Genomic DNA, 57,671 nt, shown 5'->3' on the forward strand with positions numbered 1-57,671 from the left:
GCGATCGTCGACCCCGAGACGCTGCGCACCCCGCCCGACGGGCAGATCGGCGAGATCTGCATTGCCGGAGACAGTGTCGGCCAAGGCTATTGGGCGGCACCCGAGCTGTCGGCGGAGTCGTTCGGTGTCCGGCTCCCCGACCGCGACGGGAGTTTCCTGCGGACCGGCGATCTCGGCTTCCTGCTCGACGACGAGCTGTACGTGACCGGCAGGCTGAAGGATCTGATCATCGTCGACGGGCACAACCACTATCCGACGGACATCGAGGCGACGGTGATGGCCAGTCACGACGCGCTCCGGCTGGACCGGTGCGTCGCCTTCCAGGTCGACGGTGCGGCGAACGCGGGGATCGTGGTGGTGGCCGAGATCGATCGAGGCTGGCAGGTGGTGGACGACGTCGACGACAACGCGGCCGGGGTCAAGCAGGTTCGCGCGAGCGAGATCGACCGGGCCGTCCGGGCCGCGGTCGGGGAGAAGCACGGGCTGCGGCCCAGCGACGTCGTGCTCGTCGAAGCGAGCACGCTTCCGCTGACCTCCAGTGGAAAGCTGCAACGTTACGCGGCGAAGGCGACCTACACCGGCGGCGGCTTCACGACGCTGGGCTGACGTCTTCCCCGTCCGGGGCGCAGGCCAGCTGCAGGATGCGGCCGAACAGATCGCTCTGCACTGTGCCCTGGTCGGGGATCTCCTCGATGGACAACCCGTTCGACAGCGCGAGCGCGACGATCCCCATCTCGTAGGGGCTGATCCGCAGGGTCAGGTTGCGCCGCAACGCTTCTGCCTCGACGAAGTCGGCGATGGTCTGGCGCAGCTGGCGGCGCAGCGCGCGGAACTGCTCGGCGATCCGCGGATCGCGGACTACGCGTAACCAGAATTCGACGAACAGGATCTGCCAGTCCTGCTCGGAAACCAGCGCGTCGTTGATCTGCCTGCCGATCGCCGCGGCCGGATGGGTGCCGCCGGCATCGTCCATCGACCGCTCCAGCGCGGTCTTCGCGGCGGCGATCCGGCCGATCACCTGCTCCTCGAGCAACGCGAAGAACAGCTCGTCCTTGCTCGAAAACCGGGAATACACCGCACCTTTGGTGAAGCCGGCGGCCGCGGCGACCTCGTCGAGGCTGGTCCGATCGAAGCCGTTGCGGGCGAACTCGGCCGCCGCGGCGGCCAGGATCCGGCTGCGCATCTCCGCGGAACTCAATCGACGCCGAATTTCCGGTCGTGGCATTGACACCAACCTCCTGCCAGTCGATACTCGTTGGTATCGAATACTGGCGAGAATCGTACCACCGGCGCACGAAACGTCAGATGGGGATCATATGCCGTCACCAGTCCGGGGCCACGCAGCACCGGTGCGGGTGCTATTGACCGAAGTGTCCAGCCTTACCGCCCGCGAGTTGCTTTCCGTGCTCGGCCCGGCGGGGTATCACCTGGAAGCGTTGTCCGCCAATGGCTTTGCCCTCGGCCGCTGGAGCGTGTGGCTGGACCGGGTGCACCGCGGCCCGGCCGCGGGCGCCGATCCCGAGGGATTCGCCAGGGCGCTGGCCGCGGTGACCCGGGCGCGCGCGTTCGATGCCGTGCTGTCGACGCACGAGGATGTGGTGCTGTTCGCGGACCGGCCTGCGCTGTTCCCGGCCGACCTGCCGTTGGCGATCCCGCCGGCGGCGAGCGTGGCGCGCGTGGCGAGCAAGCTCGAATTCGCCCGGCTCGCCGACGATCTCGGCCTGCCGCAACCCGACTGGGTGCGGCTGACCGAGGACCGGCAGTCGTTCGACTACCCCTACTACGTCAAGGCCGCGTTCGGCACCGCGGGCAACGGCGTGCGCCTGGTGACCGACGATCGCAGCCGGGCACGGGCGCCGCGCGATCTCGCGCAGCGCGGCCCGCTGCTCGCGCAACGGCTCGCCCACGGCGAGTACGCGCAGGTGCAGGGCATGTTCGAGCACGGCAGGCTGGCCGCCGTGCACACCTCCGAGCAGCGGGCGACCGGGATCGGCGGCAGCGCGGCGGCGCGGGTCAGCGTCGATCACGAGTTGCCGCGCAAGCACATCGCGTTGCTCGGTGACGCGCTGGCCTGGCACGGCGGGCTGACCATGGACTACTTCCACGAGGACGGCGTGCCGCAGTACATCGAGTGCAATCCGCGCACGGTCGAACCGTTCAACGCGGCCGCCAGCGGTGTCGACCTGCCGGTGCTGGGCGTCCGGCTGGCGCGCGGAGACAGCCTGCCCGCCGGAACGCAGATCGGCAGGCCGGGAGTGCGCACGCACAGTCTGGCCGCGATCAGTCTCGGCGTCGCCGCCGCGACGGGCCGGCGGCGCGCGGTGCTCGGTGAACTGAGGGCGGCGCTGGCCAAGCGCGGGACGTACCGGGACAGCACCGAGGCGCTGACCCCGCCTGCCGATCCGCTGAGCCTGTTGCCGCTGGCCGTGATCGTCGCGGGCGTGCTGCTGCGCCCGCGACTGGCCGACACCCTCGCCGCCCGAGCGGTGCGCAACTACGCGGTCCTGCCCGCTCGCCGCGACGCCGATCCGACTCATCCTTAGGAGCACGCTTATGGCCCGCCTGCTGTACACCCTCGGCGCATCGTGTTTCCGGCGTCGGTGGGCCGTCGTGTCGGGGTGGCTGCTCCTGCTGATCGCGACGGGTGTGCTCGCGCTGCTGCACGGCGGCACGCCGACCAACACCTTCGTCGTCCCCGGCACGGAGGCGCAGTCGAGCATCGAGTTGATCAAAACCCGGATGCCGCAGGCCAATGCGGGGGGAGCGACCGCGCGGGTGGCGATACAGGCGCCGACAGGGGAGCGGGTGACGAGCCCCGCGGGCGCGGGCGCGATCGGTCAGGCGGTCGGCGCGATCGGTGCGCTCGATCATGTCGCGTCCGTGCGCAGCCCGCTCGATCCGCAGAACCGGGGAATCTCGCTCGACGGGCGGGTCGCCATGCTGGTGGTGACCTACGACATCACCTCCGGCGAGCTGACCGCCGCGGACCGGACCGGGCTGGATCGGGCGGTGGCGCCGCTGCGCGACGCCGGTCTGGTCGTCGAGATCGGCGGCACCGCACGGGAAGAGCCGATACCGACGTCCCCGCTCGAATTGATCGGGCTGGTCATCGCGCTGGTGATCCTCACCGCGACCTTCCGCGCCGTGCTGGTGGCGGGGGTGAACATGCTGACCGCGATCGTCGGCGTCGGCGTCGTCACCTTCGTCATCATGGTGACCAGTTCGGTCGTCGAATTGCACCTGACCGCACCGGTTCTCGCGACGATGATCGGCCTCGCGGTGGGCATCGACTACGCCCTGCTGATCCTGTCCCGGTATCGAGCGGAGCTGGCCGGCGGCCCCACCCGCGCGGAGGCGGCGGGCCGCAGCGTGGCGACCGCGGGCAGCGCCGTCGTGGTCGCCGGGGCCACGGTGTTGATCGCGCTGGCCAGCCTGGCCGTGGTCGGGATTCCGTTCCTCAGCGGGATGGGCTTGGCGGCGTCGATCGCGGTCGCGGTCGCGGTGCTGGTCGCGCTGACCCTGGTACCCGCGCTGCTCGGTATCGCGGACGGGCGGATCTCCCCGAATGTGCTGCCGGACGCGACATCTCGCGGCCGGGACGGGCGCTGGATTCGGTTCGTCCACCGTTTTCCGGTGGCGGTCATCGTGGTCTGTGTGGGGCTGCTCGGCCTGCTCGCGGTGCCGATCGGCAGCATGGCCACCGGGTTGCCCAACGATGAAACGACGCCGCCGAGCTTCGGACGGCACCGGGCCGCCGATATTCTCACCTCCGGGTTCGTCGCGGGGGTCAACGGCCCGCTGATCGTCTGCGTCGATCTGGACCAGGCCGCCGATCCGGTGCACGCGAGTTCGCGGATCGCGCAACGACTTCAGACGCTGCCCGGCGTGGTCGCGGTGTTGCCGCCGCAGTTCGACGCCGGGAACGATCTGTCGATCATCACGGTGATCCCGGCGACCGGGCCGTCCAGCCGGGCCACCAGGGATCTGGTCGACCGGATTCGGGGCACCGCGCCGGAGGCGCTGGCGGACAGCGGCGCTCGGGTCTCGGTCACCGGGGATGTCGCCCTGGCGATCGATACGTCCAGGAAGCTCGGGGATTCGCTGCCGATCTATCTGTCCATCGTCGTCGCGTTGACGCTGGTGCTGCTCACCGTGTTCTTCCGCTCGATATTCGTGCCGCTGATCGCGGCGGCCGGCTTCCTGCTGACGGTGGGCGCGGCGCTGGGCTGTGCGACGGCGGTGATCCAATGGGGTTGGCTGGCCGCGGTATTCAGCGTCGACCAGCCGGGGCCGCTGATCTGCGTGCTGCCGATCCTGGTCACCGGTGTCCTCTACGGGCTGGCCATGGACTATCAGGTGTTCCTGACCACCCGGATCAGCGAGGAACGACGCGGCGGCGCAGCGCCCGCCCCGGCGGTGACCAGTGGCTACTCGCGTAGTGCGCGGGTCATCGTGGCCGCCGCGGCCATCATGGTCGCCGTGTTCGGCGGGTTCGCGTGGTCCCAGGACCAGATCGTGCAGGCCCTCGGATTCACGCTCGCCGTCGGCGTCCTGATCGACGCGTTCGTCGTCCGGCTCACCCTGGTGCCCGCGGCCATCCTGGTCCTCGGCCGCTCGGCCTGGTGGCTCCCGAACCGCCTCACCCGCCTACTCCCCGAACTCGACCTCGAGGGTTCACATTTCGACCACCGAGCAGCGACGGCCGCCCATTTCGTCCACGTGGCCGAGGTCGAACAGAAGGTGTCCAGGAAGTCGGGCAGTTCGGATTCGTAACGCTGCCGGTCGATCTGCGCGGAATGGCGACCTGGAATGCACGCGTGATAATAATGCGGTGCACACAATGTTCAGGTGTGCCGCCATGAAGCGCCGGGAATATCCGTAGTTGCGTTGGCACGGAGCAGAGCGGCACCGGATCCTGCGTCGACTCGACCGATGACATGCAGATCGAGACCGGCCTGAGCGCACTGCTGGGACAGTGTGCTCACCGCGTCCCCGTCGACCGTAACGGCAAGTTCGAAGTCGACGGAGTCGCCGAAGACCAGGTCGAGCACATCGACGTTCAAGCGCGTGGCGGCCCGGCGTACAGCGTCGTCGATCGGCAGACGGTTCTCTTCGACGACGACGGACACCCCGCTGGCATGAGCGAGGGTCTCGACCGCGCCTTTGAGGCCGTCGGAGGTGTCGATGCAGGCGGTGACCGCGGGGTTGCGTGCGAAGATTCGGCCGTGTGTCACTCGGGGAGTGACGCGCTGCCACTTTGCCAGCAGGGCGGAGTATTCGTCGCGAGCGATATCGTCGCCATTGTTGGCGAGCTTCATAGCGCTGCCCGCGAGTCCGGTCGGCCCGGTGACACAGAGCACCTGGTCTGGTCTGGCGCCCGTCCGCGTGAGCAAGTTCGCGGGCTCCACGACGCCGAACGCACTGGCCGACAGGATGATTCTTTCGGCACTACCTATGTCGCCGCCGACATTGAGCGCTCCGGCAGACCTGGCGCCGTCTCGTATTCCTTCGATCAGTTCGGTGAAATCGCTGTCACGGAGGTCCTTGGGATATCGTACGACCGACAGGAGTCCGAGCGGGATCGCGCCCATTGCCGCCACGTCACTGATGTTGGCACCGGCGAGGTACCAGCCGATGTCGTAGTTTGTAATGAACCCTTTCTCGTAAAGACTGAACTTGGGACCGCGAACATAATCTGTTCCGGCAACCAGAATTTGGGAACCATCGAGGCGGAACGCCGCGCAGTCGTCTTGTGCGCCGGCGCCCAGTAGCAGCTTCGCCCTCGCTCCGTTGGCAAGGTCGGCACTCAGCGCCTCTGCGCCCATCGCCGGCACGATAATTTCAGCGATCTTGGACGGCTCGTCGAGTGGAGTTTCCGACCTCAACGCCTGCATGGTCACAGCATTGCTCCTTTAGCGGCGGCGCCAACCGCCCAGCACTGTAATGTCTGATGGAAGATCTCGCGTCGAACTACGACCGCCCAGTCGCATTCTTCGGACGGCACTGAGATGCTCGCTCCAGCAACCACTCTGAGATATTGGCTGATCATGCGTTGCTGGGTTCGGGCGACAAAGAATCGTTTCCCGTCTGCGGCAAGATAGTACGGAGACTCATCGATGCACAAATCGGCGACTTCCTGCCAACCGTCCAGTAGGGACAGCGGCAACCCGTCGCTGACCATCCGTCCGATTATTGGTTCCAAAGCGAGCGGAAGTATATGTAGATGGGCGTGACTGATACACGTGGTCGGCATCGTCGGCGTCGATCCGTGCTCGAGCACGGTGAAGTCGCCGAAAATGTCCGCATATCTGTTCAGGAACCTTTCCAGAAACACTCGGAAGTCAGATTGGGGATCGGCTAGCGTTTGCGCGGCGCTGTAATAGTGCCTGCGCGGACAGGCCAGCACGTGTCCGACGACCAGGGGAGACAGGTCGACGATCGCCACGCTGTCGGCGGTCTCGGCCAAGTGCCGTCGGACGATCGGAAAATACGTGCGAGAGAACTCGGTATCCGCGGCCCCGGAAAACTCCGCGCACAGATCCGATCTGTCACAGGTTCCAGCTGTCCCCACCCGACGAGGGTAACAGCAGATTGTCGATTGTGTCGGCGAAAAGTGTTGGGCGCTATGGGAATTGACAAGTCATGTGGCCGCGTGTCGTAGCTGTGGAGCAAACAGTCCGGTCGCCCTGTGGCGCCGGTCACTTCCACTGGGGTAGCATTCGCGCCCGCGCGTGTGGGTAGAGGTTGCCAGGTGCTCGGAGATTGGTGGGTAGGGAAGATGAGATCGAGGACCGCCACTGCTTGGGACAAGGGGATCGCGACGGTGGCGCTGGCGACGCTGGGCGCAAAGAGTCAAGGTTTCCCTGAGCAGTCGCTATGGGATGACCTCACAGGCCATCTCCCCGGATTGATACCGGCGTTACTGATCGTTGCGGCGGTCTTCACATTGGGACCCTTCGCCGCGCGAGCGCAGCGAAGTCTGGTGCATCAGCGCACCCAACTCGAACGCGAGGTATTGGTGCAGTTCGGCAGAATGATCCGTGAGGCCGACCGGGTGATCGTCGGATTTCGATTCGAGGATCTCGGCTTGCATGCGTGGCAGGTGAAACGGTCGGGGTGGTTCCTCGGGACGAAGCGACTCAGGCGGGTCGCGACGTATCGGTTGGGCGGGAATGTTGTTCTGCGCAAGTTCGAGCCGAAGCTCGGGCAGGGGGTCGTCGGCATGTGCTGGGAGCAGAATACCGAGACGTCGTTCGACGTAGAAGAACTGGCCGGGCGAGTGACAACCGAGGCCGACTTCAATTCTGTGCGGGCAATGGGCGGAGAAGCGGCGGTGATGGGATTGAATTGGGATGAATTTTTGCGGGTTCGCCACCGGGGTGCGGTTTTCGCTTCGCCGATCCGTGACGACAATCACGACTTTCGTGGCTGCTTGAGCCTCGATGCCAAAGGGCAGTACGCGGTACTCGCGTCTTCGGAGGTGCCGGAGTTGTTGAACGAGTTGGCGTTACGGATGCAGGCACACGGATTCGAAGAGATGTGATATGGACCGGGACACTCTCGCTTGGTATGAACGATTCGCCGAACACTACATAGCGCGAACCGATTCGTTCGAGTTCTTCGACGGTCTTGAACAGGATTTGTTGGCGTTTGCCCACCTGTTGCGCAGCGATGCGGTCGTCGTCGACCTCGGCTCAGGTGCTGGTCGGGATGCGCGGCTGATCTCCGAGGCGGGGCATACGGTGATCGCGGTGGATGCCAGCCTTGCGCTGCTCCGGCGATGCGTCGGCGCCGCAGGCCCTGCGGAACGAGTTCGCGGTATCAATGCCGACCTGCTGGCACTGCCATTGGCGGCGTGCACGATCGGTGGGATATGGGCCTGTGGGAGTTTGCTGCATCTGCGAAAAGAGCAGATCCCTCCAGTTCTACTGCAGTGCTTCGAGATGCTGCTCCCGGGTGCTCCGATCGGTGTGAGCATGAAGGAAGGAGTCGGCAGCGAGCGCCGTGCGGACGGAAGGCTCTTCACTTACACCAGTAAGCAGGAGCTGACCGATTGGTTGTCGGCGGCCGGGTTCGAGCGAATCGTGGTGACGGGACCCTCCCGAAGCGAATGGCTTTTGGCGATCGCGATCAAGCCGGCGAGCGGCTAACTCCACGAGTCCGGGTCGCAGTCGGGGAATACGTGCCGAATTCCCCCGCGCGGATCCGGAACATCTCCATGCCAACGTGGGATTATGTGCATATGTAGGTGCGGCACTGTGCGGCCGGCGGCTGATCCGTCGTTGACGCCTATCGTGAATCCATCGGGTCGATACAGGGTGGTCAACGTATCGCGCATCGATTGCGCCAGGATGTGTAGATCCCGCGTTTCCCTTTCATTCATGTCGAAGAACGAAAGAATATGGCGGAACGGAACTATTTCGACATGCCCGAGACTGGCGGGGAAGTTGTCCCAGCGGGCGTACATGGTGCCGCGCCGTCGCACGACGGTGTTCACCGAAGGATCTGCGTGACGACAGAACAAGCACGCCGGGTCTCGAGTAGGCGAATCACTCAGTGGCATCGAATAATCCGACCGTACGGATTCATATGGGCTGTCTAACGGCAGCAGCATCTGTTGCGGCGAGAGCGGGCCCATGATAACCGCGGGATCGGAACTCGGCATGGCTGACGTCCTACCGTCTGGGGTTTCGATGATGGCAAAGCGTAGCAGGGGAGCGTTTGGTGGATGGCGACTCCCAACCGGACCCCGCCGTCCTGTTTTCGGGGCAAGACGTGACTGCGAATCTACAATTCGTCTGTGGGAATTCAACCACGTCGCGTTCCCGGCCGCCTCGTCGTCGCGATTGACGGAGGAGTCGCCACGGGTAAGTCCTCAGTGTGCACCGCTGTGTCGCAACGACTTCAGCTCCCCTACTTTAACGCGGGGTTGCTGTATCGGGCACTTGCACTGTGGTGTGTCCGTCAGCGAATCGCGCTCGACAATGCCGGCGGCGTGACGGAGACCGCTGCGCGGACCTATCCTGTCGGTGTGTCGCTGGACCGTGGCATCACCGCGATCTCGTTGGCGGGCCGGGATGTATCGGATCAGCTGAAGACCTCCACCGTGAGTCGCGCGGTGTCCGCGGTTGCTCGCCACGCGGAGGTGCGTGCGGCCATGAACGCACGCCAGCGGGAAATCGTGCGTTACGCCGAATCGACCTACGGCGGAGTCGTTATCGATGGTCGCGATACAACCACCGTTGTCGTGCCGGACGCCGACGTCAAAATACTGCTCATCGCCGACGCGCAAGCGCGAGCACTGCGGGTCCGCACGGGCGAAGGGGCCGGTGCCGCGGCCGAACGGGACGCGGCTGATGCGGCAGTCAGTGACTTCCTGCAACCACGACCCGACGTGACCGTGCTGGACACCAGCGACCTCGACCTCGGCGAACTCGTCACGCGGGTGCTCTGCCACGTCTTTCGAGCAACCTCGGGATAGGTTGTTCGCCGCTGCGGTGACGTCGGCACGGCTCTGTCGCCATCGCGAGAAACACCGGCTGGTTGCGAACTTCGCGAGCTAGGGTGTCGTTCGCTCGCGTCGGGGTATCGCCGGAACGTGACTTTCGATTTGACACCGACGGCGGCGCAGCATGACTTGGCGCGGCGGGCGCATGAGTTCGCGGAGGGGTGTATTCGGCCGGTGGCGGCGGAGTATGACCGGGCGCAGGAGTTTCCGTGGCCGGTGCTGGAGGAGGCGGCGGAGCGGGGGTTCTATAGTCCGCTGTTCTATCGGGATCTGATCGGGGATCCGACGGGGTTGTCGCTGCCGATGTTCATGGAGGAGTTGTTCTGGGGTTGTGCGGGCATCGGATTGGCGATCGTGATGCCCGCGCTGGCCCTGTCGGCGATCGGGCAGGCCGCCACGCCGGAGCAGATGTTGCGCTGGGCGCCCGAGTGTTTCGGCACGCCGGGAGATCTGAAGCTCGCGGCGCTCGCGATCTCCGAGCCGGAGGGCGGCAGCGATGTGCGTAATCTGCGCACGCGGGCGGTGCGCGACGGGGACGACTGGATCATCGACGGGCACAAGATGTGGATCGGCAACGGCGGCATCGCCACCGTGCACGTGGTGAACGCGGTCGTGGACGAGGAACTGGGGCATCGCGGTCAGGCCCTGTTCGTAGTGCCCGGCGGCACACCGGGATTGGAGCTGGTGCGCAAGCTCGACAAACTGGGCTGCCGGGCCTCGCACACCGCGGAGTTGAAGTTCGACCGCGTCCGGGTGCCGATGGAGAACCTGCTTGGCGGCGTGGACAAGCTCGAACACACGCTGGCCGAACGACGCGATGCCGTCCGCAGCGGCGGCCGGTCCGGTTCGGTCACCCTCGGCACGTTCGAACAGACCCGGCCGATGGTCGCCGCGCAGGCACTCGGAATCGCCAGGGCCGCACTGGAATACATGACCGGCTACGCGAAGCGACGGGAAGCCTTCGGCGCGCCGATCCTGGACAACCAGGGCATCGCGTTCCCGATCGCCGACCTGGCCACCCAGATCGACGCCGCCCGGCTGCTGACCTGGCGCGCGTCCTGGATGGCCGCCAACGGCGTGCCATTCGAGCGCGGCGAAGGCTCGATGTCGAAGCTGGCCGCCAGCGAGGTGGCCGTGCGGGCCACCGAACGCGCGATCCAGACCCTCGGCGGCTGGGGGTATATCAGCGACCATCCGGTGGCGAAGTGGTATCGGGATGCCAAGCTGTACACCATTTTCGAAGGCACCAGCGAGATCCAGCGCGTCGTCATCTCGCACGCGCTCGGTGCGGCCGAAGGCAGGCCACCGTTGCATGTCGACCTGGAACCCTCGGGTGGCCCATTGAACAAGGTATTCGGTCGTGGCACCGAAGCCAGAAGCAAAGCCGCCGCAGCGGCGTTGACCATGCGCGACCGCGTCCCGGGCCCGATCATGAAGGCCGCGTTGAAGTTTCTCCGCCCACCCCGCTGATCGCCGAGAAGACAACTCAGGCCGGCCCGCTGGGGCCGGCCTGAGTTGTCCTGTGCGGGAAGCTCGATCAGCTGAGGTCGAAGCGATCGTTGTTGACGACCTTGACCCACGCCGCGACGAAGTCGTCGACGAACTTCGCCCCGGAGTCCTGCTGGGCGTAGACCTCGGCGATCGCGCGCAGCACCGAGTGCGAGCCGAAGACGAGGTCGTTGGCGGTCGCGGTCCAGGTGGTGTTACCGGTGCGGTCGTAACCCTGGTACACGTTCTCCGCCGACTCCGAGGCCTTCCACTCGGTGTTCTGGTCGAGCAGGTTGACGAAGAAGTCGTTCGTCAAGGTACCCGGGCGGTCGGTGAATACGCCGTGCTCGGTGCCGCCGTAGTTGGCGCCGAGGGCGCGCAGGCCGCCGATCAGCACGGTCAGTTCCGGCGCGGTCACGTCGAGCAGGTACGCCCGCTCCAGCAGCAGCCGCTCCAGCGGAGCCTTCTCGCCGGCCCGCACGTAGTTGCGGAAACCGTCGGCCCGCGGTTCGAGCACCGCGAACGACTCCACGTCGGTGTTCTCCTGCGTCGCGTCAGTGCGACCGGGCGCGAACGGGACCGTGACCTCGTGGCCCGCGTCCTTGGCCGCCTTCTCCACCGCCGCGGAACCCGCGAGGATGATCAGGTCGGCCAGCGAGACCTTCTTGCCACCGGACGCGGAGCCGTTGAAGTCCTGCTGGATCTGCTCCAGCACGGGCAGCACCTTGGCCAGTTCGGCGGGCTCGTTGACCTCCCAGCTCCGCTGCGGCTCGAGCCGGATGCGGGCGCCGTTGGCGCCGCCGCGCTTGTCCGTGCTGCGGAAGCTCGCCGCCGACGACCACGCGGTCTTGACCAGCTGCGGAACCGACAGGCCGGACTCGAGCACCTTGCTCTTCAGCGCCGCGATGTCCTGCTCGTCGATCAGCGCGTGATCGACCGCAGGCACCGGGTCCTGCCACAGCTGCGGCTCCGGCACCCACGGCCCGAGGTAGCGGCTGACCGGGCCCATGTCCCGGTGCAACAGCTTGTACCAGGCCTTGGCGAACGCCTCGGACAGCTCCTCCGGGTGCTCCAGCCAGCGCTGGGTGATCTCCCGGTAGATCGGATCCTCGCGCAGGGCCAGGTCCGAGGTGAGCATGGTCGGGGTGCGGCCGGGACCGCCGAACGGATCGGGGATGGTCCCCGCGCCCGCGTCGTCCTTCGGCTTCCACTGCCACGCGCCGGCGGGGCTCTTGGTCAGCTCCCACTCGTAGCCGTACAGGTTCTGCAGGAAGCCGTTGCCCCACTGGGTCGGGGTCGACGTCCAGACGACCTCGAGCCCGCTGGTGATGGCGTCCTTGCCCTTGCCGGTGCCGTAGGCGCTCTTCCAGCCCAGGCCCTGCTGCTCGATCGGCGCGCCCTCGGGCTCGGCGCCGACCAGGTCGGGGTTGCCCGCGCCGTGCGTCTTGCCGAAGCTGTGCCCGCCGACGATCAGCGCGGCGGTCTCCTCGTCGTTCATCGCCATGCGGCCGAACGTTTCCCGGATGTCGCGCGCGGAGGCCACCGGATCGGGCTGACCGTTCGGGCCCTCCGGGTTCACGTAGATCAGGCCCATCTGCACGGCCCCGAGCGGGCCGGACAGTTCCCGGTCGCCGCTGTAGCGCTCGTCGCCGAGCCAGGTGTCCTCCGGACCCCAGAAGATCTCCTCCGGCTCCCAGATGTCGGGGCGGCCGAAGCCGAAGCCGAAGGTCTGGAAGCCCATCGAGTCGAGCGCGACGTTGCCGGCGAACACCAGCAGGTCGGCCCAGGAGATCTTGTTGCCGTACTTCTGCTTGACCGGCCACAGCAGCCTGCGCGCCTTGTCCAGGTTCGCGTTGTCCGGCCAGCTGTTGAGCGGCGCGAACCGCTGCGCGCCCTGACCGCCACCGCCGCGGCCGTCGGCGATCCGGTAGGTGCCGGCCGCGTGCCAGCTCATCCGGATGAACAGGCCGCCGTAGTTGCCGTAGTCGGCCGGCCACCAGTCCTGCGAATCGGTCAGCACCGCCGCCACATCGGCCTTGAGCGCCTCGACATCGAGCTTGGCGAACTCCGCGGCGTAGTCGAAGTCCGCGCCGAGCGGGTTGCCCTTCGGCGAATGGGCGTGCAGCACCGACACGTCGATCTGCTCCGGCCACCAGTCGGAGTTGGTGTGCGGGCGCTGGTCGGTCTTGACCGTGGGGGACGGGATCGCCGGGTTCTCGCTCTCGCTTTCGCTGCGAGTCTCGGTGTCGGGATTGGGCGGGCGGCTGTCGGAGGTCACGACATTCCTTCCTGAATTGTGATGCGGGCTGAGATCAGGGACGGACGGCGGCGGCCTGTGCGGCCGCACAATCGGGGCATAAGCCCCAGTAGATGACCTCGGCCTCGTCGATCACGAAGCCGCTGTCATCGGACGCGGTCAAGCAGGGTGCCTCGCCGATCGCGCAGTCGACGTCGGCGATGGCCCCGCAGGTACGGCAGACGACGTGATGGTGGTTGTCGCCGATCCGCGTCTCATAGCGGGCCACCAGGCCGGACGGCTGGATGCACCGGATCAGGCCTGCGGCGGTGAGGGTGTGCAGCGAGTCGTAGACCGCCTGGTGCGAGACCGCGGACAGGCGGGCGCGCACGGCGCGGATGATCGAATCCGTGTCGGCGTGCGGATGTTCGTGCACCGCGCTCAACACCGCGACCCGCGGCGCGGTCACGCGCAACGAAACTCCGCGCAGCATCTGCTGGAATTCGGTGGCCGTTGGCACGCCTGAAGTCTTGCCGGTCTTCTGGAATGAGTCAAGCATTGACATCGGCGGGCTCGGCGCCGATGCTGACCGGTCGCTCTTGTGTGCGAACGCGGACGCGGGTACGTTTGCGGACAGGTTCAGACACGAGCCAACGGTAGCCGGTGTCTCGAGCATGCCCGCTTCGGCGGGGCCCGGGTCGGGGCTACACCCGATCACGCTGCGCGGCAAGCCCGTTCGGCGCTGACCCGGAGCGTTGTGCATGGCGAATCAAGTGAGTCCGCGGCGGCCGCGAATGTCCCGACGACTGCTCTCACACAACCACCCACCAGCCAGGTCCGGCGTGTTCTCGCATGGGCAGCTGCGTATTCGGGGCGAGACGCCGCGGCCGGGCCTGCGCCTGCTGTCCGTGATCGGTGAACTCGACCTGGCCACCGCGCCGATGCTGGATCGCGTCGTGCGCGACAGTGAATGCGCCGCCGCGGTCGTGGTGGACATGAGCGAGGTGGCCTTCCTCGGCTTCGCCGGGGTCGACGTGCTGGTGCGCGCCGCCGAGCGAGCGGACGACGGCTGGCGCCGGTTCGCGGTGGTGGTGTCGACCCGGCCGACCCAACGGGCGTTCGATCTGACCGATGCCTACGCGCGGGTGGGATGCTATCCCCGGTTGGACATGGCGTTACGGGCGGTCGCCGAGTAGCCCGTCCGCTGCCCGGCGCTATCTTGCGCCGCCCCAACACTTCTGGCAGGTTCGGAGGTGGTCTCTGCGCGTCGCCGCGAGGTGGGCAATCGGCGGCGCCGGACCGGCCCGGTGGCAGCGTCCCTGTCTGTCGGCGGATCCGACGAATGGTGAGGACACCATGGACTCTGCGCTTATTTCGGTAGGTTTGCCGCTGGTTCTGATCGTGATCATGTTCGGGCTCGGGCTCTCGCTCACCGTCGCGGACTTCACTCGAATCGCGAAGAATCCCAAGGCCGTTGCCATCGCGCTGGGCTGCCAGCTGGTGGTGCTGCCGTCGATGGCGTTCGGATTGGTGCTGCTGTTCGATCCGTCGCCGGTGCTCGCGATCGGGGTGATGCTGCTCGCCGCGTCGCCGGGCGGGACGGCGGCTAACCTGTTCAGCCACCTCTTCCACGGGGACGTCGCGCTGAATGTGTCGCTCACGGCGGTCAATTCGGTGATCGCGGTGGGCACCGTGCCGCTGATCACCAACGTCGCCATCGACTACTTCGACCCCGACGGCGCGGCCACGGTGGGGTTGCAGTTCGGCAAGGTCGTTCAGGTGTTCTCGATCGTGCTGATCCCGGTCGTGCTCGGCATGCTGGTCCGGCGCTGGTCGCCGAGCTTCGCGGACCGGATGGACAAGCCGGTGCGCATCGGCTCCGCGCTCACGCTGACGCTGGTGATCAGTGCCACGATCATCGACCAGCGCGCCGACATCGTCCCGTACGTCCGGGCGATCGGCGTGGCGATGATCCTGTTCTGCGCGATCAGCCTGACCGTCGGCTATCTCGTCCCGCGGGTGCTCGGCGTCGAGGGCCGCCAGGCGATCGCCTGCTCGATGGAGGTCGGCATCCACAACGGCGTCATCGCCATCACCATCGCCATCAGCGTCCTGGACAGCACCGAAATGGCCATCCCCGCAGCGGTTTACGGTGTCGCGATCTTCCCGCTCGCGGCCGCCTTCGGCTGGCTGGTCACCCGCCGCAACCCTCGCCCCGATCCTCCCGATGTTCCCGCAGCGGCCGGATTCGGCCCGGCGGCAGGCAGTCTCGAAGACGACTCGAACCCGCGAACAGACGGTGCCCGGTGATGGAAATACTCGTCCTGGGTCCGGTGGTGGTGCGCGCCGACGGCGCGGTGCTCGCGGTGGACCGTCCGCTGGAACGGGCGGCGCTGGTCTGTCTCGCGCTCGGCCGGGGGCTGCCCGTGCCGGACAGCAGGCTGGCGGCCGGTCTGTGGGGTGACGAGGTCAGGGGGCGTCCGATGGAACGTCTCTGGAGTGCCGTCTCGCGCCTGCGCGCGACCCTGGGGGCGCACGCCGACGTGGTCGAACGGACCGCCGCGGGCTATCGGTGCACGGCGACCATGCCGGATCTGCTCGCCGCCGAGTCGGCGTCCGCCCGGGTGCGGGCCGCGGAGCTGACCGGCGATCATGCGACGGTCCGGGCGGAAGCCGCTGCGGCGCTTGGCTACTGGCGCGGGCAGACGCTGGCGGACGTGCGGTCCGCGCCGTTGGTGATCGCCGAGGCGCGCCGGCTGGACGCCTGGCGTCTGGAACTCGCCATCGCCGGTCTCGCCGCCGCCGTCGAATCCGGCGATGGCGACGAGGTGGTGATCGAGTTGTCCCGGCTGGTCGCCGCGCACCCGGTGCACGAGACGCTGGGCCGGCTGTACGCCCTCGCCCTCTATCGGTCCGGACGCCAAGCCGACGCGTTGAGCAGCCTCGACCGGCTGCGCCGGACGGTGACCGACCGGCTCGGGGTCGCGGTGACCCCGGAGACCGCCACGCTGGAGCAGCGGATGCTCCGCCACGACCCGCTGCTGCATCCGTCGCCGACGCGCTGCGCGACCCGGCTGGCCGCTGCCGAAACCAGCACCGCCGCCGACGTTCCCGGGCCGCTGACCTCCTTTCTGGGGCGGGAGCGGGAGATGCCCGGGCTGCTGCGTCAGCTGACCGGGCCCGCGCCGGTCACGCTCACCGGCGGCCCCGGATGCGGCAAGTCACGGTTGGCCCTGGAAGCCGCCCGGGTGGTGGCGCGTGGCGGTCGCCGGGTGGTCACCGTCCAGCTGGCCGCGGTGCGGCAGGGCGATCTGGTGGGGCAGGCCATCGCCGGCGCGGCCGGCGTCGACGCCGCGCCGGGCGACGAAATACCGTTGCTGGCCGCCGAATTGGACGGTGCGCTGCTGCTGATCGACAACGCGGAGCATCTGGCCGAGGCGGTGGCCGGCATCGTCGCCGCGCTGACCGCGGCCGCGCCTGCGCTCACCCCGCTGATCACCTCCCAGCGGCCGCTCGGGTGTCCCGGGGAGATCGTCCAGCTGGTCAGCGCCCTGGACCGGCGCGCGAGTCTCACGCTGTTCGCCGATCGGGCCGAGATCGCCCTCGACGAGTCCGTCCAAGCCGACGTGGTCGCGATCTGCGCGGCGGTCGATTGGCTGCCGCTCGGCATCGAGCTGGCCGCCGGCCTCACCCGCACGCTGTCGCTGAGCCAGCTCGCGAAACGCATCGTGGACACCCTGCGACTGCTGGTCGGCGGCACCAGGGACGGCAGCAGCAACCGGCACACCTCGCTGCGCATGGCCCTGGACTGCAGCTACCAGATCCTCGATCCGGCAACGCAATCCGTGCTACGCGGGATCGGGGTCTTCGCCGGTGGCTTCCCGCCGGCCGCGGTCGCCGCGGTGCTGCCCGCCGACCTCGACCAGGACCGGATCACGGCCGCCCTGGCCGAGCTGGAACACCGCAACCTGATCACGGTGCTGACCGACGGCACGTATCGGCGGTGCCTGCTGCTCGAGACCGTCCGCGGCTACGCGCAGAGTCAGCTCGCGGCCGAGGGCGAGATCGCCGCCGCGCGTGCGCGACACGCGCAATGGTGCCTCGATCACGTGCGTGCCGCCGCCGAGACGCACGGCGACGGCAGTGCGGAGGGGGCCGCGGCCGTCTTCGCCGAGTGGCCCAACATCGCCGAGGCGCTGGATCGGGCTCCCGGCACGCCCGCCGCCGCCACCGCGGTGCGGCTGGCGATCGCCATGCACCGGCCGTGGTTGATGCGCTCCTGGTACGCGCAAGCCGGTCACTATTACGGTCCGCTGTTGACCGGCGCCGATATCCCGCCGACCGATCGCGCGGAAGCGTTGAGCCGCTGGGCCTTTCACTGGATGATGATCGGAAAGCTGGACGAGGCAGCCGATCTGCTCGACGAGGCGGCGGCCCTGATCGACCCGTCCGACAGCGGGCTGGTGGCCATCTCGGTGTACTACTGCCGCGGCTGCATCGACGTCGAACGCGCACGCTACCGGCAGGCGATCCGCACCCTGCTCACCGCGGCGGAGTACGCGCGCCGGGCGGGGAATCTCCAGCGCGAATCCGCGTGCATCGATGCCTGCGCCTCGGCCCAATTGTTCGCCGGTGACGCGCGATCGGCGGTGGAGAACTATCGGCGGGCCGCGGACATCGACCGTGCCGAGGGCGACGAGCACGGCCTGGCCCGCGGTCTCAGCAATCTGGCCAAGGCGTTGCTCGGCGTGGGGCAGATGGCCGAGGCCCTGGCGTGCGCCGCCGAGTCCGACGGCTACGCCAAGCGTTTCGACGACAGCCACATCCTCGCCCTGACCGAGCAGGTGCGCGCCGGGGTCGCCGCGGCCGCAGGCGATCTCGACGCCGCCGAGGTGCACTGCCGCACCGCGCTCAGCCTCATGGGCGAGGAGATCGGCACGGCCGAGATAGATCTCGCGGATGTGCTGATCGAGCGCGGCGCGCTGGACGAGGCGCGCGAGCTGCTGGATCGCGTCCTCGATGACTCCGCCCCCGGACAGACCACCTGGCTGGCCGCCCTCCCGGTGTCGGCCGCGCTGGTCTGGGCGCAGGGCGATGTCGCGGCGGCGGCCACCCTGGTCGACGAGACGACGGCCGCACACGCCGCCTCCGGATTCGGCTGGCCGCGATACGTCGACCGGCTGGACGCTGTCCGTCGCCGCCTGGCCGACCGTCAGCCGTCCGCGCAGTGAACTCGGATGCCGTACGGGGTCAGGAGAATTGGAAGGCCTCGGCGTCGGGCCTGCGGGTGGCGCGCCAGTAGCTGGTGCCGGTGCCGGGCCAGGACTGGCGGTTGCGTCCGGTGTGGTCGAGGAACCAGCTGTGGCAGCCGCCGGAGACCCATACGGACCGGTCGAGCTTGCTGTGCAGCCAGTCGTTGAAGTCGCGCTGCACGGTGTCGTGCACCTCGAGCCGCGTCGATCCCCGATCATCCATCAGCTGAAGGCATTTCACGATGTAGCGCACCTGGGATTCGATCAGGAACAGGATCGATTGCGCGCCGCCGCCGGAGTTCGGGCCCATGATCATGAAGAAGTTCGGGAAGCCGGCCACGGTCATGCCGAGGTAGGCCTGCATGCCGTCGCGCCAGGCGTCCTGGATGGTGAGCCCGTCGCGGCCGACGATATGTTCGGTGGCGCAACGGTTGTCGGTGGAGAAGCCGGTGCCGAGCACGACCACGTCCGCCTCGTGCAGCTCGCCGTCGGCGGTGCGGATGCCGGTCTCGGTGAACTCCTCGATGCCCGCGGTCACCAGGTCCACGTCGGGCCTGGCCAGCGACGGAAAGAAGTCGCCGGAGAACAGGATTCGCTTGCAGCCGAAGGTATAGGTGGGGGTGAGCTTGGCGCGCAGCTCGGGGTCGGGAACCTGCTTCTTCAGATGGTGCAGGGCCATTCGTTTCAGCAGGAAGTTCCAGCGGGGATGGAAGTAGCCGTAGACCGGCGCCTCGTGCAGCCAGAACGCGGCATTGCGATAGACCTTCATCGCGCCGGGAAAGAGTTTGAACAGGCGTTGCTCGACCCCGGTGACCGGGCGATCCATTTTCGGCAGCACCCAGTGCGGGTTGCGCTGATATACCTCGACATGCGCTGCGGCATCGGCGATGTGCGGCACCAGCTGGATGCCGCTGGCCCCGGTGCCGATCACCGCGACCCGTTTGCCGGTCAGGTCCACCGAGTGATCCCAGCGCGCGGAGTGGAACACCGGACCGGTGAACTTCTCCCGCCCCTTGAACTCCGGGATGTGCGGCTGGTGCAGCGCGCCGTGCGCGGCGATCACCGCGCGCGGCCGGTACTCCTCGCCGTCCGCGGTGCGGACCACCCACCGGTCGCTGCCGTCGTCGAATTCATAGGACACCGCCTCGGACTGGAAGCGGATATATGGTTCGAGTTCGTAGTCCTTGACCACGCGCCGGATGTAATCGAGAATCTCCGGCTGCTCGGCATACATCCGGGTCCAGTCGGTATTGGGCGCAAACGAATACGAATACATCATCGACATGATGTCGCAGGCGCAGCCCGGATAGGTGTTGTCCCGCCACACGCCGCCGACGCCGTCGGCCTTCTCCAGCACGACGAAATTCCGCTCGCCGGATTCCAGCAGTTTGATCGCCATCCCGACCCCGGCCAATCCGGTGCCGACGATGAGGACGTTCGGCTGCTCCGGGCTCACGTTGTCGCTCGATGCCATCGATTCCCTCTCACTGCTCAACACGTCTCGGCAGCCGGTGCGCTGTGCTGCCGATGCCCACACGGGTCGCCCTCGACCAAAAAGCAAATTGCCAGCGAATGATTCGGCAACGAGCACCGACACGATTACACCACAATAGAACGCACGACGTACAGAAAAATGTTCATGCGCGTGCATGCGGGGGACCGGCGTTCACACCGCCAATCGGTTGCCCGGCTCGGCGAGCCCGGCCGGGTCGCCGGCCTTGCGGGCAGGCTTGGGCGCGGGCACGGTGATGGCGCCCGACCTGACCATGCCGGAGGTGAATCGCCGGGTGCTGATGGGTGTCCGGCGATCGGTGCCGAGCCCGGCGGTGTGGATGAGCGATTTCGTCGGCTGCCACAGTCGCAGCAGCGTCTGCTCGTCCGGCACATCGGCCCCGCGGGCGGCCGGTTCGCCCGCCGGTTCGCCGCCGGCGTCGGTGAGCCGCTTGGCCGCCAGGAACAGTTCGGCGACCATCCTGAGGTCCTCCTGATCGTCCTCCTCGACCGTGTTCTCGATCAGGTCGTCGATCGTATTCGGCAGCGGCAGTACATATCTGGCGACGATCTCGGCCGCGTCGTGGATCTCCATCCGCCGCCGGTGCAGCCGCTCCTGCGGCGAGACATTCCAGTTGTCCGCCCGTTTGAGCTGGAAGACGACCTGCGGCGCGGCCGAGGTCAGATCCCGCCAGAGCGGGTACATCCGGCGGGCGGCGCGGGATTCGCGGTCCAGGCGCAGCTGCTGCACGACGGCCTGGACCGCGGACGGCACGTACACCGTGACCAGCGCGGCGAAGACGAACAGCCCCGGCTCGCCGGAGGCGAATCCGTCGGCGACGAGCGCGTAGGTATTGCGGGTGAACGCGTTACCCGCGCCCACCGCGTCCAGCACGACCGAGACCGCCATCATGCACACGGGCAGCGAGCTGGCCACCCCGAAGCAGACCAGGGCGGCGACCGTGATCCGCTCCCACAGCGAGGTCGTCCGCCACACCGTGCCGCGGACCTTCAGTATGTAGTAGTAACCCGAGACTATAACGGGCAGAGCGGAATACAGCCCGATGTAGATGCCGTATCGCCAGCCGCCGTACTCGGCGACGGAGGTCATGCCCTGGCTGCGGGCGGGCGCGCTGAGAAACACGAAGGCCAGGCCGATCACCGCCGAGATCCCGATGACGATCTTGAACTGGGAGCGGTAGCGCACCGGTCCGTTCTCGTGCAGCAGCGCCATCCCGAGCCCGCAGGCCCAGGCGGTCACGGTCAGCCAGTGCCAGGTGTCGAACACCGTGGGCAGGCCGCCGGGCGCGATTTTCGCCACCTGGCGGGCGACGACCGGTTCGCGCAGCAGCGCCGCCGCCGAGTCGAAGCCGAGCAGGGTGTTGATCATTCGCCCGAAGACGGAGGTGTGCAGGGTCAGCGCGAGCCGAATCAGCGTGATGACAACGATGAACACCGTGGCGGAGATGGTGATCCCGGCGGGCAGATGATCATGTGGCCACATGCGCTACAGCTCTTTCAACATCGGGTCGCGCCGTGGGCCGACGGTCCTGGCGCGGAAGCCGATCAGGGTCGCCAGCAGCTCGGCCTCGTACTCCTCGATGGAGGCGTAGCTGGACGCCCCGCGCGCGGCCCGCACGGTGGAGAGGTCGATTTCGTGATTCAGCGCCACTCCGCTCGTCAGCGTCGACCACTCCACCGCGGAGAGCGACGTGTCCTGTCCGTGGTCGAGCAACATATGGCTGACCTCGTGCAAAGCTACGTGCAGTTCGACCGCGGGATCGGAGGATTGCCGAAGAAAGATCACGTCGTAGCCTTTGCAGGCGAGCCACAGGCCACACAGTCCGACCGGCGCGGTCGGCGGCAGCAGCAGGCGAACGATCCGCCGCCCGCGGGTGCGCTCGACCGAGGCGATGAACTCCTCGATGGTCCAGTCGGCAGGCAGTTCCAGGCTGTCGACCACGGCCTGCAGTCGGGCACGCGTGGAGATCTTGCCTCGGGTGGGCTTCCATCCGAGGCCAGAGACCTTGCGGCGGAACAGTTTCAACATTTCACCAGCCCCCTCGTCCGAACGAGGCGATCCGCGCCGGTGAGATCCGGCTCGTCGGCATAAACGCTGGTCCGAGCTGCTGCGACAAGGCCGGTGGAATGCGGATCGTCTGCGTTCACGATTTCCTCCCCCGAGCACCTGGAGATCACACCTAGTTATCGCGCGCAACAGCGGCATCGTTGCCGCCGGCGCAATGTTGTTCGTCGAAGTCATCCGCTCAGCGGGGAGCGCGACATTCTCCATTGTCCGGATAACCTCAGTGACCCGCATGTCGACACAGGTCGCCTCGTGACAGTCGACTTGCCGGGCTGGCTTATACCCTACCTGTCACCCGGACTTCACGTAGCCGTAGTTTTCCCGTCATGGCCCCTAGATTACGCCCTTGACCTGCTCGTATGTGGAGGATTGGCAAGTCTGGAATGACTTCAAGTCGAATGTTGAAAGAGCAAGTCCCCGAGCGAATTTCAGCCCGCGTCCGGGCTCGTGCGGGGGCACTCGGCGGCACCCGCCGGCCTGGCTGAGCTGGGGCGCGGGGGACACCGACCGGTATGTGACACGTGCTCGAATTATGTTGTGTCTCAAACACTGTCGGAGACACGGCGGAAACACCGCGTCAGAGAATGTCGTCTCCGTCGGCATCGGGGCCGGAAGGTCCGGGCTCGGCGGTGTTCTGCAGGGCCTGCAGCAGCCGGTCGATCGCTGTCTTGGGGAAGATCAGCTGATAGCCCTCGGTGTGGCTGCGCGCCCGCTTCAATTCGATGCCGAGGCGGTCGAGTTCGGTGACCAGATCCACGACCGAGCGATGCTTGCGGGTCAGGTTCTGCAGCGCGCTGACGCCGCTCTCCACATCGTCGTCGTCCAGCGGGGCCGCGGGTGCGGGCGGCTCGGCGGCGGGCGGCATGAGCACGCCGCCGTGGTAGAGGGCCGAGGTCGCGCTCCCGGCCGGCAGACCGAGCGCCTCTAGCGCACGGTTGTACTTCGCCTCGGTGGTCGCGCTGATCGTGTCCACCTGCCCGCTCTCGATGCGGGACTGGACATTACGCGTCGGACCGCCCAGGTCGTGGATGTGCTGGTGGGTTACCAGATCATCGGGAAGATTTCGCTGCCGGAACGCCTTCAGCTGCCGTCCGAACCGCTGTCCAGCCGACTCGACTTTATTACGCTTCACGGTCTCGCTGGCGCCCAATTCGTCGCCCATGGGAAGGATCGTACCACTTGTTTGCGCAGGGATGGTCATCGTGCCCACGCATCACCACTCATGCATGGTCGCAATAGCAAGATCATGCCCTTACGGCACGCTCTGGGTCGCAGTATCGTCCACGACGATGCGCATCAGCGGCCTATGGACGCACACGGATGCACACGAATGTGTTGACATGACTGGTTGTGGTCGTTAAATTCGGTACATGAGTGCGGATCTGGGCACTAGGCGTGAGGTGGGCACCGATCATGTGGAAGTTCAGCGCGGTTAGAACGACTTCCAGCGCCATGATGCCTGCCCGCGCTCACCGGTCCAGCCGGCTCATAGCCGATGACTCGCCGCTTGCTCGGGGCTCGAACGGCCCGGCCCGACCGCCGAGGTCTCGTTCGAAGGGGGCCGACATCGCAGTCGGCAATAAGGGGAGTGCCGTGTTCCTCGAGGGGGGAACATGACCGTCCGCACAATATCGGCAACCGGTCGGAAACTCGACAATCAAATCAGCCTGCTCGATATCGCCTCGCTCGTGCGAGCGATGCCGCGGTTGCGCGCATCGCCACGCTGAGCGGGACTGGTCGATACGGATCCTGATCGACTCGCGGGCAACAACTTCGACGTTGCCCGCGGTGTCGATAGATGTGTGTTCACAAACGAAGGTAATGCGATGGATTCTGTGCACAGCTCCTCGAATGAGGCCGAATCGACCGCTCACGAGGGCATTGCCATCGTGGGAATCGGTTGCCGATTCCCCGGGCAAGTTGCCGATGTAGGCGATTTCTGGCAACTCTTGCTGGACGAACGGGATGCCGTTCGAGAGGTCCCGGAGGATCGGTGGACAGGCGCCGCCTTCTACGATCGCGACGCGGCGCGACCCGGTCACCTGCGCACCCGCGACGGCGGCTATCTCGACGACGTCTCCTCCTTCGATGCCCAGTTCTTCGGCATCACCCCGCACGAGGCCGCGCGGATCGACCCGCAGCAGCGCCTGTTCCTGGAGACCACCTGGGAAGCGTTGCAGGACGCGGGAATTGTGCCCGAAGACCTCGCGGGCACGAAAACCGCTGTCTACGCGGGTGTTTCGGGCCACGACTACGGCATCATCCAGCTGAACCCGGAGAACCGGTACCTCATCGGCGGTCACACGATGACCGGTGTCACCAATTGCATTGTGGCCAATCGTGTCTCGTACCTGCTCGATCTGCGCGGCCCGAGCATGACGGTGGACACCGCCTGCTCGTCCTCGCTGATCGCGATCCACCTCGCCTGTCGCAGCATCCGCTCCGGCGAGGCATCGATGGCGCTGGTCGGCGGCGTCAGCACGCTGCTCATCCCCGAGGCGACCATCGGCTTCAGTCAGGGCACCTTCCTGTCGCCGAACGGTCGCTCGAAGTCGTTCAGCGACACCGGCGACGGATACATCCGCAGCGAGGGCTCGGGCACCATCGTGCTCAAGAAGCTGTCCGCGGCCGTCGCCGACGGTGACCGCATCTACGCGGTGATCCGGGGCAGCGCGACCAACCAGGACGGCCGCACCAACGGCATGACCGTGCCGAGCGAGGACGCGCAGGCGCAGATGATCGCCGACGCCTGCCGCGACGCCGGCGTGGTGCCGTCCGATATCGGCTTCGTCGAGGCGCACGGCACCGGCACCGCGGTCGGCGACCCGATCGAGGCGCGCGCGCTCGGCAAGGCGCTCGGCATCGGCCGAAATGGCAACGGCCCCTGCATCGTCGGTGCGGTGAAGTCGAACCTCGGCCACCTCGAGTCGGCCGCGGGCATCGCCGGCGTGATCAAGGCGTGCCTGGTTCTGCAGAACGGGGTGATCCCGGCGAACCTGCACGGGGCCGTGCCGAACCACGAAATCCCGTTCGCTGAGCTGGGTCTCGAGCTTGCGCAGTCCCGGCGGCAGTGGCCGGACGGCCGCCCGCGCCTGGCCGGCGTGAACTCCTTCGGCTTCGGCGGTTCCAACGCGCACGTGATCCTGGAGGGCGCGCCGGAGGCGAGCGCGCAGCCGCAGCCCGACACCGCGAAAGCGGAGCGGGACAACGGTATCGAGCAAACGCCGGTGCTGTTCACGCTGAGCGCGAAGACCAAGGACGCGCTGCGCGCCTACGCCGACAGCTATGCCGACTTCCTGGAGGAGTCGACCCTCGCGCTGCCCACGATCGCGGCCGCCCAGGCCACGTCGCGGGCGCACTACGACCATCGCCTCGCCGTGACCGCCGCGTCCACCGGCGAACTGCGCGACACGCTGCGCGAGGTGGCCCGCGGCTCGGCCCCCGAGACCGTCCGCACCGGCGTGAAAGCGCCTGCCGCGCAGGACATCGCGTTCGTCTTCTCCGGCCAGGGTCCGCAGTGGTGGGGCATGGCGCGCGAGCTGCTCGCGACCAACGAGGTGTTCCGGCAGACGGTGCAGCGCATCGACGCCGAACTGGGCAAGTACGCCGACTGGACCGTGTCCGAGGAACTCGCGCGCGACGAGGCCGACAGCCGGATCGGCGAAACCTTCATCGCCCAGCCCGCCGTCTTCGCGGTGCAGTTGGGTCTGGCCGCGGTGTGGCAGAGCTGGGGCATCGTCCCGGCCGCCGTGGTCGGTCACAGCATCGGCGAGGTCGCGGCCGCGTACGTCTCGGGCGCGCTGTCGTTCGAGGACGCGGTGCGGGTCATCTTCCACCGCAGCCGGGTGCAGCAGCAGGCGTCGGGCAAGGGCAAGATGCTCGCCGTCGGCCTGCCGCTCGCCGAGGTCGAGCGACGGGTCGCCGGCTACACCGGACGAGTCGCCATCGCGGCGCTCAACGGCCCGGAATCCGTTGCCCTGGCCGGTGATCCGGACGCCCTCGAAGAGATCGAGCGGGAGCTGAGCGCGGAGAAGATCTTCGCCCGCATGCTTCAGGTCAGCGTGGCCTTCCACAGCCACCACATGGATCCGCTGAAGGACGAGCTGATCTCCTCGCTGGACGGCCTCACCTCCGGCCCGGCCACCGTTCCGATGTACTCCACGGTCTCCGCGGACATCGTGCCGACCGGCGGGCTCGACGCCGAATACTGGTGGCACAACGTGCGCGAGCCGGTGAAGTTCGCGCCGACCATCGATCGCCTGATCGAGGACCAGCACCTGGCGTTCATCGAACTGGGCCCGCACCCGATCCACGCCACCGCCATCGGCGAGCTGCTCGAGCAGCGCCACGTCGAGGGTCTGGCGGTCCCGTCGCTGCACCGCAAGCAGAGCGACCGGGCCACCCTGCTGTCCTCGCTGGCCGCGCTGTACGTGGCCGGATTCGAGCCCGCGTGGGCCACCCTGTTCGCCGGGATCGACGAGCGCGCGCAACTGCCGTTCTACCCGTGGCAGCGCGAAACCTACTGGCTGGAATCGGCGACGGCGCGGGAGCGGCGCTTCCCGCCGCTGAGCCACCCGCTGGTCGGCGAGCAGGGCCGGGTCGCGGACGAGCCGGACAAGCACGTCTGGGAGATCGTGCTCGACCCGGACCGCTTCCCCTGGCTCGACGATCACCGCGTGCAGGGCCCCATCGTCTTCCCGGGCGCGGCCTACCTGGACATGGTGCTCGGCTGCGCGCAGGACGCGTTCGGCGCCGGCCTGTACACGCTCGAGGAGGTCGAGTTCCGGCGCGCGCTGTTCGTCTTCGACGACCGCCCGGCGCCCGTCGTGCAGGTCGTGCTGACCCAGTCGATGCACTACTCGGTGTTCAGCCGCCAGGACGGCGACAAGGACTGGACGCTGCATTCGGTCGGCACCCTGCGCCGCGGCGCGCCCGACACCGAACTCCCGGTGCCCTTCGCCGACCTGGAGGCGGAGTGCCCGTTCGAGATCGAGCCCGCGAAGGTCTTCGCGAAGCTCCGCAACAACGGCCTGATGCTCGGCCCGACGTTCAAGGCGATCACCAAGCTCGGGTACGCGGAACTCAAGTCGCTCGGGCGGATCGACACCCCGGCCGCCCTCGCGGACGAGGCGCCCCGGCACGCCATCCACCCGGCGGTCCTCGACTCCTGCTTCCAGTCGCTGTCCATCTCCATGGGCAACGACCCGAACAGCGAGGACAAGACGCTCTACCTGCCGGTCGAGGTCAAGCGGCTCAGCTTCTACGCCAAGGCCAAGGGCCGCGTGTACTGCTACGGGCGCGCGCAAGTCAGCGACGACATTGCGTACTGCCACGGTGATCTGTGGATCGTCAACGAGGACGGGACGCTCGTAGCGGAACTCGAAGGATTCCGGGGCAAGTCGATCACCACGACCGCCGACGACGGCGACGCCCTGTTGCAGTGGCTCTACGAATTCCGCTGGCACCCGGAGCGGATGCGGACCAAGACCCGCACCCCCGCCGAGTTCCTGCCCGCGCCGGCGGACCTCGACGCCGCCGTCACCCCGCTGGTGGACGAGCTGCGGGACTGGTCGGTCAACCGCGATTACCACGCGGTCGCCGAGGCGGAGATGAACGAGCTGTGCATCGGCTACGTGACCGAGGCGTTCTACAAGCTCGGCATGCAGTTCACGGTGGGCCGCACCTTCGGGCTCGACGAGCTGGTGGCCGAGATGGGGGTGGCGGACAAGCACCGCCGGTATCTGGCCCGCCTGCTGGAACTGCTCGCGCAGCACGGAATCGTCGAAAAGGACGGCGAGGCATGGCGGTTGCTGGTGGTGCCCGCCCGGGTCGATACCGCGGCCATGCTCGCCGAGCTGCGCACGAAGTACCCGGACAAGTACGAGCCCGAACTCGCGGTCCTGCGCCGCTGCGGCACCGAGCAGGACGCGGTGCTGCGCGACGACGTCAACCCGATCGAGCTGATCTTCCCGGAGGACGAATTCCAGTCGGTCGCCGACCTCTACGGCCCGTCGTTCTCCTTCGGCAAGGCGAACCGGATCGTCAGCAAGGTGGTCGCGGAGTGTGTGCGCGATCTGCCGAGCGACCGTCCCATCCGGGTGCTGGAGATCGGTGCGGGTACCGGCGGCACCACGCCGTACGTGCTCGCCGAATTGCCCGCCGACCGCGCGGAATACGTGTACTCCGACATCACGCACCTGTTCCTCGGTAAGGCGCGGCACCGGTTCAGCGAATACGACTTCATCGACTACCGGGTGCTCGACATCGAGAAGGACATCGAGGAGCAGGGTTTCGGCCTGCACTACTACGACATCGTCGTGGCCTCGAACGTCGTGCACGCCACCCCGAGCCTGGCGGCCACCCTGGCGAACGCGAAGCGCCTGCTGACCTCCAACGGCCTGCTGCTGGTGGTCGAGGCGACGGTGCCGCCGCACTGGGTCGACCTGACCTTCGGCATGACCGAGGGCTGGTGGGCGTTCGCCGACCACGACCTGCGCCCGGACTACCCGCTGATGCGGGAGGCGACCTGGCGCGAGTTCCTGCCGACCGTCGGTTTCGAAGGCGTGCAGATCTTCTCGGACATGGCCACGCCGGAGGAGACCGGTAACTCGGTGATCCTGGCCCGGGCCGAGGCCGTCGAGCTGGAGCCGCACCAGCCGCGCATCGCGCAGGCGCCCTGGGTGGTGCTCGCGGACGCCGACGGTGTCGGCGACGGCTATGCCGCGCTGCTGTCGGAGGCCGGCGCGTCCGGCGTGATCGTCACCCGCGGTGACGAATTCGAGCAGGTCGATGCCCGCAACTTCCGGGTGCGCGCCAACAGCAGCGCGGATCTGCAGCGGGTGCTCGAGCAGGTGCGGACCGCCGAGGGCGACGTGGCCGGCGTCCTGCACCTGTGGAATCTCGATTTCGCCGAGGCCGAACTCACCACCGCGGCGCTGCCCGCGATCGAGTCCGACGGGGCCTACAGCGTGATCGCGCTGGCCCAGGCGGTCGAGGAGCTGGAGTGGACCCAGGCGCCGCGGTTGTGGATCGCGACCTCCGGCGCCCACGTCCTGGATCGAGCGGAACGCGTTGCGCTGAGCCAGGTTCCGAGCTGGGGCATCCTGCGGGTGCTGTTGAGCGAGCACAGCAGCCTGCGGGCGAAGATCTTCGACTTCGATCCGGCCGCCCCCGCCGCCCAGCGGGCCGCCCAGCTGTTCGACGAGCTGCTGCACGTGGACACGGCCGACGAAGAGATCGCGTTCCGTGGCGACACCCGCTTCATCGACCGCCTCGAGCACGTCTCGCTGGCCGAGTTCGAGGCCTCGGTCGCGATCCCGGCCCGCGTCTCCGACGACACCCCGTTCGCGTTGGCGGTGCCCACCGAGCCCGGGGTCGAGCAGCTGCGCTACGAACGGCAGGAACTGCCCTTCCTCGATCGGGGTGAGGTGGCCATCCGGCCGCTGGCCACCGGCCTGAACTTCCGCGACATCATGCTGACCCTCGGAATGCTCTCGGCCGGTGCGACATTCGGCGGGTTCTACGAGAACAACCTCGGCGTGGAATGCGCGGGCATCGTCACCCAGGTCGGACCGGACGTGGACGGGCTGGCGCCGGGTGACCGGGTGGTCGCCTTCGCCCGCGGCTGCTTCGGCAACCTGGTGGTGGCCGACGCCCGGCGGGTCTACCCCGCGCCGGAGAAGCTGTCCGATGTCGAGGCGGCGACGCTGCCGATGGCCTACTTGACCGCGTGGTACGCGCTGGTCGAGGTGGGCAGGCTGCGGGCGGGTGACCGGGTGCTGGTGCACGCGGCCGCAGGCGGTGTCGGACTGGCGGCGGTGCACATCGCCCAATCCCTCGGTGCGACCGTGGTCGCCACCGCGGGCAGCGAGGAGAAGCGGGACTACCTGCGCTCGCTCGGCGTGGCGGATGTCTTCGACTCGCGTTCGCTCGACTTCGCCCAGGAGATCAAGCAGCGCTACGACGGCGTCGACCTGGTGCTGAATTCGCTTCAGGGCGAGACGATTCCGAAGAGCCTCGAGCTGCTCCGCCCGCGCGGACGCTTCCTCGAGATCGGCAAGAAGGACATCTACGACAACTACAAGCTGGGCCTGAAGCCGTTCGGCAACAACCTGAGCTACTCCGCGATCGACATCGATCGACTGCTGGAGGAAGACCCGGCGCTGTGCCGCGAGGCGATGACCAAGGTGCTCGAGGCCGTATCCGCGGGGACGCTGCCCGCTCTGCCGCACACCGACTTCGACGCCACCGAGGTGGCCGCCGCGTTCCGGTACATGGTGACGGCCAAGCAGATCGGCAAGATCGTCGTCGAGTACCAGCCCGACACCGAGCTGCTGATTCACCCGACCTCCAGCGGTGACGACGTGGTCGATGCCGAGGGCACCTACCTGATCACCGGTGGTTACACCGGTTTCGGCCTGCGGACCGCGGAGTGGCTGGTGGAGAAGGGCGCCCGCACGGTCGTGCTGGTCGGCCGGCGCGCGCAGATCGACGAGGAGAACGAGGAGCCGATCGAGGCGATGCGGACCCTCGGGGTCAACGTGGTGCTCGAACGCGCCGACGTCTCGATCGAGGCCGAGGTGGTCGGGCTGCTCGAACGGATCGCGGAACTGCCACCGCTGCGTGGGATCTACCACGCCGCGATGGTGCTCACCGACGGCCCGCTGGCCGGCATGACCGAGGCGGACTTCCTGCGCACCGTGCAGCCCAAGGTGGACGGCGCCTGGCACCTGCACAACCACACGCGGGACCTCGATCTCGACGCGTTCGTCATGTTCTCCTCGATGAGCTGGAACGTCGGCACCCCCGGTCAGGCGAATTACGCTGCGGCCAACGGCTTCCTGGAGGCCCTGGCCACCCATCGCCGTGAGCTCGGACTGCCTGCGCTGACGATCAACTGGGGTGCGATGGCCGAGGTCGGGTTCGTCGCGCGCAACAAGCTCGACACCCTGGCCCGGCTCGGGTGGACACCGATCTCGCCGGATCACGCGCTCGACTTCATCGGCCGCTGCCTGGCCCAGGGGGTCACCAGCACCAGCGTGTTCGGCGTCAACTGGGCGAAGATGAACCAGGTCATGCCGATCATTCGCAGCTCGCCGCGGCTGGCCCACCTGGCCCTGGCCGACAGCGTCGGCGCGGCCAGCACGGGTGGCACCGAGGGGCTGCGGGCCGAACTGCTCGAGCTCGACGAGGCCGCGCGGCAGCCACGCCTGGTGGAGGCGCTCTCGCAGCAGATCTCGCGGATCTTCGACATGCCGATCGACCGGCTGGCACACGATGTCGCGCTGACCGACCTGGGCATGGACTCGCTGATGGCGGGCCAGATCCGCAACGCGCTGGCCAAGCACCTGGATATCGACTTCCCGACCATGGGCCTGATGCGCGGACCGACGCTCGTCGAGCTCGCCGCGGAGGTCCTGGCCCAGGTGTTCGGTGACGGGTCGGCGATGATCGCGGCGGCGGCGGAAACGGCGGGCACGCAACGCTGGATCCATACCGTGAAGGGACGGTCCAGCACGGCCTCGCTGCGGGTGTTCGCGCTCCCGTTCGTCGGCGGTGGCGCCTCGGTGTTCACGCCGTGGCCGAACTTCCTGCCGGACACCGTCGAGGTGGTCGGCATCCAGTACCCGGGCCGCGAGGACCGGGTGAACGAGGTGCCGATCGACTCGATGCCCGCGTTCATCGAGGAGCTGGCCGATGCCATGCTGCCGCACCTGGACCGCACCTTCGCGATCTACGGGCACAGCATGGGCAGCCTGCTCGCCTACGAGCTCACCAAGTACCTCGAGCAGAACTACGCCGAAGTCCCGCTGAAGCTGATCATCGGTGGCTGGCCGTCGCCGGCGCTGGTGGAAAGCTACGTGCGCAACCTCAAGCACATTCGCGACGGGTTCGACATGGATCGCGAATCCGACAGCCGGGTGCTGGAAGTGTTGCGGGACAACGACCTGCTCGCGATACCGGTAGCGGACGAGGCATCGGTCAAGCCGATGATGCCTGCGGTCCGGGCGGACCTGAAGATGCTCGGCGACTACCGCTTCGAACACGGTGTCGCGCTGCGGGCGCCGATCACGGTCCTGCGCGGCGCCGACGACCATCTGTTCGAGGTTGATCAGCTCCAAGGCTGGGAGAAGCTGACCAGCGGCAGGTTCGAGCTCACCACCGTGCCGGGTGGCCACCTGTTCATCCAGAACCCCAGTGCACAGGTGATGCGGACGATCGCCGACGAACTGTCCGCCGAGGACAGTTTCCCGACCTTCACCAGCCTCGTGATCGAGGACTGAGCAAGTAGCTCGAACGGAGAAAAATGATGAAACCGGTCGAACGTTACGACGTAGTGGTTTGCGGTGGCGGCCTGGCGGGGTTGACCCTGTCCCGGCAGCTGAAGCGGACCATGCCCGACCTCACGGTGCTGGTGCTGGAGCGGACCGCGGGTGACATTCCCGACGGCGCCTACAAGGTGGGGGAGGCGACCGTCGAGGGCGGCGCGCACTACTTCACCGAACAGCTCGGCCTCACCGGGTATTTCAACAAGCAGCACCTGCACAAGCTCGGGCTTCGCCTGTTCTTCGGCGACCAGCACGGTCCGTTCGAGGCGCGGCCCGAGATCGGTGCGCGACGGTTCCCCCGGGTGCCGTCCTACCAGGTGGACCGCGGCATCTTCGAGCGCGATCTGCGCCACGGCGCCAAGGATCTCGGCATCGACCTGGTCGAGCAGGCCAAGGTCACCGATGTCGAACTGGCCGACGGCGACGACGATCACGTCGTGCACTACGAGGCCGGCGGGCTCGAGCACACGGTCCGGGCGCGCTTCGTCGCCGATGCCTCGGGGCGGCACAAGCTGATCCAGCGCAAGCTCGGCCTCGGTGCACCGAGTCCACACAAGATCAACGCGGCCTGGTGGCGGCTCAAGGGCGAGTACGACGTCGAGGTGATGGCGCAGGCGAAGAGCCCCACCTGGCAGCCGAAAACCCAAGAGCGCCGGTGGTTTTCCACCAACCACCTGATGGGCACCGGGTACTGGGTGTGGATGATCCCGCTGTCCTCGGGCAACACGAGCATCGGCATCGTCACCGACGAGTCGATCCATCCGTTCCGGACCTACTCGACCGAAACCAAAGCCAAGCAATGGATTGCCGAGCACGAGCCGACGCTGGCCAAGTTCACCGAGAACGCCGAACTGCTCGACTTCCTGGTGCTGCGCAACGCGAGTTACGCTTCGACCCAGGTGTTTTCGCACAACCGGTGGGCCTGCGTCGGTGAGGCGGCGGTCTTCCTGGACGCGTTCTACAGCCCGGGTTCGGACTACATCGCCTACACCAACACCATCACCACGCGGATGATCGAGCTGGACCGCAAGGGGCAGCTGACCGAGGACGTCGCGCAGACCTACAACCGGCTGCTGCTCGACGACCTCTGGCCCAACTACCTGGCCATGTACAACGGCAACTACCCGATCTTCGGGCACGCGCCCGCCATGTTCACCAAGGTCATGTGGGACACCTCGTTCTACTGGGCGCTGCCGTCGCAGATGCTGTTCCGCGGCTTGCTCAAGAGCCCGGACGCGGCGGCGGAGTTCCATCCGATCGCGTCCAGGTTCCACGGCATCCAGACCCGGATGCAGTCGAACCTGCGCGCCTTCGCGGCCCAGGCCCCGCAGCCGGACAAGTATCTGTTCGTCGAGTACAGCAAGGTGCCGATCTGCGCGCAGCTGCACCTGGACCTGCTGACCGACAAGACCGCCGAGCAGACCTTCCGGGACATGCGGCGCAACGTCGATCGGCTGGAGTCCTGGGCGGACTCGTTCGAGCGGGAGATCGCCGCCCGGATCGAGCTGCCCGTCCGGGCACCGGCCGAGCCTGCCTTGCAGGCGTCCGCGCAATAACCAACCAGGAGAAGGAACTTGACGCAGTTCGAGGACAGAGTAGCGATCGTTACCGGCGGCAGCCGTGGTATCGGTAAGGCGCTGTCTCTCGCGTTGGCGAGCAGGGGCACGGCGGTGGTCGTCGCGGCGAAGACGATGGAAAGCGGCGGCCGCCTGCCGGGCAGTGTGCCGGACACGGTCCGGGAGATCGAGGCGCTCGGCGGACGGGCACTGGGACTCCGGTGCGACGTCCGGTCCGACGCGGACCTGAACAACGTCGTCGATCGGACGATCGCGGAGTTCGGCCGGGTCGATTTCCTGGTCAACAATGCCGGCGCGATGTGGATCCAGGCGGTCGAAGCCACCCCGCAGAAGCGGTTCGACCTGGTGATGGACATCAACTCGCGCGCGCCGTTCCTGCTCGCGCACTACTGCCTTCCGCATATGCGGCAACGGGAGTGGGGCCACATCGTCAACCTGAGTCCGCCGCTGGACCCGGCCGTGACCGAGCATGTCGGCGGCAAGGTCGCCTACATGGCGTCCAAGCTGAACGCCACCATGCTCGCGCTCGGCCTGGCCCAGGAACTGGCGGGGTCGGGCATCGCGTGCAACGCCATCTGGACGCGCACGCTCATCGGCACGCTGGCGACGCAGAACCTCGGCATCGGCAGCCCGCAGGACTGGCGCACCGAGGACATCGTCGTCGACGCCATTCTCGCTGTGCTGGAACAGGATCCGGCCAAGTTTACCGGCAATGCCCTGGTCGACGACGAGATCCTCGCGCGCTACCAGGGCGTCGAGGATCTGTCGCGATACCGGGTCGTCCCCGATCGGGAGCCGACTCCGATGACCTGGGAGCGCTGGGACCGTCTCGCCGACCAAGCGCGGGAAAAGTACTTCGCCGCAATGACGGCCGCGAAACCGTCCGGCCCGGCGAACCTCTCGGAGGGCGCATAGCGTGTCGCTGACGCATCGAATCCAGTCGTACGGAACCCTCGCCCGGGGCCTGCTCGAAGGCTCCGGGTCCCACCGCACGCTGGCCGTCGAGCTAGAGCGCAGAAGCAGGCAGGCCGCTCACGCGGCGCGCCCGTTCCTGCTCTATGAGGACCAGCAATTCGACTACGCGCAGGCCAATCGCATCGTCAACCGGATCGCCCACGCCTACCGGGCCGCGGGCGTCCGCAAGGGCGACACCCTCGCCCTGCTGATGGAGAACCGGCCCGAGTTCGTCTGGCACTACCTGGCCGCGGGCAAGCTCGGCGTCGTCGCGGCGCTGGTGAATACCCGGGCCAGGGGCGACGGGCTCGCGCACGCCATCTCGGTGTGCGGTGCGAACCACATGATCATCGGGTCGGAGTGCCTGCCCGCGTTCCTCGCGGTCCGGAATCGGCTGGCGCCCGGGCTGATCGAGCGCTGCCTGGTGGACGAGGACCGGAAGGTGCCCGCCGGGGACGCCGCCGGCCTGCTCCGGTTCGTGCAGAGCGCGACGTCCACCGATCCGGTCGAGACCGGCACGCACGCGCTCAGCGACACCGGCGCCTACATCTTCACCAGCGGCACGACCGGCCTGCCCAAGGCCGCGGTGATGAGCTACCAGCGGCTGACCACCGTCGGCCGGGTCACCGGCGCGCTCGCCTGGCGGCTGGAACCGGGCGACGTCGTCTACAACTGCCTGCCGCTGTTCCACACCAACGCCCTGGTGATCGCGCTGTCGAGCGTGCTCGCGCACGGCGCCACGCTGGCCCTCGGGCGGCGGTTCTCCGCGGGGACGTTCTGGCACGACATCCACCGCTTCGAGGCGACCGGCTTCAACTACATCGGCGAGATGTGCCGCTACCTGGTCAACACGCCGGCCGACGATCGCGAGCGCGGGCATCGGGTGCGGGTGATGGTCGGGCAGGGGTTGCAGGCCGATATCTGGACCGCGATGCAGACCCGGTTCGAGATACCGCGCATCGTCGAGATGTACGCGTCCACCGAGGGCAATATCGCCACGATCAACCTGAGCGGGGAAGTCGGGTCGGTCGGCAAGCTGCGGCTGGGTGGCAAGCTGGCGAAATGGGACTTCGAGCGCGACGACTTCGTGCGCGAGGCAGGCCGGCTGGTTCCGTGCGGGCCGGGGGAGACCGGGGTGCTGCTCGGGCCGATCCGGAAGCGGACGCCGTTCGGCGGTTATCGCGACGAAAAGGCCACGCGCGCCAAGGTTGTCACGAACGCCTTCCGCGAGGGTGACGCGCTCTACAACACCGGCGACGTGTTCCGCATCGACGCCAAGCAGAACCTGTTCTTCGTGGATCGCCTGGGTGACACGTTCCGGTACAAGGGCGAGAATGTGTCCACCACCGAGGTGCAGGAACAGCTTGTCCGGTGGCCGGGCATCGCGGCCGCCAGCGTGTACGGCGTCGAGATACCCGGGCGCGAAGGCCGCGCGGGGATGGCGGCCATCGTGCTCGCCGACGGTGCTCGATTCGACGGCGAGGCGCTGGCCGCGCACCTCGACGCGGCGCTGCCGCCCTACGCCCGGCCGGTCTTCATCCGGGTCCGGCCCACGCTGGAAACGACGGCGACGCTGAAACTGGCCAAGCTGGCGTTGCAACGCGACGGTTTCGCGTTGCGCGACGGGGAACCGATCTATGTGCGGGACGCGGGCGAGCGGGTCTATCAGGAGCTCACACCGGAGCGCTACGCGGCCATCGCCCTGGACAAGGAGGCGGCCATGACGTCAGAAGGAACTAAGCGGTTATGACATTGGAACCACTGGTCATTCACCGGTCCGGCACCGGCCCGCCGATCGTGCTGGTGCACGGCGGCATGCCCGCGGCGATGACCTGGGCGGCACAGCAGCAGCTCGCGCAGAACTGGACGCTGATCGTGCCGAATCGCCGCGGCTTCCCGCCGAGTCCGCCCGCGCCCTGGCAGGACTTCCTCGCGGACGCGGACGATGTGGCGGAGCTGATCAAGGAAATCCCCGGCGGCGCGCATCTCATCGGCTTCTCCTACGGCGGGCTGAGCGCGGTCCTCGCGGCCGAGCGGCTGCCCCACCTGGTCCGGTCGCTGACCGTGATCGAGGCCCCGTTCTGGGTCGCGGCGCCCGACGACGAATCCGTGCGCGCGCTGGCGCTGCTGTCCGATCGGTTCGCCGAGCACCCGGAGGACGCCGACGCGGAGGCGGAGTTCTTCGCGGTGTCCGGGGTCGACCCGAGCATGCTCGCCAATGTCGGCGACGACGTAAGGCACGCACTGGAATTCGGCCGCAAGCTGCGTTCCCCGCGGGAGGCCACGCCGCGGTTCGAGACGATCACCGAGGCGGGCGTGCCGACGCTGATTTTTTCCGGCGATCACAACCCCGCGCTCGAGCAAGTGTGCGATGGTCTCGCCACGCTGCTCGACGCGGAGCGCGTGCATTTGCCGGGTGCCGGACATGCCGTCCAGCACGCGCCTGGTTTCAACACGATGTGGGAATCATTTCTGAGCGCCGCGGAACAGAGCCGCGGCAACGGAGGAGGCACAGATGAGCGATGAGGCCACGATCACAGGGAACGACGAGGTCCTTGACTACACGATCGAGCTCTTTCGCAGCTTTACCCCGCCCGGCGTGACCCTCCAACTGCCTCCGCCCTCGGCGAAGGACATGGACATGCAGTTCGAAGAGTATGTGCCGAACAAGTCGCTGACCGCGACGGCCGCGGCGCCGCCGAGCTACGCGAACGCGGTCGGCATCGTGCAGGGCGGCTTCATCTCCGCGATGTTCGACAACCTGATCGGCCCGCTCAGCTACCTGACCGCGCGCGGCCCGACGACGACGCTGGAACTGACCACGCACTTCATGCGCGCGATCTTCCCCGGGCAGCGGCTGCGGCTGACCGCGACCGTGCGCAAACCGGGCCGAACGGCCATCTACATCGACGCCGAGGCGCATACCGAGGACAACAAGCTGGTGGCGATCGCACGGTCCACCGTGCAGGTACTACCGATTCCCGCCCAGTAGCCGACGGTCCACCTTCGCTCCGGCGAAGGTGGACGTCTTCGACCTCAGCGAGGTTTGCCGATGCCCTCTTTGCTCGAAATCACCGCACATTTCTTCTTGCAGGTCGCGTTCATCCTGGTGACCTGCCGCCTGCTCTGGCCGGTGTTCCGCCGCCTCGGGCAGGTCCAGGTGGTGGCCATCATGGCCGCCGGGTTCGTCCTCGGGCCATCGGTATTGGGCGCCATCTGGCCGTCCGCGCAGGAGTGGTTGTTCCCCACCACATTGAAGGTCGGCACCACCTCGATCACCCATCCGAACCTGACCGCCATCTATGTCGTCGGCCAGCTCGGCCTGGTGCTGTACATGTTCCTGGTCGGCGCCTCGTTCAAGCTGGATATCCTCCGGTCGCATCTGGGCAAGGCCGGCGCGACCTCGTTCGCCGGCATCGGTGTGCCGTTGGTGCTCGGCGGCCTGGTCGGCTGGTGGATGGTCGCCCAGGGGGACTACTTCACCGACAAGGTCGGCAACGTGCAGGGCGCGTTGTTCGTCGCGTCGGCGGTCGCGATCACCGCATTCCCGATGCTGGCCTGGATCATTCACGCCTCGGGTCTGCTGAACACCAGGCTCGGCACCATGTCGCTGTCGTGTGCGGCGTTCGACGATGCCTGCGCCTGGGTGCTGCTGGCCACGGTGGTCGCCACGACCAAGGACAGCATGTCCGGTGCGTTCCTCGCGATCTTCGGCGGGCTGGGCTACCTGCTCTTCATGACCTTCGTCGCGCGGCGCTTCCTGACCCGATTGAATACGTGGACGCCGCGCGGCGGCGATACCGAACGCACGGGCGGCATGGCGGTCACGCCGTTGGTCGTCGTGCTGATGGTGGTGCTGGTCGGCAGCTGGTTCACCGACTATGTCGGCATCTACTCGGTCTTCGGCGCCTTCGTGGCCGGCGCGGTGATGCCGCGGGGCGAGTTCCTCGACACCATCCGCGATCGGTTCGAACCGTTGGTCGCCTACCTGCTGCTGCCCGGATTCTTCATCTACTCCGGGCTCAACACCAAGCTCAGCCTCATCTTCGAGCCGAAGGTGCTCGCGGTGGCGGCGATCGTGATGGTGGTGTCGTTCGCGGGCAAGTTCGGCGCGATCGGACTCGCGGCGCGGTGGCAGGGCATGAGCTGGCGCGAGGCGGGCGCGATGGGTTCCCTGGCGAACGCCCGCGGGCTGATGGAGCTGATCCTGCTCAATATCGGCCTGACCGCGGGCCTGATCACCGGCCAGCTCTACACGATCCTCGCGCTGATGGCGATCGTCACGACCTTCGTCGCCACCCCGGTCATGCGGCTGTTCGAGCGCAGCGGCTGGAAGGAGGGGCTGGTCTTCGGGCCGTCGGGTGAGGAACACCGGACTCCCGGCGACAATCGAACCCCGGAAGAACGTCGAACTCCGGGGAAGGTGCTGGAAGTCTCTGGTGTCGACGCGACCGACGGCCCGCCATGACGATCGGGTTCGGATCGATTCAGGAAGAGCAGCTCCGCAACGGCCGTGGCCGCCGGATCGAGTTGCGCAGTCCCGGTGTGGTCCAGCCCCGGACGCTGCTGGTTGCCTCCGATCTACCGTTCGCCAGAACGGATTTCGAGGACGCGGTGGCGGTCAGCGAGAGTTTCGCGCTGGCGGGAACCTGCGCCTGGCCCGAGGTGGTGGACCGGGCCGTGCGCTGGCGCCCGGACGTGGTGGTGCTCGACGCCTCGGCGGGACGCCTGGACGGGCTGGCCGAGACGGTGGCCCGGCTGCGCGAATTGGCGCAGGCGCCGATGATCACGCTGCTAGTGGATCACGGTGCGGCCAAGGCGGATATCGATCAGGTCGACGCCGTGGTGGCGCTCGACCGCGGGGTGCCCGCGGTGCTGGAGGTGCTCGAGGTGCTGATCTCGGGCGCGGTGCTGGCGATGGCGCCGCAGCCGGATCGGGTGCACGGCGACGTGAGCGTGGACTACGACGTGCGGCAGTGCCTTTCGCCCCGCGTGCGGCCCCGCATGGCCAAGGATTACGAAGTGCGGCAGCGGCTTTCGACGCTGACCAAGCGGGAGCGGGAGATCCTGCGGCTGGTGGTCGACGGGCTGTCCAATCGCGAGGTCGGTTCCCGGCTCTACATCAGCCCGGAGACGGTGAAGGAATACGTCAGTCGCATCCTGGCCAAGCTGAAGGTGACCAGCCGGATCGAGGCCGCCGTGGCCGCGGTCCGCGCGGAGTTCGACAATGGCGATTGGTAGGCGGCTACCTCGGCGCGGCCGCGACCGAGCGGATGGCCTCGGTCACGGCGGCCAGGGCCATCAGGCGCACCAGGTCGACCTCGGCGGTGACGGGTCCGGTTGCGGCAGCGATGAATCCGTCGCCGTCGAAGCGGCCGTGCGGCGGGGTGAGGGCGCGCGACAAACCGTCGTGCGCGCCCTGCGCCACGATGTGGCAGCCGACCTTGTCCAGCCGGGCGTTGGTGATCACCGTGCCGATCGTCGTGTGCATCCGGGCGGCGGGATCGACCAGGTCCCTGCGGGTGACCGAGTCCAGGGTGATCTCCGCGATGCCGTCGTCGATGTCGCCGAACGCGTTGACCACGCACAGCGCGCCGACGACGAGCTCGCCGCTGCGGCGCTCGACGTAGGCGAGCCCGCCGGGCCTGCGCTGCGCCGCGCCGCGCCAGTGCGCGGTGTACGCCCCGGTGCCTGCCCCGATGCGGCCGTTGAGCAGCTGCTCACCGGCGCTGGCGCGCGCGGCGGCATAACCACGTTCGGCGGTCGGCCGCGCCTTCGGGTCGCCCGCGCTCAGATCGAACAGCGCCATCGCGGGCACGATCGGCACCTTGCCGCCCGGGGTCGGGATGCCGCGGCCGATCTCCTCCAGGTAGCGCATGACGCCGTCGGCGGCGGCAAGACCGAAGGCCGAGCCGCCGGTCAGGACGACCGCGTCGATGCAGGGCACGGTCTTGTCCGGGGCCAGCACGTCGGTTTCGCGGCTGGCCGGCGCGCCGCCGCGCATCTCGCAGGAGGCGACCGTCCACTCCGGCAGGATCAGGACGGTACAGCCGGTTTCCCCGTGCGGATCGGTCCAGTGGCCGACCCGCACGCCGGGAATGCTTATCGTCATACCCACCTCGGTTCAGGAATTCTCGTTCGCGATCACGACGAAGAAGTCGTCCGTCGTGGTCGGGAAGCCCATGCGCCGCACATCGGTCGGCAGCGGCTGGTAGTCGAACAGTTGCCGCTCGTTGTAGGCGAACAACTCCGTGCCCGTTCGTCCAGCGGAGTAGATCGAGACGCTCTTCGTCCAGGCCGCCTCGCTCGGATCGGCTACCGGAAAACGCGCGACATTCTTGTACCGATCCGCGTCGTCGGTGTTGCGGTAGGGCGGCCGGATGGCCGAATTCGCGTCGGCGGTCCAGTGCTCGTCCCCGTAGTCGGCCGCGGCGGCGGTGAAAACCGACAGCCACGGGCCCCACGAGGTCAATATCTCGGACGGTGTGCGACTGCTCTCCGCGCGGGTCTGCAATTGCTTGCCGAATTCGTCGTTCGTGGTGAGCACGTGCGGCCGGTCCGCGGGCAGGGGAGTCGCGGTGACGGAATCACGGCCGTCGAACGCGACCACGAACGCGTCGCGCGCGTCGGCGACCACGAGCTGGAATGCGGGCAGTTGCCGCGAGCTGTCCAGCGCGGGCAGCAAGTCCTTTTCGAACAGTTCGACGGCGTGCCGGGCGGAATCGGCGGTCGCGCCGTCGATCGGCAGCCCGCTCGGCGCGGTGAATTCATTGTCGGCGAGTGCGTTGTCGTCCCAGCCCGCCGAGCAGAGACGGCAATAGACGCCGGTGCGGCGATTGAATGCGAGCCAGGTTCCGCCGTCGATGTCGAGCCCGCCCTCGACGTCGGCAACCGCCGGGTTGTTCGCGGCTTGGATCGTGAATACGCGTTCGCGCAGATAGGGGTTCACCCGCCAATGCGGGCCGTAGGAAAAACGGTGCTCCAGCCCGAGTTTCCGGGCCGCCTCGAAACCGTGCGGCCGATAGATCGACTGATCTCTGGCTTCGACGGCGACGAATCGCTCATGCTGTCGGTCGAGCAGAAACATACAAGTGCACATTGTATTTCCGTTTCACGTTCCCTGAGTGTCGTTCAGGGTCAAGGATATGTTGTCGATGAGCCTGGTATTGCCGATGTGCGCCGCGACGAGGAGCCGGGCCGGACCGGATTCCGGCGCGGGTCCGAGTTCGGGGTCGCGCAATTCGAGATATTCGACGTCGATCCCGGCGGCGGAATCGAGGACCGCGCGGGCGGCGGCCAGCACCGCGGCGCCGCCGGCCGGACCCGACCGCGCACCGGCCCGCAGCGCCGTCGGCAGGGCGACGGCGGTTTCCCGCTCGGCCGGGGCGAGATACCGGTTGCGCGAGGACAGGGCCAGACCGTCCGGCTCGCGCACGGTCGGGACACCGACGACGCGGATGCCGAAGTTCAGGTCCCGCACCATCTGCTGGATCAAAATCAGCTGCTGATAGTCCTTTTCGCCGAAGTAGGCCACGGTCGGCTCGACGATCTGCAGCAACTTCGCGACCACGGTCAGCATGCCGCCGAACAGCACGGGCCGGGTCGCGCCGCAGAGTTGGGTGCCGAGCGGGCCCGGCACCACGGTCGTGCGCGGGCCCTCCGGATACATGCCCGCGGGCGATGGTGCGAACACCGAACGCACGCCGGCCTCGCGGAGTAGGGCGAGGTCGGCATCCAGCGTCCGCGGATATTTGTCCAAATCCTCGTCTGCCCCGAATTGTAATGGGTTGACAAATATCGAGACAATGACCTCGGATTTGCTTTCCCGGGCCTGCTCTACCAATGCGAGATGGCCGTCGTGCAGGGCGCCCATTGTGGGCACGAGGGCAACGTCTCGACCGCTGTTCCGCAGTGCGAGCGATACACTGGACATTGCCGCGGGATCATGATGAACAGCCAATGCGTGGTCCGCATAATTGCTGTCGCTGCGTCGCTCCAAGATTCTCCCTTCTGATTGTTCGAAACGTGCTCCGGCAGCTGACACGGGGGTATGGATGAACCACTCCGACCGTACCCGAACAAGGCCGTCGGCGCATCGGTTCGGAACATGATGAATAGTTTGTTGATGAATCATCATTTGGCCTTTCAGACAAACTCGGGACTGTTGCCTGAGGTGCGCTGGCCGTGTTATCGTTCCTAACGGAAGAAACACTATCGGCGGCCCAGAGGAGGGCCCTGGCGGCCCGGCAGTCTCCTCGCGGGAATTAGACGGGTGCTCATGGTTACACAAGCGGAAACAAACGCCGGGAAACCGGTCGGCGACAATGCGGCCGATCCGAGTCCGACCGAAATCGAATTCGAGCAGTGGCGCGCGCTGAGCGCGGGCACGGGTGCGGAATTCTACGATGGTGTGCTAGCCGACGACGCGGTGCTGGCCGTGCCGTCCCCGCACTCCTCGCTCTCGCGGCAGATCGCCTTGAACGCGGTCGCGGGCGCGCCGCCGATCGAAACGTATCAAATACTCGAATTCCATGAACGGCCACTCGGTCCGGACGGTTATATCGTCTTCTATGAAATGTATCAGAAGCGGGTAGGGCTGGACGGAATATATGCCGCTATTTCTACGGTGTATATCCGCCGGGATAATCGCTGGCAGATGCAATATCATCAGCAGACGCCGATCAACCGCGGATCGGGCGAGCAGCGATGAGCCGCGAATTCGATGTCCTGATATTGGGCTCCGGGCTCTCCGGCAGTTCGTTGTCGCTGTGTCTGCAAGCGGCCGGATTGCGTACCTGCCTGGTCGATCCGAAACCGCACCCGCGCTTCGCCATCGGTGAATCGACGATTCCGAACACCTCGAAGCTCTACAAACTGATGAGCATCAAATACCGGGTGCCGGAACTGGCCGTGCTCTCCTCGTTCGACAACCTCATCGGGTCGGTCGGCACCTGCGGCATGAAGAACAACTTCGGCTTCGTCTATCACGAGCCCGGCGGCATCGCCGATCGCGTGCACCAGTTCCCGCTGTCGGAAATCGTGGAGACCGAATCGCACCTCTACCGGGCCGACGTCGACCACTGGCTGGCGCTGCGGGCCGTCGACTACGGCGCCGTTCTGCTGGAGGGCGTCGGCACCCGCAACCTCGACATCACCGAGCAGGGCGTGCGCTTCGAAGGCGATGAGGGCACCGAGATCTCGGCCGAATACGTCGTCGACGCGGGCGGGCGCAACTCGCCGCTCGCCGCGGCGCTCGGCCTGCGCACCACGGAAGGCCTTCGGACCCAATCGAAGTCGATCTTCACCCACATGACCGGCGTGATCCCGTTCGACGAGATCACCGCCGTGCACGGGCCGCGCGAATGGCACACGGGCACACTGCATCACGTCTTCGACGGCGGCTGGATGTGGGTGATCCCGTTCGACAACAACGCGAAATCGACCAACCCGCTGTGCAGCGTCGGCATCACCTGGCGCATCGACGACGGCGACGAGCGGCCGATCGCGAACCCGCAGCAGGCCTTCGACGATTTCCTGGCGACCTACCCGGAGATCGGCAAGCAGTTCGAACGGGCCGAGAACGAGCGCGACTGGATCAGCGCGGGCAGGTTGCAGTACTCCTCCACGCAGACCGTCGGCGATCGCTGGTGCCTCACCTCGAACGCGGCCGGCTTCATCGATCCGCTGTTCTCCCGCGGCATGCAGAACACGGCCGTGGTGGTGGATCGCCTGGCCGAGCGGCTGATCGAGCAGTTCGAGGGCGGGTTCACGCCCAAGACCTTCGACGACATCGAACATATGCAGTCCAGTCTGATCGAGGAGAACGACTTCATCGTCGGCAACGCCTTCCGGTCGTTCACCGACTATCGGCTCTGGAACGCGTGGTTCCGGGTGTGGCAGGTCAATCAGGTGACCGGCACCATGCGCACCGAGAGCAGGCTGCGCCAGGTCACCGAGCTGGCCGCGGCGCGCGGCGCCGGAACCGATCCGCTGCCGAAGGCCGACGCGGCGCCGGGCGCGGGGCTGGACGGCTTCATCGATGCGTTCTACCTGAAGTCCGATCGCATCATGGAGTCCTACTGGAACAAGGAAACCAGCCTGGAAACCGCGGTGGCGGAATTCGAAAAGCTGTTCGCCGACGTCGATTTCCTGCCGCCGTCGTTCGGTTTGACGGATCTGTCGCAGCCCTACTTCGACATCGATATGGACAAAGTGGCGAGCGCGATCGCGTGGGCGCGCGAGGCTCGGCCGGGCATCCGCGAGCTCTACCTCGGCGGACTCCCGGCCGCGGAGAGTTAGGTGGATATGAATGGTGTAGCGGTGTCGTCGTACAGCGACCGGGTGGCGACGGCCGTCACCGGATCGCTGAAAGGCCTGCTCCGATTCGACCGCACCATGGTGACGGCACTGGACGGTCTGGAACGCGACGAAACCGACCAGCCCATCGTGGTCGTCCTGCGCGCCTATATGTATCTGCTCGGTGGCGTCCGGCCGCCGGCCGACGTGGTCGAGGCGCTGCGCCGCATCGATTCGACCCAGGTATCCGTGCTGGAATCGGCGCACCTCGACGCGATCCGGCACCTGCTGCACGGCGCCTACGGTCAGGCGGGGGACACGCTGCTGGCGATCTCCCGGCAATTCCCGGCCGACGAACTCGCCTTGGCCGCCGGACATCAGGTCGATTTCCTCACCGGCGCGACCGAAACGCTGCTGTCCCGCCTGGCCGGCAGCCCGCTGCTGACCGAGGGCGCCGCGGAGAACTTCCCGTACCTGCTGGCGATGCTCGCCTTCGCCTATGGCGAGAACCACCAATTCGCCGAGGCGTACACGGCCGGTAGCCGAGCGTTGGCCCTCGCCCCGGACGACAACCCGTGGGCGGTGCACGCCTGTGCGCACGCACTGTTCGAGTCGCGGGACAATCACGCCGTCGCCGAGCTGCTGTCCTCGACTCGCAGCCGGTGGAACTCCGAAAGCTGCCTGCTGCGAACGCATCTCAGCTGGCATCACGCGCTGAACTCGATGGCCGAAGCCGATCACGACGCGCTGGCCGGGCTCACCGCCGAGGTCACCCGGGTGCTGGAAACCGAGTGCTCGGCCATGCAATTCTGTGACGCCGTCTCGCTGCTGTGGCGCCTGCGGCTGGCCGGTATCGCGGGCCCGGACGACTTCGCGGCCGTGGCCGACAAGGCCCTGGAAATCCGCGGCGCCTCCAACTCGGCATTCGTCGATCTGCATGTCCTGCTTGCCGTCATCGGCGCCGATCTGCACGATCTGGCCGCCCGGCTGGCGCAGGAGATCGGCGCGGACGCGACGGATACCGCGGCACATCTGATCGGCACCCGTCGCACCGCCGTCGGGGTGGCCGAGAGTTTCTCGTACTACTGCCGATCGAACCCCGAGGAGGCCGCGCGGCGACTGATCTCGGTCCTGCCCGCGGTGGTCGGGGTCGGCGGCAGCATGGTTCAACGCGATCTCGCGCTGGAACTACTGCTCACCTGCGATCACGGCCGCGGATCGGACCTGCTGATTCCCGCCGAGGTCGGTCTCGACAGACGTCCACTGGTGACGTACCTACGCTCGCGATAGGAATGATCGAACGACATGGTTAACGCATCGTCTCCCATCTGCACCGACATCCTCACCGGCCCGGCCGCCTGGCGGAGCAGCGACTACACCGACCAGGACCAGTGGACGACGCCGCTGACCCCGGATGATGTGAGCGAGTTGTTCGCGGCGTTACGGCACAGCAGGCAGACCGGCAAGGAACTCGGCGACATCACCCGCGCGGACTTTCCGCTCGATCGCCTCGCCACCAAACTGGCGGCGGTGTCCCGCGAGCTCGTCGACGGCCGCGGATTCGTGGTGCTGCGCGGATTTCCGATCGCGTCCGAACTCGCGCGCTCCGATATCGAACTCATGTACTGGGGGCTGTGCGCGCATCTCGGGCCCGCGGTGACCCAGAACGGTCTGGGCGAAATCATGGTGCCGGTCAAGAACTACGGCAACGGCGGACTGCTGAACGCCTCCACCCGCGGTTACCAGACCAGCGAAGCGCTGCCGTTCCACACCGACAGCTCCGACATCGTCGGACTGCTGTGCCTGCGTTCCTCGGGCAAGGGCGGCGACAGCAGCATCACCAGTTCGGTGACCATCCACAACGAACTGCTCCGTCATCATCGGGAGCTGCTCGGCCTGTACTACGCCGGCTTCTATTACGACCGGCGCGACGAGCAGGCCGACGGCGAGCGGCCGTACTACCGCAATTCCGTGTATGCCTGGCACGAGGGCAGGCTCACCTGCCGGTATTACGTCCGGCATTTCATCGAGTCGGCCGCCGAGCGTTTCGATCTGGATCTGTCCACGGTGGAACGGCTGGCGCTCAAAACCTTTGAATCGATCGCCGACCGGCCCGAACACAAGGTCACCATGCAGATTCGGCCCGGTGATATACAATTCCTCAACAATAATGTCGTCGTGCACGCCCGCACCGCCTTTGTCGACACCGATCAGGTCGCCCGGGAGTTGTTGCGGGTCTGGCTCAACCCATTCGGCGCGCCCGCCGCGCCTCCCGGACATGCTACGTTCCGGGAAGGTATGCCGCAGAAGCAGATTCGCTGAACCGACGGCGCCGGACGGCGCCCGCTCGCTCGTTCATCCCCGCACCGAGATCAGGAGTACCGAATTGCAGTCTCGTCATATGTCTCGTCGCACCCGCCGGGGTGTGCTGTGAGGCGCGGTCGTTCGCTTGCTGTTGTCGCGCTGGCCGTTACGGTCGGCCTATGGAGCGTCGCGTGCGGGACCGGCGGTGAGGTCGGAACGGAGGCGAGCAATACCACCCAGTCGGCGACGCCGCCGGACGATCAGCTGAACCTGAACGGCACCGCGAACGTCCGCTTCGCGCTGGAGCCGGTCAGCCTGAACACCTTCACCACGGCGGGCGTCGCGCTCGATCAGGCGTTGCTGGACAACGTCTATCAGGGCATGGTGACGGTCGACGGAAACGCCAAGGACAAGATCGTGCCCGCGCTGGCCACCTCGTGGGACCAGTCGCCGGACGGCCTGACCTACACCTTTCACCTGGTGCAGAACGCGAAGTTCCACGACGGCGCGCCGCTGACCTCGGCGGACGTCGTGTGGTCGTTGCAGCAGGTGACCGCGCCGGGCTCGAAGTCGTTGCGCGCGCAGGACTTCACCGCCGTGGCCGATGTGTCGGCACCGGACCCGGCCACGGTGACCATCCGGTTGAAGCAGCGCGACACCAACCTGCTGTGGAATCTGACCCAGCGCGGCGGCATCGTCTACAAGACCGGCACCGACTTCGCCGCGCTGGACGGCGCGGACAACGGTTCCGGGCCGTTCCGGGTGACCCAGTGGAACCGTGGCTCCACCCTCACCCTGTCCAGGGTGGACGGCTACTGGGGTCCCGCGCCGAAGGTGGCGAAGGTGGTGTTCCACTACATCATCGACGCCAATACCGCCAACAACGCGGAGCTGACCGGCCAGATCGACATCCAGACCGCGACCGACCCGACGCTGCTGTCGGCGTTCACCGGTAACGACAAATTCGACATCCTGCGCGGCAACAGCACCGACGAATACACCCTCGCGTTCAACGAGGCCAACCCGATCTTCGCGAATCCGGATGTGCGCCACGCGATTCGACAGGCGCTGGACAAGAAGGCGATCATCAAGGCGGTCGGCGCAGGCATCCAGATCAGTGGCCCGGTGCCGCCGCAGGACCCCTGGTACGAGGACCTCACCTCGATCGACCAGTACAATCCGGACAACGCGAAGAAGCTGCTCGCGGCCGCGGGCTACGGCAACGGCCTGACGCTGACGCTGGAGTTCCCGAACCACTACGTCGTCGCGCTGAGCGACATCCTGGTCTCCAACCTGAAGGACGTCGGCATCACGCTCAACGTCCGCTCGGTGGAATTCCAGACCTGGCTGTCGAAGGTGTACAAGAATCACGACTACGAGCTCAGCGTGGTCAATCACGCGGAAGCGCACGACGTGAACAACTACGCCCGCGCCGACTACTACTTCGGTTACAACAACCCGCAGGTCCAGCAGTGGTACAAGGACGCGCTGACCGCGGAGACCGAGGACGCCCGCAACGCGCTGCTGAAGAAGATGACCCGGCAGATCTCCGAGGACGCGCCCTGCGATTGGTTGTTCCTGGTCGAACTGAATACGGTGGTACGCAAGGGTATCTACGGAGTCCCGCAGCACGAGACCAACAACCGGTTCCCGGCGACCAAGCTTGCGGTGGCCAAGTGACGGAGGTGTTTTGCTCTGGTATCTGATCCAGCGAGCCGGGCTGTTCCTGGTGTCGCTTGCGGTGGCGAGCGTGCTCATCTTCGGGATGCTGCGCTTGCTGCCCGGCGATGTCGCGGCCACCGTCGCCGGCTTGCAGGCGACACCGGAGCAGATCGCGGCCATCCGGACCGACCTCGGCCTGGATCGGTCGCTGCCCGCGCAGTACCTGTCCTGGATCGGCGGGGTGTTCAACGGTGACTTCGGTCATTCACAGCTGAACGGAACGTCGGTCGGCGCCGAACTGGAGCAGAAGCTGGCCGTCACCGGCCCGCTGATCGTCGGATCACTGCTGATCGCACTGGGTCTGGCGATCCCGCTCGGCACCTGGGCGGCCGTGCGGCATCGCAGCCGGACCGGCGAGGCGGCCAACGCGCTGTCCCAGCTCGGCATCGCGGTGCCGGGTCTGTGGCTGGCCATGCTGTTGATCCTGGTGTTCGCGGTGGAGCTGAAACTTCTCCCGGCACAGGGCTTTCCGGCCGATCGCTGGGCCGACCCCGGCGCCGCGATCCGCAGCCTGATCCTGCCGTGCGTGACGCTGGGCATCTCCGAGGGCGCGGTGTTGTTCCGCTTCGTGCGCTCGGCGATCCTCGGCGTGCTGTATTCGGAGTATCTGCGGACCGCGCGGGCCAAGGGACTCACCCGGACCCAGGCGTTGGTGCGGCACGGTTTTCGCAATGCCGCGCCCTCGGTGGTGTCGATCCTCGGGCTGCAATTCGCGGTCCTGATCGTCGGGGCCGTGGTGATCGAGCGGGTGTTCACCCTGCCGGGCGTGGGCAGCATGCTGCTCTCCGATGTGGCGAACCGGGACCTGGTGAAGGTCCAGGGCGAGGTGCTGCTGATCGTCAGCGCGGTGCTGGCCATCGGCTTCGCCGTCGACATCGTGCACCGGCTCATCGACCCGCGGCTGGAGGCCACGCTGTGATTCACGCCGTCAACCGACCCAAATGGCTGCGCAGGCGGCGTGCGGTGCAGGTCGCGCTCGGCGCGCTGATCCGGCGGCCGAGCGGGATCTTCGGCCTCGCCGTGGTCGGCACGCTGGTGGTCGCCAGCCTGATCGCGCTGTGCTGGACGCCGTACGACCCGCAGGCGACCAATCCGAGCAAGGCGTGGTTGCTGCCGTTCAGCGACGGCCACCTGCTCGGCACCGACCGGGTCGGGCACGACGTGTTCAGCCAGTTGCTGGCCGGCGCCTGGCAGACGCTCGCGGTGGCGCTGGTGGTCGCGGCGATCGCGGGCACGCTCGGCCTGATCCTGGCGCTGGGCGCGCAGCTGACGCCGCACGCGGTCGGCTCGGTGGTGGTGCAGCTGATCGACATCATGATCGCGTTCCCGGCGCTGCTGCTGGCGATGGTGCTCGCGGCGGTCTACGGCGGATCGATGCTGACCGTGGCGGTGGCCATCGGCATCAGCTCGGGCGTCGCGGTGGCGCGGGTGGCGCGCGGTGAGGTAGCTCGGGTACTGACCAGCGATTTCGTGCTCGCCGCGCGGGCGGCGGGCGCGTCCACCGCGCGGATCGTGCGCAAACACCTGCTGCCCGCGATCGCGCCGACGTTGATCGTGCAGCTGTCCTGGGTGATGGCCCTGGCCGTGCTCGCCGAGGCGGCGCTGACCTACCTCGGGTACGGCAGCTCGCCGTCCGCGCCGTCCTGGGGCGGCATCCTGCGCGCACAACAGGACTACATCAAGGTGCGGCCGCTGCTCGTGGTGTGGCCGGGCCTGGCGGTGGCGCTCACCGTGCTCGGCTTCAATCTGCTGGGTGACGCCCTGCGCAGCGTCACCGATCCGCGGCTGCGCAAAGGGGTGCCGACGCCATGACGCTGCTGCGAGTGACCGACCTGACGGTCGAGATCGACGGCCGGGTCCTGCTGGACAAGGTCGGCTTCGGGGTCGAGGCCGGCGCCCGGCTCGGGCTGATCGGCGTCTCCGGATCCGGCAAATCCCTGCTCGCCCTGGCGATCATGGGCCTGCTGCCGGAGGAGGCGCGGGTGCGCGGCAGCATCCTGCTCGACGGCGTCGAGCTGCTCGGGCGCAGCGACCGCGCGCTGTCGAAGATCCGCGGCAGCCGGATGGCCATGGTGTTCCAGGAACCGCTGTCGGCGTTGAATCCGCTGATGCGGGTGGGCAGGCAGATCGCGGAACCGCTTCGGCTGCACCAGGGTATGGGCCGGCGGCAGGCGCTGGCCGCGGCGACCGAGCTGGCCGCCCGGGTCGGGCTGCCGGATCCGGCGAACATCGTGCGCGCCTTTCCCCATCAGCTCTCGGGCGGGCAGCGCCAGCGGGTCGGCATCGCGATGGCCCTGGCCGCGAAGCCCGCGCTGCTGATCGCGGACGAACCGACGACGGCCCTGGATGTCACGGTGCAGGCCGAAATCCTCGCGCTGCTCGCGGATTTGGTGGACGAGGAAGGCTCGGCGCTGCTGTTCGTCACGCACGACCTCGCCGTGCTGGCACAGGTGACGCGGCGCGTGCTGGTGCTGGGGAAGGGGCAGGTGCTCGAAGACGGCGACCTGACCGAGATCCTGCACGGGTCCAGCGACCCGTATCTGCGTACGCTGCTGGATGTGGCGCGGGCCACGTCGTTCCGGCGGGCGAGCACGCTCGGCGTCGACAGCGGTTCTCCGGAGGTGGTGTCGTGATCCTGCTCGAGGCAACGGGTTTGCGCCGGTCGTTCCGGCTGCCGCGGACCAGCCTGCGGCACGCGCCGCCGATCCGGCATGCGGTGCGCGAGGTCAGCCTGTCCCTCGCCGAAAGCAGTCACCTGGGCATCGTCGGCGAATCCGGTTCCGGGAAGTCGACGTTGCTGCGGTTGCTGCTCGCTCTCGATCGGCCGGACGCGGGGCAGGTCCGATATCAGGGCAAGCCGGTGGCCGGTCGCGATCTGGCCTGGTTCCGCCGGGAAGTGCAGGTGGTGCTGCAAGATCCGCTGAGTTCGCTGGATCCGCGGATGATCGTCGGCGATTCGATCGCCGAACCCCTGGAGTGCCTGCGAATTCCGGGCAGTCACGACTATCGGGTGGCCGAGCTGCTGGTCGCGGTCGGGCTGGAACCCGATGCGGCGCTGCGGTATCCGCACGAGTTCTCCGGCGGACAGCGGCAGCGCATCGCGATCGCCCGCGCGCTGGCGCCGAATCCGAAGGTGCTCGTCGGTGACGAACCGTTTTCCGCCCTGGACGCGTCCACCCGGGCCCAGATCATCGAGCTGCTGCGGGATCTGGTGCAGCGGTTCGGGCTGTCGTTGATCCTGGTCTCGCACGACGTCGGCGTCGTCCAGCAGCTGTGCGATCAGCTGCTGGTGATGAAGGACGGGGAGATCGTCGAGCGTGGCGCCACCGAGACGGTGCTCGAACATCCGGAGCATCCGTACACGCGGGCCCTGCTCGACGCGGTTCCCGTGTTGCCCTTCTGAATTCGCCGGTCAGGGCAGCGCGGTGAGCACGATCCGGGCACCGCGGGCGGGCACGTTGGTGATGTTGCGGACCCGTCCGCGCTCCGGCTCGCCGGGCAGCGTGAGCTGATAGCGCGTCAGCACTGCACGCAGCACCACGGCGCCCTCCATCAAGGAGAACCCCGCCCCGATGCAGCGGCGAACCCCGCCGCCGAACGGCAGCCAGGTGTTCGGCGCGACCGAGCCGTCCAGGAAGCGGTCCGGTCGAAAGCGTTCCGGCGCCGGGTGATTCGCCGGATTCTGGTGCGCGAGCACGATCGAGGTGGACACCCTGGTGTCGCGGGGCAGCGATACCCCGCCGATCGTCATGTCCCTGGTCAGCTGCCGCTGCACCCGGCCGATCACCATGCGGTGGCGCAGGGCCTCCTTCACCACCGCCTCCAGGTACTTGTCGTCCCCGTCCCTGGCCGCCTGCCTGGCCCGCTCCTGCACCTGCGGCGCGGCGGCCAGCTCGTGCAGCGCCCACGACAGCGCCGACGCGGTGGTCTCGTGCCCGGCGAGCAGCAGCGTGACCAACTGGTCGCGCAGCTCCGCGTCGCTGAGCGGTTCGGTGGCGGGGTCGTTGCCGGAGCCGACCGCGAGCAGCCGGGACAGCACGTCGGCGCGCTGATCGATCTCCGGATGGGCCCGGCGGCCGGCGATCTCGGCGTAGAGCAGCTCGTCGATGCCGGTCAGCGTGGCGCTGAACCGCTGCCACGGCCCGAAGCGTTGCAGCCACGGCCATTTCCAGCCGAGCAGCACCACCGGACTGATATCGGTGACCCGGCGCAGCTGCGGGGTCAGCGCGTCCCGGCGCCGCTCGTCGGCGACGCCGAAGACCACCTGGGTGATCACGTCGAGCGTGAGCTCCTCCATGCGGCCGAGGATGTGCTCGGTCGTCCCGGCGCGCCACCGCTCCACCTGCGTCTTGGCGATGTCCTCGACCAGCGCGCGATAGCCGCTCAGCGCCGCGTTGTTGAACGCGGGCAGCAGCAGCCTGCGCGCGCGGGCGTGTTCGCTGCCGTCGGTCAGCAGCACCGAATGCTCGCCCATGATCATCGCGAGTTCCCGATACGCCTCGCCCGCATGCAGATCCGCCGGGTCGGAGGCGAAGATCTCCTTGATGTGCTCCGGCCGGGAGAACACCACGATCCGCGCCGGATACGGGGGCAACAGCCGCACGGTGAACACATCCCCGAAGCGCCGCGCCTGCGCGCCAAGGAACTGGGCATGCCGCTTGGTGTGCAAGACGGTCTGCAGCAGTCGCGGTAGCCGCGGGGCCGGTGGGTAAGTGCCGGTCATGGGGTGGTCCTTTCCGCCGGGTCGTGCTGGAGCCGTTCCGTCGCCGGCGCGCGCCGCCCGAGGACCTCGATCACGAGGAGGGCGACCGCACTGAGTGTCGCGGCGGCGATCGGAAGGGCGAAGGGACTGAACAGCGCCAGGGTGATGCCGCCGGCGATGCTGCCGAGGGTGACGCCCAGGTAGGTGGAGGACGAATTGAGCGCGAGCACCTGGGTCGCCGAATCCGGTGCGGCGTCGAGCAGCATCGTCTGCATGGCGGGGGTGTTCCAGTAGAGGGAGAACGACCACACCAGCGTCAGCGCCACCAGCACCACCATCGGGATGGGGGCGAAGGTGGTCAGGACGGCGAAGGCGATCATGGTGCTGAGGAACAGCCCGAAGCCGATGCGCAGCGCCGTCGACGCGCCCTTCTTGTCCACGTAGATGCCGCCGGCCACCGAACCGATCAGACCGGCGGTACCCGCCACCGCGAACAGCAGACCGCGCTGGCGCAGTGACGAATTCGAGAAGTCGGCGGCGAACGGGCCGAAGTAGGTGAACATCATCAGCGCGCCGCCGAGCAGGATCGTGTTGCCCAGCAACACCGTCAGCACGGGCCTGCTGGACAGCGCCGCGAGATGCGTTCGGGCCGAGACCAACTCGCCCGGCACCCGCAGCTGCCCGCGCACGCAGAACAACAGCGCCATCGACAGCACGCTCAATCCGGCGAAGGCGACGAAGTTGCCCCGCCAGCTGAAGACGCTGGCGCAGAGCGTGCCGAACGGGACGCCGACCGCGAGCGCGCCGACGATGCCGGTGGACACGATGCCGATGTAGGCGCTGCGCTTCTCCGGTGGGGCCAGCGTGGGCGCGAGCGCGAACATCGCGGGCAGGCACGCGGCCGCCGCCCCCGCGGCGATCACCCGCAGGATCATCAACTGCCAGAACGAATCGACCACGGCGGCGAGCAGATTCGCGATGGTGAACACGACCGAGGCGCCGACGAAGACGCCGAGCCTGCTGCGCCGGGCGGAGGCGAACGCGATCAGTGGCGCGCCGAGCACCAGCACCAGCGAGTAGGCCGAAACCAGCTGGCCCGCCGTGGATTCGGAGATGCCCAGGTCGGCGGCGAGTTCCGGGAGCACGCCCGCGATCATGTAATCGTCGGTGTAGAAGACGAATACGGCGAAGGTGATCGCTATCAACCAGAACGGCATCGGGCCTCCAGTGGGACGGGTGGTCAGGGAATCAGGTAGTCCGTGGCGATCGTCCGCGGGTCGAGGCACAGGGACCGCTCCCGCATCGTCGGCGCGGCGTGGGTGCCCGCGGTGAAGATCGCCGCCCAATCTCGGTGATACAGCGGATCCCCGTCCCACGGCCGCCAGGCGATGTGCGGGGTGAGTGTGACCCGCCCCTTGGCGGCCCAGGGGCGCAACAACTCCGCGCGGTCATCGGTCTCGACGTCGGTGGTGAGCCTGCCGGTGCCCGCGGCCAGCCAGCGCAGCAGCGCGTCGGCGTCGACGGGGGACGATCGCGCCGGATTGATCAGGTGACCGTCCAGGCGCAGACAGCGCAGCAGCGCGTCATCGATGAAGCCGGTGACCTCGGGCAGTCCGGGCAGCGCGACCACCATCAGGTGGGCGAACCGGTTCGGCAGGCGGTCGAGCGGCGCCGCCTCGGTGCTGCCGAAGGGATGCGCGGTGCGCGAACGCGGACGGACCACGGTCACGGTGGCACCGAGTCCGGCCAGCGTCGCCGCGACGGTGTGGCCGAACGCCCCGTACCCGACCACGAGGGCGGCGCGCCGGTGGAAGGGCTTCGGTACCTCCTCGAACGTGTCCCTGGCACAGTGCAGTACGTGCTGGGCGATCACATACTCCGACAGCGACGGCGCATAGGCCCGCGCGCTTCTGGTCACGAGATTGTTCCGCGCGAGCTCGGGGATGTGCGGGTAGCTGGGCCCGGACGAGACCAGGTGCACCCAGGAATCCGTGGTCGCGGCCGCGGTTTCGGCCAGCTCGGCGTCGGTGAGGTCGTGCGCGGCGAGCGCGATCATCGTGTGCGCGAGCACCGTTCCCGCCGCGGCCGGTTCGACGCGCACCCCGAGCCCGCGCAGTTCGTCGGCGACGGCGGCCGCGTCGGTGGAGGCGCCGAGACAGTAGAGCGTCGTCGGATCCACCGTGACGGCGCCCATCAGCGTTCGCTGGTCAACGCCAAGGGAACTCGGATATGTCCGTGCAGGACAATCGAATCCCGCCATTGCCGGCCCGGCAGCAGCCGGGCGTCCGGGTACGCGGAGAGGAAGCTGCCGACCGCGACCTGCCCCTGTACCTTCGCCAACGACGCGCCGAGGCACCGGTGCACGCCGGTGGAGAAGCTCATACTCGTTCGCGCCGCGACGTTTTCGACGTCGAGCCGGCCCGGATTCGGATAGGCGCGCGCGTCGTGATTGACCGCGCCCACCCAGATCAGGGCCCCGGTGCCGGGCGCGACGACCCGGTGGCCGATCTTGGTCTCCACCCGCGCGGTGCGATGGGTGAGCTGGATGGGGGAGTCGTAGCGGAGCAGCTCCTCGAACCAGGGGTCGGTCAGGCGTCCGTCGGCGAGCACCTCGGTGCCGAGTCCGTGTTCCAGCACCGTGACGATGGAATTCGCGATGAAACTGACCGTGGTCTCGAAGCCGGCCGCGAAGACGAACCCGACCAGGGTCAGCAGCTCGGCGAAGGTGAGTTCGCCGCCGGCGTGCATCCGGACGCAGTCCTTGAGGAACCCGTCCTGGAGCATGTCCGGGTCCTTGGTGCAGTCCTCGACGAACTTGGTGAACTTGCGCGCCTCGGTCATCCCGCGCCGGTATTCCGGGAAGGTGATGCCGACATCGAGCAGCTTTGCGCCGTGTCCGCCGAGCGAGTCGAGCATGTCGTCGCCGAGATCGGGGATGCCGAGAAAGTCGGAGATGACCCGGATCGGGATCTTGCGGGCGAAATCCGCGACCAGGTCGATGTTCTCGCGGCCGTCGAGTTCGGCGAGCACCGCGTCGGTGTGCTTGGTGATGATGTCGACCGAGCCGGTCACCGCGCGGTGGGTGAACATCGGGAAGACCAGCTTGCGCAGCCGGGTGTGCTCGGGCGGATCCATGAAGACCAGGGCGGGGGCGTCCAGCGCGATGGGCACCGACCGCTTGGTCAGCCAGCGGTAGAACCCGGCGGTCGGCGGAATCGCAACGGGCTGGTCCGCCGACCAGTCGTTGCTGCGCAGGATCTCCTCGCTCTCTTCGTATCCGGTGATCACCAGGCCGGCCGCGCTGTCGTGCACGCCGGCCGACGCGCCGATCTTCGTCAGGGTCGCCCGGTATGGGTCGCCCTTGGCCGGTGGCCGGAGGAAGAGCCGGCCGACGTCGTCGGCGTCACCCAGCATCGAGTCGGGCAGCAGGCGGAGCGGGCCGTGTAGTAGGAACCAGCGAACAGGATCAGTGACCACCGAGTTCACGGAGGACAACGTCGACACCCCCTTGGCGTTGCATTGCGGCATAGAAGTTCGCGCGCTCGAACCGGAACAGCGCGGCCTGTTTGTGCGGCAGATCGATCTCGCCGAGCTCGTGGCCGTCCACCACCTTGCACACGCTCCGATTCAGCGTGCGTACCAGCTGATTCGCGGCGGACGGGTCCGAGATCACGCCGGTGCACTCCGGATAGGTCTCGAACAGGCCGGCGATGAGCGCGACCCAGAA

The 57,671-nt window shown here is 67.6% G+C and carries 45 protein-coding genes (2 of these 45 cut by a window edge); 27 read left to right on the forward strand and 18 right to left on the reverse strand.

The window, feature by feature from the left end:
• Positions 1 to 606 carry the 3' portion of a fatty acyl-AMP ligase gene (locus tag ACFQ9K_RS17650; protein ID WP_378723397.1) on the forward strand. Its footprint begins 1,191 nt before the window's first position, so only the last 606 of its 1,797 coding nucleotides appear in the window; the start codon falls outside the window, past its left edge; it ends in the stop codon at positions 604 to 606.
• Here the strand turns inward: ACFQ9K_RS17650 and ACFQ9K_RS17655 are convergent.
• On the reverse strand, positions 590 to 1,225 hold the full coding sequence (locus ACFQ9K_RS17655; protein ID WP_378723396.1) for a TetR/AcrR family transcriptional regulator: 636 nt from the start codon (positions 1,223 to 1,225) through the stop codon (positions 590 to 592). The genes ACFQ9K_RS17650 and ACFQ9K_RS17655 overlap by 17 nt on opposite strands.
• A gap of 145 nt (positions 1,226 to 1,370) precedes the next feature.
• Here ACFQ9K_RS17655 and ACFQ9K_RS17660 point away from each other — a divergent pair, with 145 nt between their 5' ends.
• A complete protein-coding gene (locus ACFQ9K_RS17660) occupies positions 1,371 to 2,543 on the forward strand; it encodes a hypothetical protein (protein WP_378723395.1) in 1,173 nt (390 codons plus the stop codon).
• Between the two features lie 10 nt (positions 2,544 to 2,553).
• Entirely contained in the window at positions 2,554 to 4,773 is a 2,220-nt protein-coding gene (locus ACFQ9K_RS17665) for an MMPL family transporter (protein WP_378983348.1), read from the forward strand.
• A 71-nt stretch (positions 4,774 to 4,844) separates the two neighbouring features.
• Here ACFQ9K_RS17665 and thiL read toward each other — a convergent pair whose 3' ends face one another.
• Both thiL and ACFQ9K_RS17675 read right to left on the reverse strand, forming a co-directional pair.
• Complete coding sequence (thiL, locus tag ACFQ9K_RS17670; protein ID WP_378715703.1) at positions 4,845 to 5,894, reverse strand: thiamine-phosphate kinase; 1,050 nt, start codon at positions 5,892 to 5,894, stop codon at positions 4,845 to 4,847.
• 2 nt (positions 5,895 to 5,896) lie between these two features.
• Positions 5,897 to 6,466: a hypothetical protein gene (locus tag ACFQ9K_RS17675; protein ID WP_378715691.1), complete on the reverse strand. Its 570-nt coding sequence runs from the start codon at positions 6,464 to 6,466 to the stop codon at positions 5,897 to 5,899.
• A 357-nt stretch (positions 6,467 to 6,823) separates the two neighbouring features.
• On the opposite strand from ACFQ9K_RS17675, the gene ACFQ9K_RS17680 reads away from it, so the two are divergent.
• A complete protein-coding gene (locus ACFQ9K_RS17680) occupies positions 6,824 to 7,543 on the forward strand; it encodes a hypothetical protein (RefSeq protein WP_378715689.1) in 720 nt (239 codons plus the stop codon).
• 1 nt (position 7,544) lies between these two features.
• The gene (locus ACFQ9K_RS17685; RefSeq protein ID WP_378715687.1) at positions 7,545 to 8,150 is read left to right on the forward strand and encodes a methyltransferase domain-containing protein; all 606 of its coding nucleotides are present in this window, start codon (positions 7,545 to 7,547) and stop codon (positions 8,148 to 8,150) included.
• Here ACFQ9K_RS17685 and ACFQ9K_RS17690 read toward each other — a convergent pair.
• Positions 8,147 to 8,665, reverse strand: a complete 519-nt coding sequence (locus ACFQ9K_RS17690; RefSeq protein ID WP_378983351.1) for an HIT domain-containing protein — start codon at positions 8,663 to 8,665, stop codon at positions 8,147 to 8,149. The two genes, ACFQ9K_RS17685 and ACFQ9K_RS17690, sit on opposite strands and share 4 nt — an antisense overlap.
• Positions 8,666 to 8,800: 135 nt before the next feature.
• On the opposite strand from ACFQ9K_RS17690, the gene ACFQ9K_RS17695 reads away from it, so the two are divergent.
• Positions 8,801 to 9,481 carry a (d)CMP kinase gene (locus ACFQ9K_RS17695; RefSeq protein ID WP_378715686.1) on the forward strand — a complete coding sequence of 227 codons (681 nt, stop codon included), beginning with the start codon at positions 8,801 to 8,803 and terminating at the stop codon, positions 9,479 to 9,481.
• 117 nt (positions 9,482 to 9,598) lie between these two features.
• Positions 9,599 to 10,978, forward strand: a complete 1,380-nt coding sequence (locus tag ACFQ9K_RS17700; RefSeq protein WP_378715683.1) for an acyl-CoA dehydrogenase family protein — start codon at positions 9,599 to 9,601, stop codon at positions 10,976 to 10,978.
• A gap of 67 nt (positions 10,979 to 11,045) precedes the next feature.
• On the opposite strand, the gene katG is transcribed toward ACFQ9K_RS17700, so the two are convergent.
• Both katG and ACFQ9K_RS17710 read right to left on the reverse strand, forming a co-directional pair.
• Positions 11,046 to 13,274: a catalase/peroxidase HPI gene (gene katG, locus ACFQ9K_RS17705; protein ID WP_378715682.1), complete on the reverse strand. Its 2,229-nt coding sequence runs from the start codon at positions 13,272 to 13,274 to the stop codon at positions 11,046 to 11,048.
• Positions 13,275 to 13,308: 34 nt separating this feature from the next.
• On the reverse strand, positions 13,309 to 13,725 hold the full coding sequence (locus ACFQ9K_RS17710; RefSeq protein WP_378715697.1) for a Fur family transcriptional regulator: 417 nt from the start codon (positions 13,723 to 13,725) through the stop codon (positions 13,309 to 13,311).
• A 349-nt stretch (positions 13,726 to 14,074) separates the two neighbouring features.
• On the opposite strand from ACFQ9K_RS17710, the gene ACFQ9K_RS17715 reads away from it, so the two are divergent.
• The 3 genes from ACFQ9K_RS17715 to ACFQ9K_RS17725 all read left to right on the forward strand — a co-directional run bounded on the left by ACFQ9K_RS17715 (position 14,075) and on the right by ACFQ9K_RS17725 (position 18,463).
• Positions 14,075 to 14,428, forward strand: a complete 354-nt coding sequence (locus ACFQ9K_RS17715; protein WP_378715680.1) for an STAS domain-containing protein — start codon at positions 14,075 to 14,077, stop codon at positions 14,426 to 14,428.
• A 160-nt stretch (positions 14,429 to 14,588) separates the two neighbouring features.
• Positions 14,589 to 15,542: a bile acid:sodium symporter family protein gene (locus ACFQ9K_RS17720; protein WP_378715677.1), complete on the forward strand. Its 954-nt coding sequence runs from the start codon at positions 14,589 to 14,591 to the stop codon at positions 15,540 to 15,542.
• Positions 15,542 to 18,463 carry an ATP-binding protein gene (locus tag ACFQ9K_RS17725; RefSeq protein WP_378715675.1) on the forward strand — a complete coding sequence of 974 codons (2,922 nt, stop codon included), beginning with the start codon at positions 15,542 to 15,544 and terminating at the stop codon, positions 18,461 to 18,463. The genes ACFQ9K_RS17720 and ACFQ9K_RS17725 overlap by 1 nt, the downstream gene beginning before the upstream one ends.
• Positions 18,464 to 18,482: 19 nt before the next feature.
• Here the strand turns inward: ACFQ9K_RS17725 and ACFQ9K_RS17730 are convergent, their stop codons facing one another.
• From ACFQ9K_RS17730 to ACFQ9K_RS17745, 4 genes are all read right to left on the reverse strand, one after another.
• Positions 18,483 to 19,958, reverse strand: a complete 1,476-nt coding sequence (locus tag ACFQ9K_RS17730; protein ID WP_378715672.1) for a flavin-containing monooxygenase — start codon at positions 19,956 to 19,958, stop codon at positions 18,483 to 18,485.
• A gap of 192 nt (positions 19,959 to 20,150) precedes the next feature.
• On the reverse strand, positions 20,151 to 21,479 hold the full coding sequence (locus tag ACFQ9K_RS17735) for a DUF6545 domain-containing protein (protein ID WP_378715671.1): 1,329 nt from the start codon (positions 21,477 to 21,479) through the stop codon (positions 20,151 to 20,153).
• A 3-nt stretch (positions 21,480 to 21,482) separates the two neighbouring features.
• A complete protein-coding gene (locus tag ACFQ9K_RS17740) occupies positions 21,483 to 22,268 on the reverse strand; it encodes a hypothetical protein (protein ID WP_378715668.1) in 786 nt (261 codons plus the stop codon).
• A gap of 370 nt (positions 22,269 to 22,638) precedes the next feature.
• The gene (locus ACFQ9K_RS17745; RefSeq protein ID WP_378715667.1) at positions 22,639 to 23,223 is read right to left on the reverse strand and encodes a hypothetical protein; all 585 of its coding nucleotides are present in this window, start codon (positions 23,221 to 23,223) and stop codon (positions 22,639 to 22,641) included.
• Between the two features lie 664 nt (positions 23,224 to 23,887).
• On the opposite strand from ACFQ9K_RS17745, the gene ACFQ9K_RS17750 reads away from it, so the two are divergent.
• Genes ACFQ9K_RS17750 through ACFQ9K_RS17785 form a run of 8 tightly spaced genes read left to right on the forward strand, consistent with a single transcriptional unit; the run spans position 23,888 to position 40,161 of the window.
• A complete protein-coding gene (locus ACFQ9K_RS17750; RefSeq protein WP_378715665.1) occupies positions 23,888 to 32,344 on the forward strand; it encodes an SDR family NAD(P)-dependent oxidoreductase in 8,457 nt (2,818 codons plus the stop codon).
• 26 nt (positions 32,345 to 32,370) lie between these two features.
• Complete coding sequence (locus ACFQ9K_RS17755) at positions 32,371 to 33,945, forward strand: NAD(P)/FAD-dependent oxidoreductase (RefSeq protein WP_378983354.1); 1,575 nt, start codon at positions 32,371 to 32,373, stop codon at positions 33,943 to 33,945.
• 18 nt (positions 33,946 to 33,963) lie between these two features.
• On the forward strand, positions 33,964 to 34,881 hold the full coding sequence (locus tag ACFQ9K_RS17760) for an SDR family oxidoreductase (protein WP_378715660.1): 918 nt from the start codon (positions 33,964 to 33,966) through the stop codon (positions 34,879 to 34,881).
• 1 nt (position 34,882) lies between these two features.
• Complete coding sequence (locus ACFQ9K_RS17765) at positions 34,883 to 36,670, forward strand: long-chain-acyl-CoA synthetase (protein WP_378715658.1); 1,788 nt, start codon at positions 34,883 to 34,885, stop codon at positions 36,668 to 36,670.
• Positions 36,667 to 37,446, forward strand: a complete 780-nt coding sequence (locus tag ACFQ9K_RS17770; protein ID WP_378715657.1) for an alpha/beta fold hydrolase — start codon at positions 36,667 to 36,669, stop codon at positions 37,444 to 37,446. The genes ACFQ9K_RS17765 and ACFQ9K_RS17770 overlap by 4 nt, the downstream gene beginning before the upstream one ends.
• The gene (locus ACFQ9K_RS17775) at positions 37,436 to 37,912 is read left to right on the forward strand and encodes a PaaI family thioesterase (RefSeq protein ID WP_378715654.1); all 477 of its coding nucleotides are present in this window, start codon (positions 37,436 to 37,438) and stop codon (positions 37,910 to 37,912) included. Before ACFQ9K_RS17770 ends, ACFQ9K_RS17775 begins: the two co-directional genes overlap by 11 nt.
• Before the next feature lie 60 nt (positions 37,913 to 37,972).
• Complete coding sequence (locus ACFQ9K_RS17780) at positions 37,973 to 39,388, forward strand: cation:proton antiporter (protein ID WP_378715652.1); 1,416 nt, start codon at positions 37,973 to 37,975, stop codon at positions 39,386 to 39,388.
• On the forward strand, positions 39,385 to 40,161 hold the full coding sequence (locus tag ACFQ9K_RS17785) for a LuxR C-terminal-related transcriptional regulator (protein ID WP_378715649.1): 777 nt from the start codon (positions 39,385 to 39,387) through the stop codon (positions 40,159 to 40,161). Before ACFQ9K_RS17780 ends, ACFQ9K_RS17785 begins: the two co-directional genes overlap by 4 nt.
• 4 nt (positions 40,162 to 40,165) lie before the next feature.
• On the opposite strand, the gene ACFQ9K_RS17790 is transcribed toward ACFQ9K_RS17785, so the two are convergent.
• From ACFQ9K_RS17790 to panC, 3 genes are read right to left on the reverse strand one after another with little or no spacing between them, the layout of a single operon-like run.
• On the reverse strand, positions 40,166 to 41,032 hold the full coding sequence (locus ACFQ9K_RS17790; RefSeq protein WP_378715647.1) for a P1 family peptidase: 867 nt from the start codon (positions 41,030 to 41,032) through the stop codon (positions 40,166 to 40,168).
• A 12-nt stretch (positions 41,033 to 41,044) separates the two neighbouring features.
• Positions 41,045 to 42,007, reverse strand: coding sequence for a hypothetical protein (locus ACFQ9K_RS17795; protein ID WP_378715646.1), 963 nt, complete (start codon positions 42,005 to 42,007; stop codon positions 41,045 to 41,047).
• Positions 42,008 to 42,031: 24 nt separating this feature from the next.
• The gene (gene panC / locus ACFQ9K_RS17800) at positions 42,032 to 43,057 is read right to left on the reverse strand and encodes a pantoate--beta-alanine ligase (protein ID WP_378983358.1); all 1,026 of its coding nucleotides are present in this window, start codon (positions 43,055 to 43,057) and stop codon (positions 42,032 to 42,034) included.
• A 141-nt stretch (positions 43,058 to 43,198) separates the two neighbouring features.
• Between panC and ACFQ9K_RS17805 the strand changes: the two genes are divergently transcribed.
• The 9 genes from ACFQ9K_RS17805 to ACFQ9K_RS17845 all read left to right on the forward strand — a co-directional run bounded on the left by ACFQ9K_RS17805 (position 43,199) and on the right by ACFQ9K_RS17845 (position 52,645).
• Positions 43,199 to 43,630, forward strand: coding sequence for a nuclear transport factor 2 family protein (locus ACFQ9K_RS17805; RefSeq protein ID WP_150401184.1), 432 nt, complete (start codon positions 43,199 to 43,201; stop codon positions 43,628 to 43,630).
• On the forward strand, positions 43,627 to 45,219 hold the full coding sequence (locus ACFQ9K_RS17810) for an NAD(P)/FAD-dependent oxidoreductase (RefSeq protein ID WP_378715644.1): 1,593 nt from the start codon (positions 43,627 to 43,629) through the stop codon (positions 45,217 to 45,219). The genes ACFQ9K_RS17805 and ACFQ9K_RS17810 overlap by 4 nt, the downstream gene beginning before the upstream one ends.
• Before the next feature lie 21 nt (positions 45,220 to 45,240).
• Positions 45,241 to 46,506, forward strand: coding sequence for a hypothetical protein (locus ACFQ9K_RS17815; RefSeq protein WP_378715642.1), 1,266 nt, complete (start codon positions 45,241 to 45,243; stop codon positions 46,504 to 46,506).
• Between the two features lie 15 nt (positions 46,507 to 46,521).
• Complete coding sequence (locus ACFQ9K_RS17820; protein ID WP_378715640.1) at positions 46,522 to 47,538, forward strand: TauD/TfdA family dioxygenase; 1,017 nt, start codon at positions 46,522 to 46,524, stop codon at positions 47,536 to 47,538.
• A gap of 108 nt (positions 47,539 to 47,646) precedes the next feature.
• Complete coding sequence (locus ACFQ9K_RS17825; protein WP_378715639.1) at positions 47,647 to 49,200, forward strand: ABC transporter substrate-binding protein; 1,554 nt, start codon at positions 47,647 to 47,649, stop codon at positions 49,198 to 49,200.
• A gap of 10 nt (positions 49,201 to 49,210) precedes the next feature.
• On the forward strand, positions 49,211 to 50,161 hold the full coding sequence (locus ACFQ9K_RS17830; RefSeq protein WP_378715636.1) for an ABC transporter permease: 951 nt from the start codon (positions 49,211 to 49,213) through the stop codon (positions 50,159 to 50,161).
• Positions 50,158 to 51,054 (forward strand): ABC transporter permease, encoded by an 897-nt coding sequence (locus tag ACFQ9K_RS17835; protein WP_378715634.1) that lies wholly within the window; start codon positions 50,158 to 50,160, stop codon positions 51,052 to 51,054. The genes ACFQ9K_RS17830 and ACFQ9K_RS17835 overlap by 4 nt, the downstream gene beginning before the upstream one ends.
• Positions 51,051 to 51,875 (forward strand): ABC transporter ATP-binding protein, encoded by an 825-nt coding sequence (locus ACFQ9K_RS17840; protein ID WP_378715632.1) that lies wholly within the window; start codon positions 51,051 to 51,053, stop codon positions 51,873 to 51,875. The genes ACFQ9K_RS17835 and ACFQ9K_RS17840 overlap by 4 nt, the downstream gene beginning before the upstream one ends.
• Complete coding sequence (locus tag ACFQ9K_RS17845) at positions 51,872 to 52,645, forward strand: ATP-binding cassette domain-containing protein (RefSeq protein ID WP_378715629.1); 774 nt, start codon at positions 51,872 to 51,874, stop codon at positions 52,643 to 52,645. The genes ACFQ9K_RS17840 and ACFQ9K_RS17845 overlap by 4 nt, the downstream gene beginning before the upstream one ends.
• Positions 52,646 to 52,654: 9 nt before the next feature.
• On the opposite strand, the gene ACFQ9K_RS17850 is transcribed toward ACFQ9K_RS17845, so the two are convergent.
• The 5 genes in view from ACFQ9K_RS17850 to ACFQ9K_RS17870 are tightly spaced (at most 23 nt apart) and all read right to left on the reverse strand, a layout consistent with a single transcriptional unit that may run on beyond the window.
• Positions 52,655 to 53,965, reverse strand: a complete 1,311-nt coding sequence (locus tag ACFQ9K_RS17850) for a cytochrome P450 (RefSeq protein WP_378715628.1) — start codon at positions 53,963 to 53,965, stop codon at positions 52,655 to 52,657.
• Positions 53,962 to 55,161 (reverse strand): MFS transporter, encoded by a 1,200-nt coding sequence (locus ACFQ9K_RS17855; RefSeq protein ID WP_378715626.1) that lies wholly within the window; start codon positions 55,159 to 55,161, stop codon positions 53,962 to 53,964. Before ACFQ9K_RS17855 ends, ACFQ9K_RS17850 begins: the two co-directional genes overlap by 4 nt.
• 23 nt (positions 55,162 to 55,184) lie before the next feature.
• Positions 55,185 to 56,138: an NAD(P)-dependent oxidoreductase gene (locus tag ACFQ9K_RS17860; protein WP_378715624.1), complete on the reverse strand. Its 954-nt coding sequence runs from the start codon at positions 56,136 to 56,138 to the stop codon at positions 55,185 to 55,187.
• Positions 56,138 to 57,421, reverse strand: a complete 1,284-nt coding sequence (locus ACFQ9K_RS17865; protein ID WP_378715621.1) for a cytochrome P450 — start codon at positions 57,419 to 57,421, stop codon at positions 56,138 to 56,140. The genes ACFQ9K_RS17860 and ACFQ9K_RS17865 overlap by 1 nt, the downstream gene beginning before the upstream one ends.
• Positions 57,411 to 57,671: the 3' portion of a GNAT family N-acetyltransferase gene (locus ACFQ9K_RS17870; protein ID WP_378715619.1), read on the reverse strand. Its footprint extends 417 nt past the window's final position; only the last 261 of its 678 coding nucleotides appear in the window; its start codon lies beyond the right edge, outside the window; it ends in the stop codon at positions 57,411 to 57,413. Before ACFQ9K_RS17870 ends, ACFQ9K_RS17865 begins: the two co-directional genes overlap by 11 nt.

Origin of the sequence: Nocardia sp. NPDC056564, assembly GCF_042793755.1 — a bacterium.
In the GTDB taxonomy this organism is placed as follows: domain Bacteria; phylum Actinomycetota; class Actinomycetes; order Mycobacteriales; family Mycobacteriaceae; genus Nocardia.

What these genes read in the sequence shown, in the direction of transcription:
- ACFQ9K_RS17810 (WP_378715644.1), top strand. Translation starts at nt 43,627, where the DNA reads ATGAGCCGCGAATTCGATGTCCTGATATTGGGCTCCGGGCTCTCCGGC.
- ACFQ9K_RS17735 (WP_378715671.1), bottom strand. Translation starts at nt 21,479, where the DNA reads ATGTGGCCACATGATCATCTGCCCGCCGGGATCACCATCTCCGCCACG.
- ACFQ9K_RS17790 (WP_378715647.1), bottom strand. Translation starts at nt 41,032, where the DNA reads ATGACGATAAGCATTCCCGGCGTGCGGGTCGGCCACTGGACCGATCCG.
- ACFQ9K_RS17655 (WP_378723396.1), bottom strand. Translation starts at nt 1,225, where the DNA reads ATGCCACGACCGGAAATTCGGCGTCGATTGAGTTCCGCGGAGATGCGC.
- ACFQ9K_RS17840 (WP_378715632.1), top strand. Translation starts at nt 51,051, where the DNA reads ATGACGCTGCTGCGAGTGACCGACCTGACGGTCGAGATCGACGGCCGG.
- ACFQ9K_RS17665 (WP_378983348.1), top strand. Translation starts at nt 2,554, where the DNA reads ATGGCCCGCCTGCTGTACACCCTCGGCGCATCGTGTTTCCGGCGTCGG.
- ACFQ9K_RS17795 (WP_378715646.1), bottom strand. Translation starts at nt 42,007, where the DNA reads ATGTTTCTGCTCGACCGACAGCATGAGCGATTCGTCGCCGTCGAAGCC.
- ACFQ9K_RS17860 (WP_378715624.1), bottom strand. Translation starts at nt 56,138, where the DNA reads ATGGGCGCCGTCACGGTGGATCCGACGACGCTCTACTGTCTCGGCGCC.
- panC (WP_378983358.1), bottom strand. Translation starts at nt 43,057, where the DNA reads ATGATGATTCATCAACAAACTATTCATCATGTTCCGAACCGATGCGCC.
- ACFQ9K_RS17785 (WP_378715649.1), top strand. Translation starts at nt 39,385, where the DNA reads ATGACGATCGGGTTCGGATCGATTCAGGAAGAGCAGCTCCGCAACGGC.
- ACFQ9K_RS17685 (WP_378715687.1), top strand. Translation starts at nt 7,545, where the DNA reads ATGGACCGGGACACTCTCGCTTGGTATGAACGATTCGCCGAACACTAC.
- ACFQ9K_RS17820 (WP_378715640.1), top strand. Translation starts at nt 46,522, where the DNA reads ATGGTTAACGCATCGTCTCCCATCTGCACCGACATCCTCACCGGCCCG.
- ACFQ9K_RS17750 (WP_378715665.1), top strand. Translation starts at nt 23,888, where the DNA reads ATGGATTCTGTGCACAGCTCCTCGAATGAGGCCGAATCGACCGCTCAC.
- ACFQ9K_RS17690 (WP_378983351.1), bottom strand. Translation starts at nt 8,665, where the DNA reads ATGCCGAGTTCCGATCCCGCGGTTATCATGGGCCCGCTCTCGCCGCAA.
- thiL (WP_378715703.1), bottom strand. Translation starts at nt 5,894, where the DNA reads ATGCAGGCGTTGAGGTCGGAAACTCCACTCGACGAGCCGTCCAAGATC.
- ACFQ9K_RS17740 (WP_378715668.1), bottom strand. Translation starts at nt 22,268, where the DNA reads ATGGAGAATGTCGCGCTCCCCGCTGAGCGGATGACTTCGACGAACAAC.
- ACFQ9K_RS17775 (WP_378715654.1), top strand. Translation starts at nt 37,436, where the DNA reads ATGAGCGATGAGGCCACGATCACAGGGAACGACGAGGTCCTTGACTAC.
- ACFQ9K_RS17725 (WP_378715675.1), top strand. Translation starts at nt 15,542, where the DNA reads ATGGAAATACTCGTCCTGGGTCCGGTGGTGGTGCGCGCCGACGGCGCG.
- ACFQ9K_RS17850 (WP_378715628.1), bottom strand. Translation starts at nt 53,965, where the DNA reads ATGACCGGCACTTACCCACCGGCCCCGCGGCTACCGCGACTGCTGCAG.
- ACFQ9K_RS17730 (WP_378715672.1), bottom strand. Translation starts at nt 19,958, where the DNA reads ATGGCATCGAGCGACAACGTGAGCCCGGAGCAGCCGAACGTCCTCATC.
- ACFQ9K_RS17720 (WP_378715677.1), top strand. Translation starts at nt 14,589, where the DNA reads ATGGACTCTGCGCTTATTTCGGTAGGTTTGCCGCTGGTTCTGATCGTG.
- ACFQ9K_RS17755 (WP_378983354.1), top strand. Translation starts at nt 32,371, where the DNA reads ATGAAACCGGTCGAACGTTACGACGTAGTGGTTTGCGGTGGCGGCCTG.
- ACFQ9K_RS17770 (WP_378715657.1), top strand. Translation starts at nt 36,667, where the DNA reads ATGACATTGGAACCACTGGTCATTCACCGGTCCGGCACCGGCCCGCCG.
- ACFQ9K_RS17745 (WP_378715667.1), bottom strand. Translation starts at nt 23,223, where the DNA reads ATGGGCGACGAATTGGGCGCCAGCGAGACCGTGAAGCGTAATAAAGTC.
- ACFQ9K_RS17855 (WP_378715626.1), bottom strand. Translation starts at nt 55,161, where the DNA reads ATGCCGTTCTGGTTGATAGCGATCACCTTCGCCGTATTCGTCTTCTAC.
- ACFQ9K_RS17710 (WP_378715697.1), bottom strand. Translation starts at nt 13,725, where the DNA reads ATGCTGCGCGGAGTTTCGTTGCGCGTGACCGCGCCGCGGGTCGCGGTG.
- ACFQ9K_RS17780 (WP_378715652.1), top strand. Translation starts at nt 37,973, where the DNA reads ATGCCCTCTTTGCTCGAAATCACCGCACATTTCTTCTTGCAGGTCGCG.
- ACFQ9K_RS17805 (WP_150401184.1), top strand. Translation starts at nt 43,199, where the DNA reads ATGGTTACACAAGCGGAAACAAACGCCGGGAAACCGGTCGGCGACAAT.